The following is a 57,223-nucleotide window of genomic DNA, read 5'->3' on the forward strand; positions in this document are numbered from 1 at the left end:
CCTCGGGACAAGCCCGAGGATGACGGCGGAAGTTTCTTTTCACGTCAGCAAAAAGGGCGTTCCCGGATTCCCGGAAACGCCCTTTTCATTTACTTGATCAGCGGCAGAAGATCGTTGATCGACTTCTTCGCGTCGCCATAGAACATCCGCGTATTGTCCTTGTAGAACAGCGGGTTCTCGATACCGGAATAACCGGTGCCCTGGCCGCGCTTGGAGACGATGACGAGTTTCGATTTCCACACTTCCAGAACCGGCATGCCGGCGATGGGTGAATTCGGATCGTCCTGCGCCGCCGGATTGACGATGTCGTTGGAGCCGATGACGATGACGACGTCGGTGCTCGGGAAATCGTCGTTGATCTCGTCCATTTCCAGCACGATGTCGTAGGGCACCTTGGCTTCGGCGAGCAGCACGTTCATGTGGCCCGGAAGACGGCCTGCCACCGGATGGATGGCGAAACGCACGGTCTTGCCGTCGGCGCGCAGCTTGCGGGTCAGTTCCGACACGGCCGATTGCGCCTGCGCCACCGCCATGCCGTAACCGGGCACGATGATGACACTGTCGGCGTCGTTGAGTGCTGCGGCCACGCCTTCGGCGTCGATCGCCACCTGCTCGCCCTCGATTTCCATCGCCGGACCTGTCGTGCCGCCGAAGCCGCCGAGGATGACCGAGATGAAGGAGCGGTTCATCGCCTTGCACATGATGTAGGAGAGGATCGCACCCGATGAGCCGACCAGCGCACCGGTGACGATCAAGAGATCGTTGCCAAGCGTGAAGCCGATGGCCGCCGCCGCCCAGCCGGAATAGCTGTTCAGCATCGAGACGACGACCGGCATGTCGGCGCCGCCGATGCCCATGATCAGGTGATAACCGATGAAGAAGGCGGCGAGCGTCATCAGGACGAGCGTCCATGCGCCGGCGCCATTGCAATACATGATGAGCAGCAGGAGCGACAGGATCGCAGCACCGGCGTTCAGAAGATGCCCGCCGGGCAGCTTCTTCGCCTTGCCGTCCACCTTGCCGGCAAGCTTGCCAAAGGCGACGACCGAACCGGTGAAGGTGACCGCGCCGATGAAGACGCCGAGGAAAACTTCGACCTTCATGATCGCCAGTTCCACCGGCGTCTTGTGGGCGAGAATGGCGGAAAAGCCGGTCAGCAGCGAACGTGCGGTCTCATCGAGCGAGGCGACATGCGCTTCCTCGATATGGGCGTTGAAGCCGATGAAGACGGCGGCAAGGCCGACGAAGGAGTGAAGGGCTGCCACAAGCTGTGGCATTTCGGTCATCTGCACGCGGCTTGCGACGAAGTAGCCGAGAACCGAGCCGCCGGCCAGCATCAAGAGCACGACGAGCCATTGCCCGACGCCCTTGCTGATTTCGGGGCCGAAGACGGTGGCGATGATGGCGAGGCCCATGCCAACGATGCCGTACCAGACGGCGCGCTTAGCGCTTTCCTGTCCGGAAAGACCGCCGAGCGAGAGGATGAAAAGAACGGCTGCGGCAACATAGGCCGCGGAAACGATACCAATGGTCATTTATTTAAATCCCCGCACGCTCAGGACTTCTGGAACATGGCGAGCATGCGCCGTGTCACGAGGAAACCGCCGACGATGTTGATCGTCGCGATCAGGACGGAAAGCGAGGCAAGGATCACCACCAGCCAGTTGCCGGAACCGATCTGCAGCAGTGCACCGATGATGACGATGCCGGAAATCGCGTTTGTCACCGCCATCAGCGGGGTGTGCAGCGAATGGCTGACATTCCAGATGACCTGGAAACCGATGAAGCAGGCGAGCACGAAGACGATGAAGTGGCTCATGAAACTTGCCGGTGCAAAAAGACCGACGAGAAGCAGAAGCGCGGTACCGACGACCAGCAGCCCGACCTGGCTTTTGGTCTGCGCCTTGAACTCGGCCCGTTCTTTCGCGTGTTTTTCCTCAGGCGTCAGCTCTTTGGCGCGTTCCTTCGGCTTCTGCGCGGCAATGGCCTGGATCTTCGGCGGCGGCGGCGGGAAAGTGATCTCACCCTGATAGGTGACGGTCGCGCCGCGGATGACATCGTCTTCCATATTGTGAACCGGCTTGCCGTCTTTTGCGGGCGTCAGATCGGTCATCATGTGACGGATGTTGGTGGAATAGAGCGTCGAGGCCTGCGCCGCCATGCGGCTCGGAAAATCGGTGTAGCCGATGACGATGACGCCATTGTCGGAAACCACACGCTGGTCGGGGACCGTGAGGTCGCAATTGCCGCCGCGTTCTGCGGCGAGGTCGATGATGACCGAACCCGGCTTCATCATCGCCACCATGTCGGCAAGCCACAGCTTCGGGGCGTCGCGGCCAGGGATCAGCGCGGTGGTGATGACGATATCGATCTGCGGCGCCAGTTCGCGGAACTTCTCAAGCTGCTTCTCGCAGAATTCCGGCGAGGAGGGGGCGGCATAACCGCCGGTGGCGGCGCCGTCCTGCTGCTGATCGGCGAAATCGAGATAGACGAACTCAGCGCCCATGGATTCGATCTGTTCGGCCACCTCAGGGCGAACGTCGAAGGCATAGGTGATGGCGCCAAGCGATGTGGCCGTACCGATGGCGGCAAGACCGGCGACGCCTGCGCCGATGACCAGAACCTTGGCGGGCGGCACCTTGCCGGCGGCGGTGACCTGGCCGGTGAAGAAACGGCCAAAATTATTGCCGGCCTCGATCACGGCGCGATAACCGGCGATATTGGCCATGGAAGACAGGGCGTCCATTTTCTGGGCGCGGGAAATGCGCGGCACCATGTCCATGGCGATAACGTTTGCGCCCTTTTCCTTGGCCTGCTCCAGAAGGTCCTTGTTCTGGGCGGGATAGAAAAACGAGATCAGCGTCTTGTCGGAAGACAGCCGATCAATCTCTGACGTTTCCGGTGGGCGAACCTTGGCGATGATGTCGGAACCGGTGTAGAGCGCCTCAGCGCTTTCGACCACCGTCACGCCTGCCGCGCGATAGGCGTCGTCGGAAAAACCGGCCGCCTTGCCAGCGCCAGCCTCGATCACGCAATCATATCCGAGTTTTTGCAAAGCCAGCGCGCTGTCCGGCGTCATGGCGACACGCGCTTCGCCTTCATAGAGTTCCTTAGGTGTCCCGATTCTCAAAACTGCTCTCCCATTCCCGTCCTGATAAGCCGTCATAGCCCATTTCGAGTATTTTTGTCTTGTTCTTGCTGTTTTTCTACCTGCGGCGGATTGACATCAGGGAAAAGGCCATTTGGGGCGGTCACGGTACGGCGGCAATAAAAAACCCGGCGCCGAGGCGCCGGGTGACTGTTTCGGGTGCTTTTCGCTCAATCCATGGCGTGGATATCGCGATCCTTGGTTTCCGGCAGGAACAGCAGGCCGACGACCAGCGTGATGCCTGCAAAGATGATCGGGTACCAGAGACCATAATAGATATCGCCCTTCGCCGCGCTCATCGCAAAGGCGGTGGCCGGCAGAAGGCCGCCGAACCAGCCGTTGCCGATGTGGTATGGCAGCGACATGCCGGAGTAGCGGATGCGGGTCGGGAACAGTTCGACCAGCAGGGCCGCAATCGGGCCGTAGACCATCGTCACGTAGATGACGAGGACGGTCAGCACTGCGATAATGACGACCCAATTTACGGCGGCCGGGTCGGCTACCATCGAGAACGCGCCGCCGCCGGCAATGGTATAGACGGCCATTTCCGCCGCACCGCCGGTCTCGGCAGGCGTCAGCAGCTTGTCAGCCACCAGCTTGTCGGTCGCCACCATCTTCTTGTCGGTGGCGCGGACCGCATCGGCATTGAGGCCGAGTTCTGGGTTTGCGGCGATGAAGGCGTCCAGTTTCGCATCCGGCACCTGTGCTGCACCGCGTACCAGCGGATAACCGCTGTCATGCATTGCGATATTGACTTGCTTCTGGAAGGCCTTGTCCTTCGCGGAAGCATCCGCGCCAGCCGCAATCGCATCGTAGCTGGCGATGGTGGCGTTGCCGATCTTCACGCTTGCCGGTTCGCCGGCGGCCCCCGCAACCACGTCATAGGGCACGGAATTGCGCGTCAGGAACGAGGTGGCGATATCGCAGGATGTGGTGAATTTCGCAGTGCCCGTCGGGTTGAACTGGAACTTGCAGTCGCCCGGCGCCGCAGTCACGGTGGCGCGTACGGTGGACTGGGCCTCGGCGAGCGCCGGGTTGCCCGCCCAGGTGAGCGCCTTGAACAGCGGGAAGTAGGTCAGCATGGCGAGGATGAGGCCGGCCATGATGATTGGTTTGCGGCCAACCTTGTCGGAAAGCCAGCCGAAGATCACGAAGAAGCTGGTGCCGAGGACGAGTGCGATGGCAACCATGATATTGGCCGACTGGCCGTCCACCTTCAGAATGCTCTGCAGGAAGAACAGGGCGTAAAACTGGCCCGTATACCAGACGACCGCCTGACCGATGACGGCGCCGACAAGCGCGATGAGCGCGATCTTGGCGTTTTTCCACTGGCCGAAGGCTTCGCTGAGCGGCGCCTTGGATGTCTTGCCTTCTTCCTTCATTTTCTTGAAGGCCGGAGATTCGTTCATTTTCAGGCGAATCCAGACCGATACGCCGAGCAGCAGAACGGAGACGAGGAAGGGAATGCGCCAGCCCCAGGCGGCGAAGGCTTCCTTGCCGAGCGCGAACTGCACGCCGAGAATGACCACCAGCGACAGGAAAAGGCCGAGCGTCGCCGTCGTCTGGATCCACGAGGTGTAATAGCCCCTGCGGCCGTTCGGTGCATGTTCGGCAACATAGGTTGCGGCACCGCCATATTCACCGCCGAGCGCCAGGCCCTGCAGCATGCGCAGAACGATCAGGATGATCGGAGCGGCAATGCCGATCTGCGATGCGCCGGGCAGGACGCCGACGAGGAAGGTCGAAACGCCCATGATGAGGATGGTGATGAGGAAGGTATATTTGCGGCCAACAATGTCGCCCAGACGGCCGAATACCAGCGCGCCGAAGGGGCGCACGAGGAAGCCGGCGGCGAAGGCAAGCAGCGCGAAGATGTTGCGCGTCGTTTCCGGATATTGGCTGAAGAAGTTCGCGCCGATATAGATCGCGAGCGAGCCGTAGAGATAAAAATCATACCATTCGAAGACTGTTCCGAGAGAAGAGGCGAAAATCACCTTCTTCTCTTCGCCCGTCATTGGACGGGCGGCGCCGCTCACGGCTGCAATATCTGCCATTGTCTGTCCTCCACAGATGTCCCAATCGACGCATTGCGGAGCCCAGCTCTCTCCTCTGGACTCAACCTTTCGGCTGCAATGCGCGGACCATGAGAGTGACAGAAAATTAACCCCAGTAAGAGCGATGCTTTCGGATTATGACTTTAGTCTAATATAGAGCGTCCCGAAAATGTCGCGGGGCTGATTACAGCTTGTTTGCGCAAGCGCCTTTTTTCTTGACACAACCGAGAAACCTTCTAATAGCTTCTCGCGAAGAAGGAGCATCACCTTGCGCATGCATGTTGCAGACATGTTCGTCATGGAAGGACCGGCACAATTGGCCGGCGATGATCCGCGCCTTTCTCATTCTACCCGAATTACGGCCAAAACGACGATTAAAACCGTCTAACGTCTCTGGCCACCGCTCTCTCCCCGGTTTGGCTGGGGATCGAGGAAGCCGCGATCTGATGCGGGTTCCCACCTCACCAAAAAGAGGAGAGACAGAAAGAGAGCTTGATCATGGGTTTCAAAGTTGCAATTGCAGGCGCCACCGGCAACGTCGGTCGCGAAATGCTCAATATCCTGGCCGAACGCGGTTTCCCCGCCGATGAAGTCGTGCCGCTCGCTTCCGCCCGTTCGCAGGGCACGGAAGTCTCTTATGGCGACCGCACGCTGAAGGTCTCGAACCTCGAAAACTACGATTTTTCCGACACGGATATCTGCCTGATGTCAGCTGGCGGCGATGTGTCCAAGAAGTGGTCGCCGAAGATCGGCCAGCAGGGCTGCGTCGTCATCGACAACTCGTCCGCATGGCGCTACGATCAGGACGTTCCGCTGATCGTTCCGGAAGTGAACGCCGATGCGGTTGCAGGCTTCACCAAGAAGAACATCATCGCCAACCCCAATTGCTCCACGGCACAGCTGGTCGTTGCGCTGAAGCCGCTGCATGACTTCGCCAAGATCAAGCGCGTCGTCGTCTCCACCTACCAGTCGGTTTCCGGCGCCGGCAAGGAAGGCATGGACGAACTGTTCCAGCAGACCCGCGCTGTCTTCGTGGCAGATCCGGTGGAAGCCAAGAAGTTCACCAAGCGCATCGCCTTTAACGTCATTCCGCATATCGACGTCTTCATGGAAGACGGCTACACCAAGGAAGAATGGAAGGTTCTGGCCGAAACCAAGAAGATGCTCGATCCGAGGATTAAGGTAACCTGCACGGCCGTGCGTGTTCCGGTCTTCATCGGCCATTCGGAATCGGTCAATATCGAGTTCGAAAACGAGATCACTGCCGATCAGGCGCGCGACATCCTGCGCGAAGCGCCGGGTTGCCTCGTCATCGACAAGCACGAAAACGGCGGCTACATCACCCCGGTTGAATCCGCCGGCGAGGACGCGACCTATATCTCGCGCATCCGCGAAGATGCGACGGTCGAAAACGGCCTCAACCTGTGGGTCGTTTCCGACAATCTGCGCAAGGGTGCGGCTCTCAACGCTGTGCAGATCGCCGAACTCCTGATCAATCGTGGTCTCATCAAGCCCCGCAAGGCGGCAGCCTGATACGATTTTTTAAGGTTCGTTAAGTATAACCCGTCTGTTCTGTGTGGGGCAGGCGGGTTTCATAATTGGCGACGATCACGGCCAGTTTATTTGCAGGCCTTGCTGCCGAAAGGCAATTTAGGCCGCCAAAAGACAGTTTTGGCACCTGAATCATACAGTATTGACGGTTTGGTTCTCGGGAAAAACTCCCCAAAGTATATCGAAGGCAGATTTTGATGCGGGCAATGAAGGTAATTCTGGCTGGTGCGGCCATGGTTTCGGTTCTGGCAGCGGCGCCGGTGATGGCTGCGCAATGCGGCAACACTTCGGCGGGCTTCGATGCCTGGGTCAGAGCCTTCAAGCAGGAAGCGACGGGCCGCGGCGTCAGCGCCTCGGTGCTCGACCGTGCTTTCTCCGGCGTCTCCTACAACCAGGCGACGATCCGCGCTGACCGCGGCCAGCACAGCTTCAAGCTGTCCTTCGAACAGTTCATGCAGAAGCGCGGCGGTCAGACGATCATCTCGCGCGGCAAGACGATGAAGAAGAATAATGCTTCTCTCTTTGCGTCCATCGAGCGCGCCTATGGCGTGCCGGCCGGTCCGCTGCTCGCCATCTGGGGCATGGAAACCGGCTTTGGCGGCTTCCTTGGCAACCAGCATACGCTTTCCGCCGTGGCGACGCTGTCCTTCGATTGCCGTCGTTCGGATTATTTCACCGAGCAGCTTTATGCGGCCCTCAAGCTCGTCGGCAGCGGTTCGCTGAACGTCAATGCCAAGGGTGCTGCCCATGGTGAAATCGGCCAGACGCAGTTCCTGCCGCTGAACGTCGTGCGTTACGGCGTCGATTTCGACCGCGACGGCCGGATCGATCTCGTCGGCTCGCGCGCCGACGCGCTGGCTTCCACCGCGAACTTCCTCGTCGGCCATGGCTGGCAGCGCGGTGCCGGTTATCAGCAGGGACAGGCCAATTACGCGGCCATCCAGGGCTGGAACGCCGCCAGCGTCTATCAGCAGGCGATTGCGTTTATCGGCAAGGCGATCGACGGCCAATAAGGCCGTTTTCTAACAGCCAAAGTTTCACTTCCGTCATGCCGGACTTGATCCGGCATCCAGCCACGGCGTGTCTGACAGAGGTTCCCTGCATGATCGACGTCATCCTCGGGCTTGACCCGAGGATCCACAACCTGACGCGCAATGGATCCTCGGGTCAAGCCCGAGGATGACGAAGGAGAGGTTGGTAGCCGAAGGAGAGTTTGGTGGCCGACGGAGAGGTTGGTAACCGTTGGTACTTGTGGCTGATACGACCTCGTCGCTCCTTTAACCTAAAACCTGTTTATCACAGGTCTGGACGACGGAAATCGCCCGTTTTGCCGTCCATCACCCACAATTCGCCGGTTGAAATATCGAACCATGCGCCGTGCAGTTTCACCTTGCCGGCGGTTTCCTGCGCCTTGACAAAGGGGAAACCGCGCAGGTTTGCGATGGAATTACGGATTGAGACCCGTTCCAGCGCGGTCTGCCGCTCGGAAGCGGTCATGACGTCGTTGCTCTGGATTTGCGAGGCGGCGGACTTGACCATGTTCATCCACTTGCCGATGAAGTCGCCGGGAGACAGCGGCTCGAGATTGGGATCGAGCGCCGCCTGAATGCCGCCGCAGCGGCCGTGACCCATGACGACGATATCCTTCACCTTCAGAACCTGAACGGCGTATTCGATGGCCGCCGAGGTGGCGTGGTACTGGCCGTCGGGCTCGAAAGGCGGCACCATGTTGGCGACGTTGCGGACGACAAAAAGCTCTCCCGGTCCGCAGTCGAAAATGGTTTCCGGCGCGGAGCGGGAGTCACAACAGGCAATGAACAGGGTCTGCGGTTTCTGTCCGGTATCTGCCAGAACGCGGTATCTTTCGCGCTCATCGGCGTAGCGGCCGCTCATGAAGCTCTTGTAGCCGTTGAGAAGGTTTTCCGGAAAATCTTTCATCTATCGCATTACCGTTGTGGTTGGACCGAGATCAAGAGAAGAACTCGGTGCGTTGAAGACCAATCCTTTGGAGCATTCTCGCTGTTCTTCGAACCGCGATATTGCTCCAACTCCTTTTTGCCGCATTTCCTGACGGAAAACCGAGGTCCAGCCTGGAAATGCTCTAGCCGCTATTTGCGCTTGCTGCGCGAAGGATGCAAGAGATGACGCATCTGCACCATGGCCATGGGTGTGGAGAGGCTTGAAGAATCCGTTTCCAGCGTCAGTTCGTTCATGTCGCGTTTTTTGGTGCGGGCCAGAATTTCGAAGACGCTGGCGGTTGCGAGCTGCAGCGCCTTTTCGTCATCCACGCCTTCCAGCAGACGGGCGAGGAATAGCGCCGACATCAGGTCGCCGAGGCCGTTCGGCGCATTCTCGATGGCGCGATGTTCGGCAAGCAGTGCGTGGCGGCCGCTGAGATAAAGATTGCCGGTGCCGCCCGTCATCATCGGGACGGCTGAGGTGACCAGCATTTTCGGGGGGCCGAGTGCGAGCGCGGCATCCATGATGGCATTGTTGGTCTCAAGTTCCGCGCCGCTCATCCAGGCCAGTTCATAACGGTTTGGCGTGGCGACGGTGGCAAGCGGGATGAGGTGATCGCGGATGGCTTCCGCTGTTTCAAGCGGAATGTAAAGCCCGCCAAGATCGCCCATGACCGGGTCACAGGCATAAATCAGCGATGGGTTCTTTTCCTTCAGATTGCGGATCAGCCTTGCGACGGAGCGCACCTGCGCCGCGCTGCCGAAATAACCGGTCAGGACAGCCTTGACCTCGCCGATCCATTTGGCGTTTTCGAGGTCGGTCATCGCCTTGTCGAAATCGTCGTCCTGAAAGCGCATCCGGGTGGAAGGGCCGTGGCCGGGATGCCAGGGCATGACGATGGTGGGCACCGCCCAAACCGGATAACCGAGTGTCTCCAGCGCAAAGACAGCGGCACGATTGCCGACGGAGCCACGCATGACATGGCTGGAAATGACGATGACGGCGCCCTGTGTATTTTCCTGCATCACGGCCTTCTTGCTTTCAAACGAGGCAGAAAGCCCGCAAGTGCACCCCGCCTTGCCACTGCCCAAAGATCAAGATGCGCTCTCATGACATATCGCAAGGCCGGTTTCCACCGTTAATCCCGCAAGGGTCTGTCCCGCAAAAGCATGGCGCTGTCAGGTTCTTGTCTCTGCCAGCACTACCTGCCTGTCATTGCGAGATTGCCGAAGTACTCTATAGTTGTACCATGCTCGATCTCGTCATTGCCTATTGGCCGCATATCCTTGCCGTTCTCTCGATTTTGATGGGAACCGTGGCCGCCGTGCATGCCACGATGACGAAGGAGGAGGTCCGCTCCGCGCTCGGTTGGGTCGGGGTTATCGTGCTGTCGCCCATCGTCGGCGCGGTCATTTATGCCATTGCCGGCATTAACCGCATTCGCCGGTCCAACATCACGCAGCAACGGTCCTTCATGCAGGACGAGATCATGGATCGTGTGGCGCGTCTGGACGCCAGTGGCGAGACGATAGCCGCGCGCTTCGGACGCCGTTTCGAGGCAATGAAGACGCTGGGTGACCGGGTAACCCGCCATGCGCTGACGACCGGTAACGGCATAGAGCCGCTGGTCACGGGGGATGCCGCCTATGCCGCCATGCTGGAGGCCATTGGGGAAGCGAAGCGGTCGATCATTATCGAAACCTATATTTTCGACAATGACCGGATCGGCGCGCGTTTTGTCGCCGCGCTCGAAAGGGCGAAGGTCCGTGGCGTGGAGGTGCGCGTGCTGGTGGACGCGGTGGGTGCGCGTTATTCCGTGCCGAGCATCCTGCCGACGCTCAGGGAAAAGGGCATCGTCTGCGATGTCTTCAACGGCAATGTCATCATGGGGTTGCGGCTGCCCTATGCCAATCTGCGTACCCACCGCAAGATTCTTGTGGTGGACGGTCGCATCGCGTTCAGCGGCGGCATGAATATCCGTGAGGGGTTCACAGAGGAATTCGGCGGAGAAAACCGGTCGCACGACACGCATTTCAAGATCACCGGGCCGGTTGTATCGGATTTTTTCTCCATCGCGGCGGAGGACTGGCGGTTCACGACAAGGGAGCTTCTGGATGCGCCAGTCTGGGATATCGCCATTCCCGACGGCGTGCCGGGTTCGCAAATCGTCGCCCGCGTCTGCTCCTCGGGGCCAGACAAAAGCATCGAGACCAGTCACAAGATGCTGATGGGCGCGTTTTCCGTCGCCCGCTCCTCCATTCTCATCATGTCGCCCTATTTTCTCCCCGATAGGGAGCTTATTTCAGCGCTCATAACCGCAGCAAGGCGGGGAGTGGTGGTGGATATCATCGTGCCGAAAAGCAACAATCTGGTGCTTGTGGACAGGGCGATGACGGCGCAGTTCGACCAGATGCTGAGGAACTATTGCCGCATCTGGCGGGCGACGGGGACTTTCAATCACTCCAAGCTTCTGGTGATTGACGGGCGCTGGAGCTACATTGGCTCTTCCAATCTCGATCCGCGTTCGCTGCGATTGAACTTTGAGATCGATCTCGAAGTTATGGATGAGGAATTCGCCGCGACAATCGGCGAGCGCATCCGGGATGCACGGGCAACCGCCTTGCCCGTGCGGCTCAGCGAACTGAATGCGCGGCCATTCGTTGTCCGTTTTGTGGAGCGTGTCCTGTGGCTCGCTTCGCCTTATCTTTAGTGTGCGGTGCGTCCGGCAGGGCGCTGCGCGAGACCGGAGGCATAAACGCGTGAAAAAGAACGGTTTGCTGGATGATGAAAAAGCGGCCTTGACGAAAAACACCAGCCTGTCCGCCTTCGTCATGCAGTCGCTGCGCGACCGCCGCCAGCGCCAGAATGCGGCGCCAGCGACCAAAGATCATTCCTTTCCCGTCATCGCCTCCTACAATGTGCATAAATGCGTCGGCCGCGACCGCAAGTTCGATCCCGACCGCACGAGCCGCGTCATTCAGGAAATCGGCGCTGACATCATCGCCCTTCAGGAAGCGGACAGCCGTTTCGGCGAGCGCACGGGCCTGCTCGATCTCGCCCGGCTGGAGCGGGAAAGCGGCCTTATTCCCGTGCCCGTGCAGGCCGGCGTGAAGGCCCATGGCTGGCACGGTAATGTCGTGCTGTTCAAGGAAGGCGCGGTCAGGGATGTGCATACGCTGAAATTGCCGGGGCTGGAGCCGCGCGGTGCGCTCGTCGTGGAACTGGACCTGAAAAGCGGCGGCACGCTGAGGGTCATCGCCGCCCATTTCGGGCTTCTCAGACATTCCCGCGCTCAGCAGGCAAAAGCACTGATCAGCCTTCTCGAAGCGCGCAATGAATGCGCGACCGTCCTCATGGGAGACCTGAACGAATGGCGCCTCGGAAATGGTTCGTCGCTCAATACGTTCCGGGATGCTTTCGGCGCTTTGCCGCCGGCTGTGCCGAGTTTTCCGTCCAACCTGCCGGTGCTGGCGCTCGACAGGATCATCGCCAATCGTGAGGGGTTGATCGAGCAGGTGGAGGCGCATGACAGCGCGCTGGCGCGCATCGCCTCGGACCATCTGCCGCTGAAAGCGGCGATCCGGACCGACCTGTTTCCGGCCTGAGCCGCTACCGTATCCGGCGCGACTGGCGGTCCTTCACGCCGTCGTCAACTGGCCGCTTCTCGAACGGGCTTCAAGCAGCGAGGTGCGGATGGCTTCCATCAGCCGCTCCCGGTTGCTCCGGGTTTTGCCCCTGTCGAGATTTTGCGCGGAAAGGGCGAGATCAAGCCCCTCATGCATCACAATCGAATAGGCAACGGTGGTTGCCCAGTTTTCGTAATCCTGCTCCATCATGTCGCCCCTGAACTAAATCATTTAGTCCGAATCACCCTGATTTCGAAAATTACCACAAAATATAAAGCATAAAATAGCATTGTTTCTTTCAGCGCCGGGTGACCCTTGCGGATATATTGCCTTTTGTCAGTTTTAATGCGGCGCAATATAAGTTTGATCTCTACTTAACTATTTGAAACAGATTCTATTTCAGCGATGTCGCATGAACGCCCCAACCATGAAAAACGCCGCGCATCTTGGGATGCGCGGCGGGCTTGCGTCGAAGGTTGCGGTGGATAGGTGTCGGCCTCAGCCGGCCTTTTCGAGCTTGTAGTCCGAATTGGCCGGTTCTTCTCGGCTGTGCTGGATGAGCGGACGGTTGCCCGCCAGTTTGCGCACCAGCACGTAGAAGACCGGTGTCATGAAGATGCCGAAGAACGTCACGCCGATCATGCCGGAGAAGACGGCGACGCCCATGGCGGCACGCATTTCCGCACCGGCACCTGTCGAGACGACCAGCGGCACCACGCCCATGATGAAGGCGAGGGAGGTCATCAGGATCGGGCGCAGGCGAAGCCGGCTTGCCTCGATGGCCGCCTGAAGCGGTGTTCGTCCTTCGAATTCCAGCTCCCGGGCGAATTCCACGATCAGGATCGCGTTTTTCGCCGAGAGACCGACAAGGACGACAAGGCCGATCTGCGTAAAGATGTTGTTGTCCCCTCCCGTCAGCCAGACGCCCGTGAGGGCCGCAAGCACACCGAGCGGGACGATCAGGATGATCGCAATCGGCAAGGTGAGGCTTTCATATTGCGCGGCGAGCACGAGATAGACGAGCAGCAGCGCCAAGGGAAAGACCACGATGCTGGAGTTGCCTGCCAGGATTTGCTGGTAGGTCAGGTCGGTCCATTCGTAATCGATGCCGGCGGGCAGGTTCTCGGCAAGGATCTTCTCCATAGCCGCCTGAGCCTGTCCCGAGGAGAAGCCCGGTGCGGGACCGCCGTTGATATCGGCCGCAAGGAAGCCGTTATAACGGTTGGTGCGCTCCGGCCCCGTCGTTGCATCCACCTTCAGCAGCGTCGACAGCGGGATCATCTGGCCGGTCGCCGAGCGAACCTTCAGACGGCCGATGTCTTCGGCATGGGCGCGGAACTGCGAATCTGCCTGCACCCGCACGCTGTATGTGCGTCCGAAGGCGTTGAAGTCGTTCACATAGAGCGAGCCGAGATAGATCTGCAGCGTCTGGAAGACGTCGCTGACGGAGACGCCCAGCTGTTCCGCCTTGGCGCGGTCGAGATCGGCGAAGAGCTGCGGCACGTTGATCTGGTAGCTGGAGAAGATGCCTGCCAGCTCCGGGGTCTGATATGCCTTGGCGATCACGGCCTTCGCGGCTTCATCCAGCGTCTGGTAACCGTAACCGGCGCGGTCTTCGATCTGCAGCTTGAAGCCGCCTGTCTGGCCGAGACCGTTGACCGGCGGCGGCGGGAACATGGCGATGAAGGCATCCTGAATGCCGGCGAACTTCTGGTTCAGCTGCATGGCGATGGCACCGCCGGAGAGTTCCGGTGTCTTGCGCTTTTCGAAATCATCGAGAACCGCAAAGACGATGCCGGAATTGGAGCCGATGGTGAAGCCGTTGATCGACAGGCCGGGGAAGGCGATGGCGTGGCTGACACCGGGCGTTTCCATGGCGATCGCGCTCATCCGCTTGATCACACTTTCGGTGCGATCGAGCGTTGCGCCATCGGGAAGCTGGGCGAAACCGATCAGATACTGCTTGTCCTGCGCCGGCACGAAGCCGCTCGGAACTGTCGTGAACATGCCGTAGGTGGCGGCCACCAGCGCCATATAGACCATCATGACAAGGCTCTTGCGCGTCACCAGCCCGCCGACAGTTTTGCCGTAGCCGTTGGAGGCGGCACCGAAGGCGCGGTTGAAGCCGCGGAAGAACCAGCCGAAGATTTTGTCCATGAAACGGGTGAGCCAGTCTTTCGGGGCACCATGTTCCTTGAGCAGCAGGGCCGCAAGCGCGGGTGACAGCGTCAGCGAGTTGATGGCCGAAATGACGGTCGAGATGGCAATCGTCAGCGCGAACTGCCGGTAGAACTGACCCGACAGGCCGGAAATGAAGGCAAGCGGCACGAAGACGGCGACCAGAACCAGCGCAATGGCGATGATCGGGCCGGAGACTTCACGCATGGCTTTATAGGTGGCATCTCGCGGTGAGAGCCCGTTTTCGATGTTTCGCTCGACGTTTTCGACGACCACGATGGCGTCATCCACCACGATGCCGATGGCAAGCACAAGGCCGAACAGCGTCAAGGCGTTGATGGAGAAGCCGAAGGCATACATGACGGCGAAGGTGCCGATGATCGAGACCGGAACGGCGATCAGCGGAATGATCGAGGCGCGCCAGGTCTGAAGGAAGAGGATGACCACAAGCACCACGAGGCCAACGGCCTCGAGGAGTGTATCGACAACCTTCTCGATGGAGGAGCGCACGAATTTCGTCGTATCGTAGACGATCTCGTATTTCACGCCATCGGGCATTGCCAATTGCAGATTATCCATGGTCGCGCGGACATTGTCGGCGATTTCGATGGCGTTGGAACCGGGGGCCTGAAGCACGGCGACAGCCACGGCGGGTTCGCCGTCGAGCAGCGAGCGCAGCGTATAGTCGGCAGCGCCAAGCTCGATGCGGGCGACATCGCGCAGGCGGGTGATTTCGCCGTTCGCACCGCTCTTGACGATGATGTTGCCGAATTCTTCCGGCGTCGTCAGACGGCCTTGGGCATTGACGTTGAGCTGCAGGTCGACACCATTCGGGCTTGGGGAAGCGCCGATGACGCCGGCTGCGGCCTGCACGTTCTGCTGGCGGATGGCGTCGGAAACATCGCTTGCAGCCAGATCATGCTCGGCAACCTTCTGCGGGTCGAGCCATACGCGCATGGAATAGTCGCCTGCGCCGAAGACCTGCACCTGGCCGACACCTTCGATGCGGGCGAGGCGATCCTTGACGTTCAGCGTCGCATAGTTGCGCAGATAGGTGATGTCGTAGTCGTCGGTTTTCGAGACGAGGTTGACGACCATGATGAAGTCCGGCGAACTTTTGACGGTGGTGATGCCGAGTGCGCGCACTTCCGCCGGCAGCCGCGGTTCGGCCTGCGACACGCGGTTCTGTACCAGCTGTTGCGCCTTGTCGGGGTCGGTGCCGAGCTTGAAGGTCACGGTCAGCGTCAGCACGCCGTCCGATGTCGCCTGGCTGCCCATATAGAGCATGTCCTCGACGCCGTTGATCTGTTCTTCCAGCGGTGTCGCGACGGTTTCAGCGATAACGGTCGGGTTCGCACCGGGATAGGTGGCGCGCACGACGACAGATGGCGGAACGACTTCGGGATATTCCGAAATCGGCAGGGCGCGCATGCCGAGAAGGCCTGCCACCACAATCAGGATCGACAACACGCCGGCGAATACCGGCCGGTCGACAAAAAATCTGGAAATATTCATATCCAGTCCCTCTCCGGGTCTTTGGGAATGCGAAGGCCGTTCCGGCGGCAATCCTGCCGCCGGTGAAGGCCGGTTCTGTCTAAAGGGGGCGTCTCGCGACAGCGCGGGACGCCTGCTGATCAAAGGGGCGGGTTACTGCGAAGCAGCAACCTTGTCTTCCGTCTGCGGTGCGATGGTCGCGCCGGGGCGAATGCGTTGCAGACCGTTGACGACGATCGTATCGCCGGCGGCAAGGCCGCTTTCGATGATGCGCTGGCCGTCAGCCGGTGCGCCCGGCTTGATCTGGCGGTAGCTCACCTTGTTTTCGGCGTCCACCACGAAGACGAACCGCTTGTCCTGATCCGTGCCGATGGCCCGGTCGCTGATGACGATGCGGTTTTCCGGCTTCGGTTCACCCATGCGTACCCGCACGAACTGGCCGGGGATCAGCCTGCCGTCCGGATTTTCAAAGACGGCGCGGACACCGATGGTGCCGCTTGCCGAATCCACCTGGTTGTCGATCAGGTGCAGCGTACCCTTGATCGGCGTACCCTCATCCGAAAGCGTGCCGATTTCCACCGGGATCTGTTCGAGGGCGGGCAGGGCGTCATCGGTTTTCGGCAGTTCGGCAAGCGCCCTGGCTACAACGCCTTCGCTGGCGTTGAAGCTGGCATAGATCGGGTTGACCGATACCAGCGTCGTGAGCGCCGGCGAGGTAGAGCCGGCAGCGACGAGGTTGCCGGCGGTGATTTCGATCCTGCCGACCCGGCCGGAAACCGGAGCGCGGATTTCGGTGTAACCGAGATCGAGCTCAGCCGTGGTGAGTGCTGCGCGGGCAGCGCGAAGCTGGGCTTGCGCATCCGCAAACGAGCTTTGCCGCTGGTCGAGATCGCTCTGGGAAATGGTGCGGTTGTCGGAAAGCCGGCGGCCACGCTCCAGTTCCGTTTTTGCAAGGCTTACCTTGGCTTCGGCGGAAGCGACCTGTCCCTCAGCACCGGCAACAGCGGCCTGATAAGGGGCCGGGTCGATGGTGAAGAGTGGGTCGCCTTCCTTGACGAGCGCACCTTCGCGGAAATGCACGGCCTTGATCTGGCCGGCGACGCGGGAGCGGATCTGCACCCGGTCGACGGCTTCGAGACGGCCGGAAAATTCTTCCCAGCGCATCACGTCGCGGCTTTCCACCTTGGCGACGGTGACCGGGATTGCCGGTGTTTCAGCCGGCGTGGAAGCGGCCGTCGCGTCACGGCTGGTGGGGAGGTCGAAAAACAGTGCTGCGGCTGCAACGGACATGGCAAGCCCGATACCGGCGCCCGTCAGGGCCCGGCGCTTTGTGTTCAGCGTCATGGGTATCTCCTTGGCCCCCGATCGGGAGCAGGTCGTTCATAAATAAATGCGAATTTTCAGTGTTTTAACTGGTCAACGAAAGTCTTGAACTCCGAACAGACGGATGAGACCCATCCGCCGCCCTCTCCTTGATAAAGCCCCGTCCAGCCGATGCCGGCGGGGAAAACATGGCTCCGGACGCTGACACCCGAGGCGATGAGGCGGTCTCCATAATTGACCGTTTCGTCGCGCAGAGGGTCATCCTCGGCGGTAAAGATCAGCGCCGGCGCCACCCGGTTCAGCCGCGTGCACTGGCAGGGCGCGGCATAGGGGTGGAAAAACCCGCACGCCTTGGCAAGGTAATGGCTCCAGCCATCGGCCCAGCGCTGGCGCATGCCGATCCTGTCCGCGTTGCGGAAGGATTCCGTCGTCATCATCGGGTCGATCATAGGCGACAGAAGAATTTGGCCTGCGAGTTTGCCCGGCATGCGGTCACGGGCCTTCAAGGCAAGCCCCGCCGCCACATTGCCGCCAGCCTCTTCGCCGGCCACGAACAGCAGCGATTTCGCGCCGCCATAATGTTTACGATCCCGGCTCAGATGATCGAGCGCCTCATAGGCGCAGTCGATAACCATCGGAAACTCGTTGCCGGACGGCTTGCTATAGTCGGCTTCCACGACCACCGCGCCGCTTTCCGCAAGCGCGCGGGCCACCGGAAGCTCGGGGCAATTACCGCCCGGCTCCAGACCGGGTTGCAAAAACGATCCGCCGCGCAGGTAAAGCACCACGGGCGGCTGGCTGCAAAGCTTTGCACCCTCATATCGGCGCACGGAAAGCTGGGATGCGAGGCCCCCGCAGCTTTTGATGTTTTCCCAGTGCGCGTTCATCTGATCCGGTCCCGTGCACCACCATGAGAGGCGCACCATATTTGCAAAATCTGAAATTCATATTATTGTTCGGAGAAAAACGATCAAGTGCTCTAAAATGAAAACACTATTCCATAAAGACGGATAATCTCATCATGGATCAGCTCTCCGCCATGCGGGTTTTTACGCGGGTCGTGGAAACCGGCAATTTCAGCCGCGCCGCGACAGCGCTGAATATGCCGAAGACCACCGTCACCAACATGGTGCAAGCGCTGGAGGCGCATTTGCACACCACACTTCTCAACCGCACCACGCGCCGGGTGATGCTGACAACGGACGGCGCTCTCTATTATGAGCGGGCCTCACAGATTTTATCGGAAATCGAAGAACTTGACGGCAGCATGTCCAGCGCGCAGGTGCAGCCCTCCGGCCGGTTGCGGGTGGAAATGGCCGGTGTCTTCGCGGACTTGGTGGTTATCCCACATCTTTGCGAATTTTACCAGCGTTATCCGCAAATCCGCCTCGACCTCGGTGTCGGTGACCGTCTGGTCGATTATATAGCGGAGAATGTCGACTGTGCGCTGCGCGTCGGCGTGCTGCGCGATCAGTCGCTGATTGCCCGTAAAGTGGGCGAACTCCGGTTCGAGACATTCGCCTCGCCGTCCTACATCGAAAATTTCGGCATGCCGCAAGAGCCGGAGGATCTGGAGAAGGAGCATTATTCGGTGGGCTACCTCAATGCCACCACCGGTCAGATCATGCCGGCCTCCTTCGATAACGGTGTGCGCAGCGTCGAGTTGACCCCGAATTATGTCGTCTCGGTCAATGACAGCCGTACCTATCTCAATGCCGCGCTGGCCGGCATGGGTATCGTGCAGCTTCCCGTCTTCATGGTAAAGGATGCGCTTTCGCGGGGAGAACTGGTGCCGGTGCTTTCCGAATGGCGACGGGAGGCGATGCCGATCTATGTGGTTTACCCGCAGACCCGGCATGTAACCAACAAGGTGCGCGTTTTTGTCGACTGGCTGGCCAAATTGGTGCATGGCCTGGTCTGAGGCGGCCAGTCACCGCCCGACCCTTGCTGCGACAAAATCGATGAAGGCGCGAACGCGGGCGGCCAGGTGTTCATGACCGGCATAAACCGCGTGGATCACTTCCATTTCCTCGGCATTGTAGTCTTCCAGAACCGGCACGAGCAGGCCCGCCTCGATATCCGGCTCGATATGAAATTCGCCGACCCTTCCCAGCCCCAGGCCCGTCAGGCAGAGCCTTCGCATGGCCATGCCGCTGTTGACCGAGACGTTGCCCTTGACAGGCAGGCGGTAGACTTGCGCAGAGCCGGGGTTGCGAAACGGCCATTCGTTGAGGCTGCGGCTGAAATTGAAGCTGAAGCAATTGTGCCGCGCCAGATCCTGCGGTTTTTCCGGCATGCCGTGTCGTTCGATATAGGCGGGGGAGGCGACGATGACGCGACGGACTTCCTTCAGCTTTCTCGCCTTCAGCGATGAATCTCCCATGGCGCCCGAGCGGATGGCGATGTCCGTGCGTTCCTCGATCAGCCTGATGACGCCGTCGGTCAGGGAGATATCCAGCTCGATTTCCGGATAAAGCGACAAAAATTCCGGCGCAAGCGGCAGGAGATAACGTTCGCCGAAGCCGAGAGTGGCGTTAACGCGCAAAAGGCCTCGCGGCACCACCTTGCCGCCGCTCGCCACGATCTGCTCGGTCTCGGCTATGTCGGCGAGAATGCGCCTTGCCCGGGCCAGATAGACTTCACCTTCCGGTGTGAGCGTGACAAGCCGGGTGGAGCGGGCGAGTAGTCGGGTGCCGAGGCGGTCTTCGATGCGGGTGACGAGCTTGCTGACGGCGGACGGTGAAAGCTGCAGCCTGCGCCCGGCGGCGGAAAAGCTGCCGAGTTCGGCCGCCGCCACGAAGACTTCCATTTCTCCGGCCCTGTTGTCCATCGCCGCACCGCCTGTGAAATAAATTCAAAGGTATTTGTCCCACCTTGCCGATTATCATGCAAGTCCCCTTCGCCCATATTGCGTCCATAGATTTGATCCAACCGGACAGCATCGCTGTCCAAATGATCTAAACCACAGCATCGCTGTCCAAATGATCTAAACCGACAGCGTTGCTGTCCAGAACGCCCGCGATCTCGCTCCGGGCGAAGAGGTATTCGTCATGCCATTGGCCATATTTGCCCTGACGATCGCGGCCTATGCGATCGGCACCACGGAGTTCGTGATTGTCGGTCTTCTGCCGACGGTCGCGACCGATCTTCACATCACCCTGCCGCTCGCCGGCCTCATTGTCAGCGTCTACGCGCTGGGCGTCACCTTCGGTGCGCCGATTCTGACGGCGCTGACGGGCAGGATCGAAAGAAAGCCGCTGCTGCTGGGCCTGATGGCCCTGTTCATCATAGGCAACAGCGCTGCGGCCCTGTCGCCGAGCTATGAGATGCTGCTTGTCGCCCGCGTCATCGCCGCTTTCGCCCATGGCGTCTTTTTCTCGGTCGGTTCCACCATCGCCGCCGATCTCGTGCCGAAAAACCGTCGGGCTTCCGCCATTGCGATGATGTTCATGGGGCTCACGGTCGCCATCGTCACCGGCGTTCCGCTCGGCACCTATATCGGGCAGGTCTTCGGCTGGCGCGCCACCTTCTGGGCCGTCACCGCCCTTGGCGTCATTGCTTTCCTGGGCATTGCCGCGCTTCTGCCAAGCACGCTCAAAAAGGCGCCGCCGGCGAGCCTCTTCGATCAGGTCCGGGTTCTCGGTTCCGGCCGGCTGCTCATCGTTTTCGCCATGACCGCGCTCGGCTACGGCGGCACCTTCGTCGCCTTCACCTTCCTTGCTCCGATCCTGCAGGATGTGACCGGCTTTTCGGAAAAGAGCGTCAGCCTGATCCTCGTGCTTTATGGCGTCGCCATTGCAGCCGGCAATATCGGCGGCGGCAGGATCGCCAACCATAACCCGGCCAAGGCGCTGATCGGTCTTTTCCTGGCGCAGGCCATCGTGCTGCTCGTCTTTTCCTTCACCGCCTTCTCGCCGATGCTGGCGCTCATCACGCTTGCGGCGCTTGGTTTCCTGTCCTTCGCCAATGTTCCCGGCCTGCAGCTTTATGTGGTGCAGCTTGCCAAGGAGCATCGCCCCGGTGCCGTCGATGTCGCCTCGGCGCTCAACATCGCCGCGTTCAACTTCGGCATCGCCATTGGCGCATGGCTTGGCGGTCTGGTGGTGGAATCGCCGATGGGTCTTGCCGCAACCCCCTGGGTTGGCGCCATCCTCGTCGCCGTCGCCCTGCTGCTCACCCTCTGGAGCAGCGCACTCGACCGCCGCGCCGCGCTGACGCTGAAAACCGCCTGAGCTTTCACAAGATTCCCGGCCATACCCCAAGCTGGCCGGATAACCCCAAAGGAGAAAATATATGTTTGATGTCACCGCGAATGGCGTTTCGATCCCGGCGCTCGGCTTCGGCACGTTTCGTATCCCCGGCGCCGATGTGCTGCGCATCGTTCCCCATGCGCTGAAGGCCGGCTTTCGCCATATCGATACCGCCCAGATCTACGGCAACGAAGCCGAGGTCGGCGAAGCCATTGCTGCTTCGGGCGTGGCGCGCAGCGAGGTGTTTCTCACCACCAAGGTCTGGGTCGAGAATTACAGGCACGATGCCTTCCTCGCCTCCGTGGATGAGAGCTTGAAAAAGCTGAAGACCGACTATGTCGACCTGCTGCTGCTGCATTGGCCGAATGAGGCGGTTTCGCTTGCCGAACAGATCGGCGCGCTGAACGCGGTGAGGCAGGCCGGCAAGGTTCGCCATATCGGCGTTTCCAATTTCAGCACGGCGCTGATGGCCGAGGCGGTGAAGCTGTCCAGGGCCCCGATCGTGACCAACCAGATCGAATACCACCCCTATATCGATCAGGATGTGGTTATCGCCGCGGCAAAGGCCGCCGGCATGTCGGTGACGGGGTATTACGGCATGGCCGATGGCAAGGTCTTCACCGATCCGGTGCTGAAAGAAATCGCCGCAGGCCGTGGCAAGTCGGTGGCGCAGGTGGTGCTGCGCTGGCTCGTGCAGCAGCCGGGTGTCGTCGCATTGTCGAAAACGGTCAGCGAAGCCCGCGTCGATGAAAATCTCGCCATCTTCGACTTTGAACTTTCTGCCGATGAAATGGCGGCGATCCATGCGCTCGCCGGACCGGACGGCCGCATTGTTTCGCCGGACGGGCTTGCGCCTGTCTGGGACGAAGCTGCCTGACAATGAGAGCCGGGGAGGGAACGCCCTTCCCGGTTTTCTTAGTGTGAGAAATCTTCGCGCATTGCGCATGGCGATGCGCATCACAGCCCATAGAAACGATGCATCTCACATCGGACGTGGTGACGATTTATCCGTCTTTTTTTTGGGAAACTGGAGCGGGCGAAGGGATTTGAACCCTCGACCCCAACCTTGGCAAGGTTGTGCTCTACCCCTGAGCTACACCCGCTCAAATCCACCGGTCCGGGGTAGTTCGCTGAACCGTGGGCCGCCAAGTGGCGACGGGTGCTATATCGCTCAATCGTTTTTGGAATGCAATAGTTTCTTTTGCGGTTTCGGTGGAAATCCGCCTGTGTGCGGATTTATCCGAAATCTGGCTGCCATTACGGGCGCAAGCGCAGGGAATTTCCGCTGAAGATGTTGTTTCAGTTGGTTTTTATCTCCCTGTGACGGGGGTGGCGGCCGGCGGGAAGGCCAGAAAATAACCTGTTTACATTTGGTTAAAATCTGATTCGACAAGTGATTCGTTCGGGTGTACAAATTGCCTGTCCACGAAAAATCCGAAACGATATTGGGAACGATACTTGGCATATCATCATCGGGAGGATGAGCCTTGTCGTACGCAGCTTTTGAAAGAGTTGGCGCACAATTGTCGCCAGAGCAGATCACCGATCTACAGAATATTTTCGATGGCGTATGTTTCGAGTGCCTTCAAGATCGCAGCAGCCATGTCGCCAATGAGTGCGCAGCGGTTTTGATCCGAAGCGCCCAGCGCGGCATTCTCGACCATGAAATGTTGCGCGATATAGGGCTTGCGGTCTTACGTCGGCATTGATTGCGCCATTCCGTTAAAAAAGCGCCCGGGTATCTCGGGCGCTTTGCTGTTTGGGCAGGCGAGAGCCGTTTTCCGCTCAGCTTTTCTCCTGCACATGCGCTTCGAGAAACCAGAGCGACTTGTCGAGATCGCGCGAGGCGGCGGTGAAGATGTCGGCCGTCGTCGGATCACCGGCCTCGTCGGAATCGTCGATCGCCTTGCGGATCATGTTGGCCACATCGCCATAACGCTCGATCAGGGCGTCCAGATGGTCATGGATCTTGTAGATATCGGTCGGATAGGCCTTGAGCTTTGTCGTTGAGGAGACCGATTGCAGGCTGCCGAGCGCCGTGCCACCAAGCTGGACCACACGCTCGGCAATCGTGTCGCCGTGATTGTCGAGTTGGGCGCGGAACGTGTCGAGAAGTTCATGGACGGCGATGAATTGCGGGCCCTTGAGGTTCCAGTGCGCCTGCTTGGTGACGAGCGCAAGGTCGATGATGGAAGCGAGCGATTCATTGAGAATACCGATCACGGTCGACTTGGCGTTGGAAGGCAGGTCGTTCTTCGTCTTGTGCGTCTTCATCGATGTCTCCTGAAGTTGCGGACGGAATGCCGCTTTGGAAAAGTCCGTCGTTTAACGTCCGGGCCTGCGGCCGTGTTCCATGCCAGGCGCTGGGACAGCAAAAATCCTGCACAATCATCGTGTCATTCGTAAAACAGGCAGATGCGTCGGCCGTCTATCTCATTGACGCGGATCGGCATGTCGTAGATGTCCTTGAGGACGTCCGGACGGATGATCTCGTTCGCCGGCCCCTGATGGCGGATGCGGCCTTCGCGCATGGCGATGATGGTGTCGGAATACCAGGAGGCGAAGTTGATGTCGTGCAGCACCAGAACCACGGTCTTCTTCAGCTCGTCAGCGGCGCGGCGCATGGTCTTCATCATGCTGGAGGCGTGTTTCATGTCGAGGTTGTTGAGCGGCTCGTCGAGCAGCACGTAATCCGTGTCCTGGCACAGCACCATGGCCACGAAGGCGCGCTGGCGCTGGCCGCCGGAAAGCTCGTCCAGAAACCGGCCGGCAAGGGCTTCGAGATTGAGATATTCCAGCGCCCGGTCGATATGGACCTTGTCTTCTATGGTGGGGCGGCCCTTGGAATAGGGGTAACGGCCGAAACCGACGAGGTCTCGCACCGTCAGGCGCGAGGAGATGTGGTTGTCCTGCCGCAGGATAGAAAGCCGCTTCGCCAGCGTATCGGATGGGGTTTTGGTCACATCCAGACCGTCCACCGTCACCGTTCCGGCATCCATCGACATCAGCCTTGCGACGATGGAGAGCAGGGTCGATTTTCCCGCCCCGTTCGGCCCGATGATGGAGGTGACGCCGCCTGCCGGAATGGAGACGGAGACGCCATCGACGACGAGGCTGTCGCCATAGGATTTGCTGATCTGACTGGCGATGATCATCGCGCACCCCGTTTCAAAATTAGACCGATAAAGACGATACCGCCGAGAAATTCGATGATGATCGAGAGCGCCGTATCGAAGGCGAAAACCCGCTCCAGTACCACCTGGCCGCCCACCAGACAGATTACGGCGATGAGGATTGCCGCGGGCAGCACATAGGCGTGTTTGCCGTTGCCGGTAAGATAATGGGCAAGGGCCGCGACCAGCAGGCCGAAGAACATGACGGGGCCGACCAGCGCTGTGGAGACGGCGACCAGCACGGAGACCAGCACGAGGATGATAGTGACCGTGCGCTTATATTCGACGCCGAGGCTGATGGCCGTCGCGCGGCCGAGCGAGAGGACGTCGAGCGTGTGCGTGAGCCTGAGCCCGATGATGGTCACCACGCCGATGATGACGGCGGAGACGGCAAGAAGCGTGGGATCGATGGAATTGAAGCTGGCAAACAGCACATCCTGCAGCACGGTATATTCATTGGGGTCGAGCACGCGCTGCATGAAACCCGAGAGGCTGCGGAAGAAGACGCCAAAAACGATGCCGACCAGCACCAGCAGATGCAGGCTGCGTTCCGCACCGACAAAAAGCCAGCGATAGAGCAGGGCGGAAAAAGCGACGAGCAGGCTGGTTTCAGCGAGAAATTTCAGTTGCGGATCGATCATGACGACCGTTGCCGAGCCGAAAACGAAGATCAGCCCGGTCTGCATCAACACGTAAAGCGAATCGAAACCCATTACCGAAGGAGTGAGGATGCGGTTGTTGGTCACCGTCTGGAACAGCACGGTGGAGACCGCGATGGCATAGGCCACCAGCAAGAGCGACAGAAGCTTGATGCCGCGAAACGGCAACACGAAGCTCCAGCTCCCTTTTGCGCCGAGCGTCATGAAGGCGGCCATGGAGAGGAGTGCGAATGCCGCAAGCACGATGAGAGCGGTTTTTGCACGCCGGTCGGGATGTCTCTCACGCATGGTGGCGTTTCCGCAGCAGGAGATAGAGGAAGAGCGCGCTGCCGATGACGCCGACCACGGTTCCGATGGGTATTTCGTAAGGTGCGCGCACGGTGCGGCCGATGATATCGCAGGAAAGTACGAAGACCGCGCCGAGCGTTGCCACCCAGGGCACGGAGCGGCGCATATTGTCGCCGATCATCAGGCTGACGACATTCGGAACGATCAGGCCTAAAAAGGGGATCATGCCGACCGTGACGACGACGACAGCGCTCACCAGCGACACGATGGTGAGGCCGAGCGCCATGACGCGGCGGTAGTTCAGACCGAGATTGGTGGTGAAATCGCGGCCCATGCCTGCCACGGTGAAACGGTCGGCCGCGAGATAGGCGGCGATGGCGAAAAGGAAGCCGACCCACAGCAGTTCGTAACGGCCGCGCAGCACGCCGGAAAAATCCCCTGTCATCCATGCGCCCAGCGATTGCAGGAGATCGAAACGATAGGCAAAGAAGGTGGTGACGGCGGCAATGACGCCGCCCAGCATGATGCCGATCAGCGGCACCAGCAGCACGTCGCGCAAAGGCACCTGCCTCAGGATACGCAGGAAAAGAGCCGTACCGGCGAGCGCGAAAACGGCGGCCACCAGCATCTTGCCGAAGATCGGCGTGTCCGGGGCCAGCAGGGTGACGGTGAGCAGGCCGAGGCCGGCGGATTCGGTGGTGCCCGCCGTCGAAGGCTCCACGAAGCGGTTGCGCACCAGCATCTGCATGATGAGCCCGGCAATCGCCATCGAGCTTCCGGCGAGTATCAGCGCCAGCGTGCGCGGAATGCGGCTGACGAACAGCACGCGCAGGGCGTCCGCGCTCGTATCCGGTGCGAAGAGCGTGGCGAGCGAGACATTGCTGACGCCGACGAACAGGCTGGTGATGGCGAGCGTCAGAGCCAGAAGAAGGGCTGATATGAGGGGTAAGGATTTCACGTCGATGGTGTTTCGAAAATGGTAAAAGTTCAGGCGGCCTCGCAGGGTGCTGAGAAGGCGTAAACCTTTCCTCCGTCATCCTCGGGCTTGTCCCGAGGATCTGCAACCCATTGATTTAACGATACCTTGGTAGATCCTCGGGTCAAGCCCGAGGATGACGTCGAGTGTGGCGCAGCCTTTAGGAGCAAGCGTGCACGGTGCTTAAGACTTCTTCTCGGACACGGCCTCGTAGACCTGATCAAGCAGGGTGGTGAGCGCCGTATAACCGCTGCTGACGATATAGGCGGCCTGCGGGTCGAGATAAACGATCTGTTTTTTCTTCCAGGCATTGGTCTGGTGCACCAGCTCGTTGTCCAGCACCTGTGCGGCCGCCTTGCCGGGGTCGGTCGCACGGCCGATGCCGGCGTCGCGGTCGATCACGAACAGCCATTCGGGATTGACCTCGGCCAGATATTCGAAGGAGACGACGTCGCCGCGGTCGAAACGGTCGTCGATGTCGGCTGCGACTGGCTTGAAGCCGATTTCGGTGTGCAGCCAGCCGGTGCGCGAACTGGGGCCATAAACGCCGACCTTTCCGGCATTGGTGACGAGGATCATCGCCGTGCCGGAATTGGGTGCGATCTCCTTCAGCTTCGCTACCTTTTCATCGATCATGGCATCGAGCTTCTTGGCTTCTTCCTGCTTGCCGAAGATATTGCCGAGCTTGGTGATGTTGGCTTTCACGCTGCCGATGAATTCCTTGGAATCCACCGACATGTCGATGGCGGGCGTGATCTTCGCAACGTCCGGATATTTCGCCCGCGAACGGCCGCCGACGATGACGAGATCGGCCTCGGCCGCATTGATCGCCTCGTAATCGGGCTCAAACAGCGTGCCGACCTTCAGATATTTTCCGTCGGCATATTTCTGCAGATAGACAGGCAGGTTGGAGCCGACGACACCCGTTGGATCGACGCCGAGCGCATCGAGATTGTCGAGCGAGGGAATATCGAGAACCAGAACTTTCTTCGGGGCCGCTTTCAGCACGGTCTCGCCCTGGGCGTGCTTGATCGTCATGTCTTCGGCATTTGCCGTGATTGCGCCGAGGCTGAAGGCCGCTGCCGCCAGCAGCCGAACGGGGAAGGTGAAGTTGATGGCCACTTATATGTCCCTTGCACTATGTTCCGAGCCGGCGGAAACGATCCCACCAGGTTAACTTGATGTTGGCGATCAGCTTTATTGGCAAGGTCGGCGGAAATCAAAATTATGTTTTAGAACGATTCTGAATTGCGGTGAGCGGGAAATGTGCGGGTGGAAAAGCACGGCCTGCAATCTGTCCGGACGTCATCCTCGGCCTTGTGCCGAGGATCTAATCACGTTGAACAAAATCGACAGGCCGCAGATCCTCGGCACAAGGCCGAGGATGACGGAAGCACCGTTCTCAATCCGGCGGCCAGTCGCCGACGATTGCGCGCCTTTCAAGTTTCAGGGACCGGTCCGGCTGCACCCGATAAGTCTCAATCGCCAGCCGTCCGTCACCCATCACGAATTCGTTGCTGAGCGTGCTGCCGATGGGGGACTTGGTCAGTTTGGTTCGCGGCTGTCCGCCATAGGTGATGCTGCCGGGAATGGGCTCGACATCGGGGGCGGTGGTGCAGCCGGCAAGCGCCAGAACCATCATGATCGCAATAGTGCGCATGTCTTTCTCCTGCGGTTGGCGCAAGTCTATCATGGGCGTGTGCGCATGACACATCCCGTTGGCGTGAATAAAAAAGGCCCCGCATCCGGAGATACGGGGCCAGTTGCCTTGGGAGGCTCGTTGGTTCTCAGTCCTCGTTGGCGGCAAGCTGCGTCAGCACGTCGCCACGGCCGCGGATACGCATGATGAGCGGGATGATGAAGGCTGCGGCTGCCACGATGAAGAGGCCAATGGCGATCGGCGAGGTGAACAGCACCGTCGGGTCGCCCTGGCCGATGGCGAGCGCGCGGCGCAGCTGCTGTTCGGCAAGCGGGCCGAGGATGAGGCCGACGACCGCAGGCGCGATCGGATAACCGAAGATGCGCATGATGTAACCGAGAATGCCGAAGGCGAGCAGCATGCCGAGTTCGAAGACCGATGGGTTGGCGCCGATGGTGCCGAGCGTCGCAAACAGCAGGATGCCGGCGTAAAGCCATGGCTTCGGGATGGTCAGCAGCTTCACCCAGAGACCGACGAGCGGCAGGTTCAGAACCAGCAGCATCAGGTTGGCGATGAACAGGCTGGCGATCAGGCCCCAGACGAGCTGCGGATTGGTGGCGAACAGCAGCGGACCGGGTTGCAGGCCATATTGCTGGAAGCCGGCGAGCATGATGGCGGCGGTTGCGGTGGTCGGCAGGCCGAGCGTCAAGAGCGGCACCAGCGTACCGGCGGCGGACGCATTGTTGGCGGCTTCCGGACCGGCCACGCCTTCGATGGCGCCTTCACCGAATTCTTCCGGATATTTGGTCAGCTTCTTTTCGGTGGCATAGGAGAGGAAAGTGCCGATTTCAGCACCGCCCGCCGGCATGGCGCCGATGGGGAAGCCGATCAGCGTGCCGCGCAGCCAGGCTTTCCAGGAGCGCGACCAGTCCTGCGCGCTCATCCAGACCGAGCCCTTGACGGCCTCGACCTTGTCGGGGCCGCTCTGGCCTTGGGCCACGATGAACAGCGTTTCGCCGATAGCGAACATCGCAACAGCAAGCGTCGTCACTTCCACGCCGTCGAGCAGGTCGGGAATGCCAAAGCTCATGCGGGTCTGGCCGGTCAGCTGGTCGATACCGACGATGGCAAGGGCAAAGCCGATGAATAGCGAGGTGAGGCCGCGTAGCGCCGAGTCCCCGAAAGCGGAAGAAACGGTGACGAAGGCGAGCACCATCAGCGCAAAATATTCACGCGGGCCGAAAACCAGCGCCAGCTTGACGATATAGGGCGCGATAAAGGCGAGCGCGATGGTGGCGATGAGGCCGGCGACGAAGGAACCGATGGCGGCGGTGGCCAGCGCCGGACCGCCTCTGCCCTTGCGGGCCATCTTGTTGCCTTCGAGCGCGGTCACGATCGAGGCGCTCTCGCCCGGTGTGTTGAGCAGGATTGAGGTGGTCGAGCCGCCATACATGCCGCCGTAATAGATGCCGGCGAACATGATGAGCGAACCGGCGGGATCGAGCCTATAGGTAACGGGCAGAAGCAACGCCACGGTCAGCGCAGGGCCGATGCCGGGCAGAACGCCGACGGCGGTGCCGAGCGTGACGCCGATCAGCGCATAGAGCAGGTTCATGGGTTGGGCGGCAACCTCAAGACCGTGCAGCAGGAATTCAAAGGTACTCATGGGCAGATGTCCCCCAAGTCGAGCAAATGAGCGGGCGGAACGGCTGGCTTTTGCGTCATTGCGCGCCAGCTGTTCCCGTGATCTCGAATTTTGGTCGGAATGGCTGTCAGAAGAACAGCCGCTCCAGAGGCCCGGCAGGCAGCGAAAGCTGCAGCAGCCGCGCGAAGATGAACCAGATGAAGAAGCTGAGCGCGATGCCGATGGGGATCGAATACCAGAGCTTGCGTTTGCCGAAGGCACGCGCCGTAAAGGCAAAAAGCAGGCCGGTGGCAATGGAGAACCCCGCGACGTTGAGCAGCAACATCTGCGCGGCAAGGCCAGCGACGACCCAGATAACCGGGGCGATTTCCTGTTTGTCGCGCGCGGGGAAATCACCGCGCCAGGCCTCGATGGCTGTCCACAGCGCCAGGCCGACAAGACAGAAGCCGATGGCGTAAGGCACCGTCGCCGGGCCGACCGGCGAATAACCGGTGACACTTGCAAGACGGGCGCTGTCCCAGAAGATCACGCAGGCGATGATGACGAGGAAGACGGCGATCGCCAGCGCCGCCCAGTCAGGGCGGCGCTTTTGATGCTGCGAAGGGTTGGAACCCTGGCTCATTTTACCAGTCCGATGTCTTTGAGAATGGTTTCGGTGGCGGCGGTATCCTTGGCGAGCTGTTCCTTGAAAGCGTCACCAGCGAGATAGGTGTCCATCCAGCCCTTGGTCTTCAGGGTTTCCTGCCATTTTTCGGATTTTGCCAGCTTCTCGATGTCGGCATTCACCGCCTTTTCCTGATCGGCGGAAAGGCCGGCAGGAGCCGCCACCATGCGCCAGTTCTGCACGACGACGTCGAGGCCGCTTTCCTTCAGCGTCGGCGCGTCCACGCCGTCCAGACGGTTTTCGCTGGTGACCGCGAGCAGACGCAGCGTGCCCGCCTTGATCTGGCCTTCGAATTCGCCGTAGCCGGAAACGCCGGCCGTCACCTGCGAGCCGAGGATCGAAGCAAGCGCTTCGCCGCCGCCGGAATAGGCGATGTAGTTGATCTTGGTCGGATCGACACCGGCCGCCTTGGCGATCAGGCCAACGGCGATATGGTCGGTGCCGCCGGCGGAGCCGCCGCCCCAGGACACGCTGCCGGGATCCTTCTTGAGCTGGTCGACGAGGTCGCCAACGGTCTTCAGCGGTGAGGACGCCGGAACGACGATGGCTTCATATTCACCGGTCAGACGCGCGATCGGCGTCACTTCCTTGAGGGTGACGGGCGCGTTGTTGGTGAGAATAGCGCCGACCATCACGTAACCGCCGACGATGAGGGCGTTAGGGTTGCCCTTTTGCTGGCTGGCGAACTGCGCGAGACCGATGGTACCGCCGGCGCCCGGTACGTTCTGCACCTGCACGCTCTTGGAAATGCCTTCTTCCTGCAGCACGGTCTGCATGGAGCGCGCGGTCTGGTCCCAGCCGCCGCCGGGGTTGGCCGGCGCGATGATGGTGTAATCCGCTGCCGCTGCCGGAAGGGCGATCACGCCCGCCAGAAATGTGCCGATAAGAAAATGCTTCACTTGAAAACCCTCCTCAGGATGCCCTTTTGGGCGTCGTTTTTCGTTTATGCGGGGGGCTTTTTAGACACGCGTGCGCCAGCGCTGAATGCTCAGCGTGGTGACCTGGCAACCGTCCTGAATTTCCTCCCGCATCTTCTTCCGCCTCCACGGAATGAAGAAGGATTGCAGAGCATCACAAAAAGCTGTCATCTAACTGACGCTACGCAAGTCCTTGCGCATTTACTCTCTATTAATTTGTATCGGACGTCTACTGTGGCGTGTGGGATGGCTTTGCTTTGTGCTTTCGATGCTTGTTCCGCCCTCATTCCTGCGACAAGCACAGGGATGAGGCTATGGGGACGCGCCGGACACAACTCTCACAATCGCGCCCGCCACCATCCGGGCTGATCTCGCCCTCTGCACACGACTGAAATATCCACGGTTCATCGCCCGTTCAGTGCCGTTTTCTATCATCCGTTCAAATTCAAACGGCACCAGCACGGAGCAAGCACCATGACCGACCGCCACTCTCTTCTTTCGCGCCGCAGTTTTGCCGGTCTCCTGGCTCTCGCCCCGCTTTTTGCAGCGGGCGGCGCGGCTGCCGCACCGGCAAGCCTGCGCGGCAGCGTCTCCTATCGCGAGCGCATCGCGCTACCGCCGGGCGCGACCGTCACCGTGCGCCTGATCGATGTTTCGCTAGCGGATGCGCCGTCGCAGACAATTGCCGAAACCACCATCCGCCCGCGCGGTCAGGTGCCCGTGCCCTTCGTGCTGCGTTATGACGACCGCGACATCAGGGGCCGCCGTTCCTATGCGCTGAGCGCCGAAATCCGCGACCGCGACCGGCTGCTCTTCACCACCACGCAGCGTTACTCGGTGCTGACCGGCGGTCGCGACGATACCGACCTCGTGCTGGAGCGTGTGGGCGCTGGTCCCGGCAGACCCGAGCCGGAAGCAAGCATCGACGGGCGCTGGCTGGTGCAGGAGATCCGCGGCGAACGGGTTCGCGGCCGCCGTCAGGCGACGCTGGAAATTACCCGCGAGGGCCGCGTTTCGGGCAATGCCGGCTGCAACGGCATCGGCGGCGAGGTGAAAATCCGCCGCAACCGTGTCGATTTCGGCCGGATGATTTCCACCCAGATGGCCTGCGCCCCGGACATCATGCGCCAGGAACGGCAGTTCATCGAAGCCCTGGAACAGGCCCGCTCCTTTAGGCTGGAGCCGCGTCGCGGTACGCTGGAACTGATCGACGGCCGCGGCCGTACGGCGATGCGTCTGCGCCGCGCCTGAGGCCGACAACCTGCCGAAACACGCTGCGTCGCCGTGCTGGCCCAAACTGTGCTGGCCCAACTGTGCTGGCCATGGAACATTCCATGTCGCTTCCGGCACGGCGCGCTGCCCTTTCCCGCCCTATGACTTTGGCTGCGTTCGTCTCGACGCTTTGCACCGCCGCAGAGCTGCGCTATGGAACGCGCTGAACTGTGCCGGCTGATGCCGACGCCAAGTCTGTGAGGGAAAACGAATGACATCCTATGTTCTGACCGTAGCCTGCAAATCGACCCGTGGCATTGTGGCCGCGATTTCCGGTTATCTGGCGGAAAAAGGCTGCAACATCGTCGATAGTTCGCAGTTCGACGACCTCGAGACCGGCAAGTTCTTCATGCGCGTCTCCTTCATCTCCGAAGAGGGCGCCTCGCTTGAGGCCATTACCGAAGGCTTCCAGGCGGTGGCGAAAAAGTTTGGCATGGATGCGGATATCTACCCGGACGGCCAGCGCATGAAAGCGATGCTGATGGTGTCGCGTTTCGGCCATTGCCTCAACGACCTGCTCTACCGCTGGAAGATCGGCGCGCTGCCTATCGATATCGTCGGCGTCGTCTCCAACCACTTCGATTATCAGAAGGTCGTCGTCAACCACGACATTCCCTTCCACCACATCAAGGTGACGAAGGAGAATAAACCAAAGGCCGAAGCGCAGCTGATGGAGCTGATCGAGGTCAGCGGAACCGAACTGGTGGTATTGGCGCGTTACATGCAGGTGCTCTCGGATGACCTGTGCCGGAAGATGTCTGGCAAAATCATCAACATCCACCACTCCTTCCTGCCGAGCTTCAAGGGCGCCAACCCTTACAAGCAGGCCTATGAGCGCGGCGTGAAGCTGATTGGCGCCACGGCCCATTACGTCACCGCCGATCTCGACGAAGGCCCGATCATCGAGCAGGACACGGTGCGCATCACCCACGCGCAATCGGCCGACGATTATGTCTCGCTTGGTCGCGATGTCGAAAGCCAGGTGCTGGCCCGCGCCATCCACGCCCATATCCACCACCGCACCTTCATCAACGGCAACCGCACGGTCGTCTTCCCGCCGAGCCCGGGAAGTTATGCTTCCGAGCGGATGGGGTGATAACGGCTGCCTGACAAGGCGCCCTGCTACGCCGCTCTTTCCGGACCACCAAACACCACCCGCGCCCTCAGCCCACGCCCGTCCGTGCCATCCTCCAGCGTAAGCCGCCCGCCGAACAGCCCGGCAATCTCCTCGATGATGGCGAGGCCGAGACCGGCGCCGGGGGCGGCGTTGGCTTCGCCGCGTGCAAAACGCTGGCGCACCATGGCGCGCTTTTCGTGTGGGATGCCGGGGCCGTTATCTTCCACTTCCAGCCAGACGGCGCCCGTTTGCCTGCCGACCCGCACGGTGACTTCCGCGCCGCGTCCGGCATAATTGATGGCATTGGAGACGAGATTACCGATCAGCTCGCCGATGAGCAGCGGCTCAGCCAGAATTGTCGCCTCGCCTTCGCCTTCGAAACCGAGATCGATACCCGCCTCTGCGGCGCGCGGCACGAAATCGGCCGTCACGTTCTGCGCCACAGCCACGAGGTCGATCGCGGAAAAATCGTGTTTCTCACTGGAGCCGGCGGCATCGATATTGGCCATGCGCAGCAGCTGGGCGAGGATATGTTCGGCATGGGCCACCGATGCCCCGCCCTTCAGCGCCGCCGCCTGCGCCTCCTCAAGGCTTGCAGCGCGGGCGGAAAGCGCGAGCTGGGTGCTGATGATGGCAAGCGGCGTGCGCAGCTGGTGGCTGGCATTGCCGGTGAAATGCCGGAGCGCATCGAGCGCCGATTGCAGCCGCACCATGAAGGAATTGACCGTTTCCACCAGGTTTTCCACCTCCACCGGCACGGATTGACGGATGGGGTGCAGGTCGTTCGGGCTGCGCTCGGCAATGGCTTCGCTGAGCCGGTAAAGCGGCCTGAGCGAAATCGTCACCGCGATCCAGACGATGATCGCCGCCCCCACGATCATCAAAAGCAGGCGCAGCGCAGATCGCAGGATGATCGCCTGCGCAAGCTGGCTGCGGGCAATGGTGGTTTCGGCAACCGTGACGGAAAAGGGCACGGAATTGATGCCGGTGGACGCAAACCGTCTGATGGCGGCGACGCGGATCGGCTCATCGCGGAACACCGCATCGCGATAGGCGGGCGTATCGCCATTTTTGTTCTCCACCGTCGGCAGGTTCTGGTAACCGGTGAGGAATTGCCCGTTCGGCCCGTCGACACGGTAAAATACCCGGTCCTGCGCGGCCGATGTCAGCATTTCCAGCGCGACATAGGGAATGTCCACTTCCAGCGAGCCGTCCTCGGCCACAACCACCCGCTCGGCGATGGCAAGTGCGGAACCGGAAAGCACGCGGTCGGAAACGACATTGGCGGTATTGACCGCCTCGCGCCAGGTATCGGTGAGCGCCACGCAACCGATGATGGCGGTTGAAATAAGAAGCCAGCCTAAAAGTCGCCGCCTGAGCGAATAGCCGGCCTGTCTCATTCAGCCATCTCCGGCAGCTTTTCCAGATAATAGCCGATGCCGCGCGCCGTCTTCACCGTCAGCCCGTGGGGGGCGAGCCGCTTGCGCAGGCGACTGACATATTGCTCGATGGCATTGGCGGAAATATCGTCGTCGAAGCCGGTCAGCGACTGCACGATGGCCTCCTTGGCGACGACCTTGCCGGCCCGCATGAACAGCACTTCAAGCAGCGCCACCTCGCGCGCCGGAATATCGAGCGGGCGCCCATCGGCCGAAAAGGTGCGGGAATTGAGATCGAACAGCACCTTGCCGAAACTCAGCGCCGAGGAGCGCAGCCCGGCGTTGCGGCGCAGGAGCACCCGCACTCGCGCCTCGAATTCGGTGATGTCGAAAGGCTTGATCATGTAGTCGTCAGCGCCGAGATCGAGCCCCTTGACCTTTTCCTCCGGCGTGCCGCGCGCCGTCAGAATCAGCACCGCCGCCTTGTCCTGACGTGAACGCATGGAGCGCAGCACCTCAATGCCGTCCATTTCCGGCAGGTTGAGATCGAGAATGACGAGATCGAAACTTTCCGCCGCAATCGCCGCATCGGCGGAAGCGCCGTCGGATACCACATCCACGGCATAACCGCTGCCGCGCAGAAGCGCCGACAACCCCTCCGACAGCACCTGATTGTCCTCGACCAGCAAAATGCGCAAATTTTCCTCCCACAGCATTGCCGAGTTTAACCAGACCCTCAGCGCTTGTGAATGGCCGCCGCCTGCGGCATGATCTTTTCATGCGTATCCGCCTTCTTCTCTGCCTCTGTCTTTGCATGGCCTCGCCGGCGCTTGCCCAGGTCGCCATCTTTCCGGCGCCGTCAGGCAAGGCGGATGCCGAAACGCTGGTCGTCTATTCCTCGCTGGACGAGCCGTTGGCGACGCCGATGATCGAGGGTTTCCAGAAGGCCAATCCCGATATCGCCGTCCATTACGAGGATATGCTGACCGGCGAGATTTACGACCGCATCGTGAAAGAAACCGATGCGGGGAAAAAGACCGCCGATTTCGCCTTCTCCTCCGCCATGGATTTGCAGGTGAAGCTGAGCAATGACGGTTACGCCCAGCGCTCGGATCTGGCCATGAGCGCCCGCTGGCCCGCCTGGGCGAACTGGCGCAACACCGCTTACGCGCTAACCTTCGAGCCGGCGGTTTTCGTTTATCACAAGCCGAGCTTCACCACCGAAAAACCGCCTGCAACCCGCGCCGAATTCGTCGATTATCTCGAACGCCATGCGAAAGAAGTGCATGGCCGTATCGCGACTTACGACATCGAGCGCTCCGGCGTCGGCTTCCTCTTCATGTCGCGCGACCAGGAGCAGTTCGGCGATATATGGAGCGTCATCAAGGCCATGGGCGCGGCGGGCGTGAAGGTCTATTCCACCTCGTCCGCCATTCTGGAGCGTGTCTCGGACGGTCGCTTCGTGATGGGTTACAACATTCTCGGCTCCTATGCGGCGGACTGGGCCTCGCGCCACCCGGATGTCGGCATCGTGCTGCCGAAAGACTATACCGTAGTCATGTCACGCATCGGGCTCGTGCCGGAAGCCGCCGCCAACCCGGCGCTCGGCCGCCGTTATCTGGAATTCTTCATGTCGAAGGAAGGTCAGACGATCATGGCCCGGCAGTTGCAGATCCCCGCCGTCAGCCCGGAAGTGGCGGGCGAAAACACCGCCAACACCATGCAGGCCATCCACGGCGCGCAACTGCGCCCGGTCCCGGTCAGCCCCGGCCTGATGGTCTATCTGGATCAGGTCAAGCGCAGCCGCCTGATCGAGCGCTGGAACGAGGCCTTGCGGTCGCAGTAAGCGTGGAGAATGGCGAATGCTGGAATTCCCCTCATCCTGTGCTTGTCACAGGAGGCTGGGAGAGGCGGGGCAGCCTCTCCTCCCAGGGTCTCAGCCGCGGAAACCGTCCCGCAGCGCTTCGAACCTCGCCAGCTGCTCCGGGCGCAACTCCTTGTTCTCGTCACGGCGGACAAAAATCTTGAACATGGCGCTGCCGGCGGCGTTCATGAACCAGACGGAACAGGAGCGGCGGCCATGGAAGCCGCGATCGACGAAGGTGATGCCGGCACAATTGTCCTTCTTGATGTGACCGCCGATGGGGCTGTCCCCATGGATGTTGAACCAGCCGTGGCTTTCGTTGCCTTCCGGCAGGTGGCCCGGCACTTCGAACACGATGTCGCCGGTTTGCACGATCATCAGGACCTCACCCCAGCCGCGCATCTCGTTCCAGATCGTGTCGAACCGGTCGGCGGCAGCGGAAACGGCGGCGCCTTGCGGCAGGATCGCCAGAATTTCGGCTGGCGTCACCTCGGCCTTGGCGGCGATGGCCTCCACGACGCCGTCAGGCTTTTCGGCGAGTGCAGCGGCGGCGCGGGCCCGCCTGTCGTCGTCGGTCTTTTGGGCTGCAATGCTCATCGGGCGGCCTCAGGCCGCAATCGAACGGCGTTCGCCATTCTTGTCTTCATGGATGATGACGTCGAAACCTTCGAAATGCGGGCCGGAAAGATATTCAACCTTGCCGCGGTTTTCGCCGGCCTTGGCATGGGCGGCGCGGAACTGTTCGGATTTCGTCCAGGCAAGGAAATCGTCCTTGGTGGCCCAGACGGTGTGCGAGGCATAAAGCGTGTGGTCGTCCGCCTTCGGGCCTTTCAGCATGTGAAATTCGATATAGCCCGGCAATTCGCTGAGGTGCGATTTGCGCTCGCGCCAGATGGATTCGAAGGTTTCTTCATAACCCGGCACCACGCGAAAGCGGTTCATTGCGATAAACATGAAAGTCTCCCTTTAAGTTTCCAGTTTGAGTCAGGATATCCAGCCGAGGGGAGGTTGGGAAGGGGGTCACGACAAAGCAAACAAAAATACTCCACTTATCGATTGCGCCGTCCATAAACATGTGCAAAGAACTCAAGATTAAGTGACGCGGCAAAGCCGTGCCGGGTCGTATTTCAGGATAGCGCCATGTTGAATTCCCGCCTTCGTTCCTTCGTTTTCGCCGCCCTCGTGCCCGTCGCAATCGCCTTTGCCGCGCCGGCTGCCATGGCTTCGGACAAAGGTAATCCGGAGGCGAAGCGCATCGTTGCGGTGGGCGGCACGGTGACGGAAATCCTTTATGCGCTGGGTGCGCAGGACCGTATCGTGGCGCGTGACAGCACCAGCAGCTACCCGGCTGACGCCTTGACCAAGCCTGACATCGGTTACATGCGGGCGCTTTCTTCGGAGGGCATCCTGTCGCAGAAGCCCGATCTCATCCTCTCCGAAGACGGTTCCGGCCCGGCCGATGTCATCGCCATCCTGAAGGCAAGCGCCGTGCCTTTCGTCACCGTCGATACGCCGCCGAGCGGTAATGCCATCCCCAAAAAGATCGAGGATGTCGGCGCGGCCGTGGGGCTGTCGGACAGGGCGAAGGCACTGGCAGCCGAGACCAAAGCCGGGCTCGACACGCTCGCCAAAGATGTTTCGGCTGTGCCGGAAAAGGGCAGAAAGCGCGTTCTCTTCGTGCTTTCCACGGCTGGCGGCCGCATCATGGCGGCGGGCAAGGATACTGAAGCGGCGGCGATCATCGAAATGGCAGGCGGCATCAATGCGGCGCAGGAGATCACGGGTTATAAACCACTGACGGACGAGGCGGTCATTGCCGCAGCACCCGATGTGGTGCTGACCATGGCGCGCGGCGACCATGCCGCCAAGGCAGAAGAGATTTTCGCGTTGCCGGCCTTCCAGTCCACGCCTGCCGCCGCAAGCAAGGCGCTCATCAGCATGGATGGGCTTTATCTCATCGGTTTTGGCCCGCGCACGCCCGCTGCGGGCCGCGAGCTGGCAGCTAAGCTCTATCCCGACGTGGTGAAGCCGTGAGCCTTGCCGCCTTGAGTTCCGCTGAAGGCAGGGTTGCGGGCGACAGATCCCGCCAGGGGGTCGTCACCCTTGCCGTGCTCGTCGGCATCCTGCTGTTTGCCTGTGGCGTGTCGCTGGTCAGCGGACCCACGGGTGTCGGCATGTCCGAACTCTGGGCTTATTTCACGGGCGGCGCGGATCAACTCGATGCGCGCGACAGGGTCATTCTCGAGGCGGTGCGCCTGCCGCGTACGGCGCTCGGCATGTTGATCGGTGCGGGACTTGCCGTTTCGGGGGCGATGATGCAGGGTCTGTTCCGCAATCCGCTGGCCGATCCCGGCATTGTCGGCGTCACCTCGGGTGCGGCGCTGTTTGCGGTTGCGGCGATTTCGCTGGGGGAAGGCGCGCTCGCCACGGTTGCCGTGTTTTTCGGCCCGCATTTCCTGCCGCTCATGGCGTTTTTCGGCGGGCTGTTGAATACTTGGGTGCTTTACCTGATCGCCACCAAGGACGGCGCGACCTCCACCACCACGCTCATTCTCGCCGGCATTGCGGTTGCGGCGATCAGCGGCGCGCTGACCGGGCTGATGATCTTCGTGGCGGATGACCGGGCGCTGCGCGACATCACCTTCTGGTCGCTCGGGTCGCTCGGCGGGGCCACGCCCGCCAAGGTGCTCGCCACCCTGCCATTCATCATTGTCGTTCTCGCCATCATTCCCTTCGTTGCCCGCGGGCTCGATGCGCTCATTCTCGGCGATGCCGCCGCCTTTCACATGGGCATTCCGGTGCAGCGGCTGAAACGGATCGTCATTCTCGCCGTTGCCGCCGCCTGCGGCGCAAGCGTGGCGGCGGCCGGTTCCATCGGTTTTGTCGGTATCGTCGTGCCGCATCTGCTTCGCCTCGCCATCGGTCCGTCGCACCGCTTCCTGCTGCCGGCCTCCGCACTTGGCGGGGCGGCACTTCTGCTTCTGGCCGATAGTTTCGCCCGCACCGTTGCGTCACCGGCGGAACTGCCCATCGGCGTCGTCACGGCGCTCATCGGCGCGCCGGTCTTCCTGTTCCTGCTCTTGGGACGCGGCGGGTTTTCCATGCGGAACATGTCATGATCCGGGCTGAAAACATCACCCTCATCCGCTCCGGCCGCAGGCTTCTCGATGCGGTCAGCGTCGATCTGAAGCCCGGCAAGGTCAATGTCATCATCGGCCCCAACGGTGCTGGCAAATCCACGCTGATGAAGGTTCTCTCGGGTGAGATGCGCCCTGAGGCCGGGTCGGTGACCTATAACGATGTCGATCTGCCGGCCTTCACGCCGCTCCAGCTTGCCCGTCTCAGGGCCGTACTGCCGCAGAGCATCCAGCTGGCGTTTCCTTTCACGGCGCTCGAAATCGTGCGCATGGGAGCGGTTGCACAGGGGGCTCGTACGCCGGAGGAACAGGCCCGCCGGGCGCTCGCCAAGGCCGGGCTGCGCGGTTTTGAGCAGCGGTCCTACAACCTGCTCTCCGGCGGCGAGCAGCAGCGGGTGCAGTTTGCCCGGGCGCTGGCACAGGTGCCAAACCCGATGGAAAACGGCGAGGCGCGGGCGCTCTTTCTCGACGAGCCCACCGCAAGTCTCGATATCGGCCACCAGATCGCCGTGCTGGAAACGGCGCGTGACTTTGCAAGCGGCGGCGGGCTGGTGCTCGCCATTCTGCACGACCTCAATCTTGCGGCGGAATTTGCCGATCAACTCATCGTCATGCATGGCGGCCGCGTGACGGCGAGCGGCCCCTCGCTGGAAACGATCAGCGACGAGACGATTGCGCGTGTCTATGGCATCGGCGGTGTCGTCGGCCGGTTGCCGGCGCGGCATATTCCTTACGTGCTGCCGCAGTCGCGCCACCGTTAAGGGCCTGTCCTTCGCTTCAGCTTTCCGGACGGGTGGCGATGAAGAGCGCGGAACCCAGCATGACGACGGCGACGATTGTCGCCCGCAGCGGCGGCGGCTCGCTTAGAAACCAGAAGGCGGCGTAACTGACGGACATGGCAGAAAGTGCTGCGACCTTGGCATTGCGGGCAATTGCGCCGCGTTCACGCCAGCGCCGCAGCGAAGGGCCGAATCGGGGGTGGGCCAGAAGCCATGCCTCGAGTTTTGGCGAGGAGCGGGAAAAACACCAGAGCGCCAGAAGCAGGAACGGCGTGGTGGGCAAAACGGGAAGAAACGCGCCGACAATGCCGGTCGCGACCATCACCCAGCCAAGACAGAGGTATAAAAGGCGCATGCCTAGCCGGTATCATGAGTTCGTCACTCAGGATAGAGCGGCGGGCTCAAAACCATGCGGTCCCGTTGCCGCATGCCCCGGCCACACCACAAAAAATCAGGGGTTTCCGCTATCACATTTGCCGTGATCTGGCCGCTAGGTCCTGTCGCAGACCGCCTTTAGGGTTGAAAGCGTGACGCTCAATCCTTATTCCCTTGGGCCGCGATGCACGGAGCATAACCGGGCCGTCAACAGGAAGAAGAAGGAAAACACCATGGCCAAGCTGATCCACTCGATGGTCCGGGTGCTGGACGAAAAGCGTTCGGTGGAATTTTACAGGCAGGCTTTCGACCTTGAGATCGCGGAACGCGCCGAGTTCGAGAATTTCACGTTGATCTATCTCAGCAATGCAGAGGGTGATTTCGAGCTGGAACTGACCGTCAATCGCGGCCGCGAAGTGCCCTATGCGCTGGGCGACGGTTACGGCCACCTTGCCGTCAGCGTTGCCGATGTGGACGCCGAACACCAACGTTTCATCGACATGGGGCTTTCTCCGGGCAAGATCATCGAAGCCGATTATAAGGGCCAGCCCTTCGCGAAATACTTTTTCATCTGCGATCCGGACGGTTACAAGATCGAAGTGCTGCAACGCGGCAACCGGTTCAAATAAGCTCGAATGGAGACAGGCATGGCGGAGGCAGGCGTGAAACTCGAGGATAGCTGGAAGCGCGTTCTTTCCGGTGAATTCGCCAGCCCCTATATGCTCAAGCTGAAGGAGTTCCTGCTTGCCGAAAAGACCGCCGGCAAGCGCATCTTCCCGAAGGGCGCGGACTATTTCCGGGCGCTGGATCTCACGCCTCTCGATGAGGTCAAGGTCGTCATTTTAGGCCAGGACCCCTATCACGGGTTCGGCCAAGCGCATGGGCTGTGCTTTTCCGTCCAGCCCGGCGTGCGCATTCCGCCCTCGCTCGTCAATATCTACAAGGAATTGCAGAGCGACCTCGGCATTCGCCCGGTCGGTCACGGCTTTCTGGAAAGCTGGGCGAAACAGGGCGTGCTTTTGCTCAACAGTGTGCTGACGGTGGAAGAGTCCCGCGCCGCCTCGCATCAGGGGCAGGGCTGGGAAAAATTCACCGACGCCGTCATCCGCGCCGTCAACGACGAGTGCGACCCTGTCGTCTTTCTGCTCTGGGGCTCCTATGCCCAGAAGAAGGCGGCCTTCGTGGACCAGCGCAAGCACCTCGTGCTGCGTTCGCCGCATCCGTCTCCGCTTTCGGCCCATAACGGCTTTTTCGGCAATGGCCATTTTTCCAAGGCAAACGCCTTTCTCGTGTCCCATGGCCGCCAGCCGATCGACTGGCAATTGCCGGAAACGGTGGGAAGCGACAAAAACCTTCTCTAGACACTCATAAAATACCTTTACGCTTCGCGGTTGTCGGGATTAAAGATAACCGGACTATGAAGTGAAGGATTATGCCCGTGTCTCTCCTGTCTGCCGAAACCTCCGTCTCGCTGTCCGATCCGCTGTCGATCGTCGATGCTTTCGAGGATCATTTTTCCGAGCATATGGAGATGGAACGCGAAGGTGCGACGGTGCGGTTCAAGACCGAATATGGCCATGGCAGCTTCAGCGCCGAGAGCGGCCGTTTCGCCGCAAGGGTCAGCTGCATTTCCGAACATATATTGATGTCGGTAAAGGCGATGGTGGCCGAGCATATCGTCGAATTCTCCGGCCAGACGGGGCTGGATTTCCGCTGGAGCGGCCATGGCGCCGAGCAGCGTGAACTGCCCAATCTTTTCGTCGGCAAGGTTGCCCGCGCCTATAATCTGACGCCGCATATGCGCCGGCTGGTGGTTTCCGTCGAAAGCGGCATCGAAAGGCTGCTGACCGGCGGCATGCATGTGCGCCTGCTTCTGGTGCCGGATCAGGCCCGTGCGCCGGTCTGGCCTTATCTTGCGCCCACCGGGGCGATCGTCTGGCCGGCGGGCGACGATCTTCTCACACGGCGTGTCTACACCATTCGTTCCGGGGATATCGCGCGCGGTGAAGTCGATATCGATTTCGTCATGCATGAGGGTGAGAACATGCCGGGCGCGACCTTCGGCGCGACGGCGAAGCCCGGCGATGTTCTCGGCATCATCGGCCCGAGCGGTGTTTGCCCGGAAGCCGAGCGTTATGTCTTTGCCGGTGACGAGACGGCGTTGCCGGTGATGCTGCGCATGGCGGCCGAAATGCCGGCCGGGAAAAAGCTCAGCGTCTACGCCGAAATCGATGACGAAGCCGAGCGGCAGGAGATCGTCTGCGCGGCCGATGTCGAGTGGACATGGCTTTATCGCCGCGGCAAGCCCGCCGGCACCGCCGGCCTCATCGAAAAGGCGCTGCGCGACCATGGCTGGAGCGCGGATCATGACGGTCTGCATGTCTTTGTCGCCTGCGAAAAATCCGAGGCGAGGGCGGCAAAATCCTTCCTCACCGACGAGATAGCTTTCCCGAAAGCATCGCTGCGCGCCGTCGGTTACTGGACTTTGGGCGCTGCCGACGACCATTGAGGCTGCCTTATCGGGCTCGTTGAACAGTCGAATTTATCGTTCATCATTCGGGAACAATCCGTTCCCGTTGCCCACTCTATGCGCAAGAGCGCTCTTACCCCATCTTTACCCCATGAACAGGGCAGGCCCCAACCGTGAGGCCCGCCAGGCAAAAGGGGTTTATCATGCTCAACCAAATCAAGGGCCTGCACCACGTCACGTCCATGGCGGCGAGCGCGCGCCAGAACAACAATTTTTTCACCGATACGCTCGGCCTGCGCCGGGTGAAGAAGACGGTCAATTTCGACGCGCCTGACGTCTATCATCTCTATTATGGCGATGAGGTCGGCACGCCCGGCTCGGTCATGACCTACTTTCCGTTCCCGCACATCGCCCGTGGCCGTCCCGGCACCGGTGAGGTGGGCACGACGCTGTTTTCCGTCCCGGAAGGATCGCTCGGCTACTGGCAGGATCGTCTTTCGAAGGCTGGCGTGGACGGCCTGAAGGGTGATGAAGCCTTCGGCAACAAGCGCCTGCATTTCGCAGGTCCCGATGGAGACGGTTTCGCGCTGGTCGAGGTCAGGGACGACAACCGTGCGCAATGGATCGGCAACGGTGTCGGCGCGGATCAGGCGATCCATGGTTTTCAGGGTGCGTCGCTGCGCCTTCGCGATGAAGGTACGACGGCCGAGCTTTTGAAATTCATGGGCTATCAGGAAGTGGATCGTCAGGATGGCGTACTGCGCCTCGGCATTCCCGGCGGCAACGGCGCCGACTTCATCGACATCGAGACCATGCCGAATATTTCTGGCGCGCGGCTGGGTGCGGGGTCTGTGCACCACATCGCCTTTGCGGTCGAAAACCGTGAAAAGCAGCTGGAGGTGCGCAAGGCGCTGATGGATACCGGTTATCAGGTGACGCCGGTGATCGACCGCGATTATTTCTGGGCGATCTATTTCCGCACGCCGGGCGGTGTGCTGTTCGAAGTGGCCACCAACGAACCTGGTTTCGACCGCGACGAGGACACCGCCCATCTCGGCGAGGCGCTGAAACTGCCGACCCAGCACGCGCATCTGCGCTCCGTGCTGGAAGAGCAGCTGGAACCGCTTGGGGATGAAAAGACGGTTTGATTGTCAGGGACTTGGCCGCCCGTTTCTTCTCCCCGCCGGGGAGAAGGTGGCCCGAAGGGTCGGATGAGGGGGCACTGATGCCGTATCTCACCGCCCTTGCCCCCTCATCCCGCTGCCGCGGACTTCTCCCCGGCGGGGAGAAGAAACGGGCGCCACCCGCTCGCTCCCCATGATTGCTCCGCTTGGCTGAAGAAGCCGCGTGTATCGTTGAACCTTCTTCCTTCCAGAAAGGATTCTCCCATGACCAGGGACAGCTATTTCCACAAATCCCGCGCCGGCGTTGCCGGTGCACCGCTGTTCGTTTTGCTGCACGGCACCGGCGGCGATGAAAACCAGTTCTTCGATTTCGGCTCGCGCCTGCTGCCTGAGGCGACCATTCTCTCACCCGTCGGCGATGTCTCCGAACACGGTGCGGCGCGGTTTTTCCGGCGCACGGGAGAGGGCGTCTACGACATGGCCGACCTTCAACGGGCGACCGTCAAGATGGCGGATTTCATCAAGGCGAACCGGGAGCATTACCAGGCGGGTCCGGTCATCGGCCTCGGTTTTTCCAATGGTGCGAATATTCTCGCCAATGTGCTGATCGAAGAACCCGGACTTTTCGATGCGGCGGTGCTGATGCATCCGCTCATCCCGTTCGAGCCGAAGATTTCTCCCGCCAAGGCCTCGCGCCGGGTGCTGATTACGGCCGGCGAGCGCGATCCAATCTGCCCGGTGCCGCTGACGAAGGCGCTGGAACAGAGCCTCAAGGCACAGGGCGGCACGGTGGAAACCGTATGGCATCCGGGCGGGCATGAAATCCGCGCCGGCGAGATCGATGCGGTCAGGGGTTTTCTGGCGGCTTATGGGGAATAGGCGTGTGGCTGCACAGGCGTTCTCCGTCTGGCGCGACCATTCCGGCACCATGCCGCTCCCGACAAAACGTCATCCTCGGGCTTGACCCGAGGATGACGGAGGAGGTTGCTACTCCGTCCCTTGTTCTCAAGTGAACTTGTCCAGTCTCGCCTCAGCGATATCCGCATTGCTGCAACTGCGCCTCGTAACGCATCGCCATGTTGGCGGAGCGGCGGGCGGCCTTTTGGACCGCGGAATTGTTGCGCCAGCTGCCCTTCGCATAACCGGCATGGCCGGAATAATAAGCGAGGTAGAGATTATAGGGGTCGTTCAGCGCAATGCCGTTTTCGCGTCGGCTCTTGGCGTGGTACCAGCCGACGAAATGGATCGCATCGGTGAAATCGGTGCGGCTTGCCGACCAGCGGCCGGTTTCGCGCTGGTAAACGCTCCATGTGCCGTCCAGCGCCTGTGCATAACCATAGGCGCTCGACTGGCGTTTCCAGGGAATGAAGCCCAAGAGTTTGGTGCGCGGCGGCCGTGCATAGGGGCGGAAGGCGGATTCGGTGTAGATCGTCGCCATCATGACCGGCACGGGCACGCCGAATTCGCGCTCGGCCGCCTTGGCATCACGCCGCCAGTTGTTGAAGATGCCGTTCCGCTGCTCGAAAATCGCACAGGCATTGGTGACCTGCGACGGTGCGGTGGCGCAGCCGGCCAGGACGAGCATCAGAAAAACAACGGCAGATACGCCACGCATAACGGAACCCTTTCGTTCCGTTATTCTTAAATTGCTAACCATTAACGTCGGGTTTTAAGACAAGGTTAATTCAAATGCCTGACATCGCGCGGCCGTTAACCCGCTGAAAATTCCTGTGGCGGGGATGGGGCAAAACCAGCCGCGCATCGTCGCTTCCTGTCATCTTTCGACTTTTTTCTTCCCCGTGCATCCCCGGTGTCTACCTGCGCGGTAGGCTTGTCTCCATACCGGTCATCAAACGTGCGCGCGGCGCGAGATGGGCGGGGCAGGCGGCCGAGACTGGGGAGTTTCCCAATGTCACGGTTGAGGCGGCCGGCATGTGACCTCCTTCCAAACAGGAACCGGTTTGGCGGGTGCGTTACAGGTTAAAATATCGGAGCCGGGCCGCATCGTCTGCAAACCCTCCAATACCAATCCATGCCCCGCAGCGATGCGGCCCTTTCTCTCCCGCCACGTTGCCGCGACTGTCGCGGCGACGGCATCGACGCATGTCTGAAAATGTGCTCGGTGTCCCAAAAATCAAAACCGATAAAATTGTAGCAATCGGCTTAAAGCGCCTGAAAACAGTGCTGTGCCATTGTGGGATCACAGACGGAGAGCGGCCCTTGCAAGAGGCGCTCCACAAAACAGAAATCGAGACCGGCACAAGCCGGCGGATCGCAAACGGGGTATGAAATGCTGAAGAAGATTATTGCTGCCGCCATCTGCGGGATTGCCGTTGCTTCCATGTCCAACCATGCCGACGCTGCTGGCGCTGCCGGTTTTGCCCGCGGTTTCGCCGCCGTCGAGAAGTCCGCCGTGACGCAGATCGGTGTTTCCGCGCCTGATGGTTTCGACGGCTGCGTTCTTTCAGCCGGCCAGTGCGTCTCTGCCATCGCTGCGCCGCTGACGGTCGAGCGCCGTGAGGAACTGCTGCGCGTCAACCGCGACGTGAACGCCACAATGGGCGCGCTCGACGATTATGTCTCCGGTTTTGCAACCGATGTTCCGGCAACGCCGTCTTTGAGCCTTGGCGATTGCGGTGATTGCGCCGCCATCAAGCGCACGGCCCTTGCCGGCGCCGGCTGGTCCTCCAGCGCGCTGCGCCTCGCCTTTTCGCTGAACAATGACGGATCGCTCGAAAAAGTGCTGATCGTTACCACCGACAAGGGCGATATCGTCCTTGGCAATGCCGTCTTTTCTCCGGCAGAGCGCGAAACCGCGCTTTGACCTCTGGTTCGAGCATCGGAAACAGTTTGCGATCCGATGCTCCATTCTTTCATGCCTGCCAGACTGCGCCGGTTTTCCTGACCCTGTTGGTTCAGGAAGCCGGCGATTTTTTTCGTTCCGCGACGGCAATGCCCGCCAGCGCCATGATGAGTGCGGCTATCTGATACGTGTGCAGCGTTTCGCTGAGCACGAAGACGGACAGCAGCGTGCCGAAGACAGGCACAAGGTTGATGAAGAGGCCGGCGCGGTTGGCGCCGATCTGTTCCACGCCCTTGATGTACAGGATCTGCGCGACGAGTGAGGCAAAAATGCCGGCATAGACCACCAGCACCCAACCCTTCTGATCCGGCCAGACGACGCTGTTGCGGGAGATTTCCCAGAAGACCAGCGGCACCGAGGTGAGGAGCGCGAAGAAGGCGGGGATGGCCATCAGCGTGCGCCAGTCGACGGCCGGTTTCCAGCGCAGAATGACGGTGTAGATCGCATAAACAAGCACGGCGAGCAGCATGACGGCGTCGCCGACATTCATTTCCAGTTGCAGCAGCGAAACCGGATCGCCATGCGAGGCGAGCAGCGCCACACCGGCGATGGTGAGGCAGAAGCCGGCGATCTGGCCGAACAGCACGCGGGTGCGGAACAGTATGAAGTTCAGGACGAAGATGACCATGGGAATGCCGGCCTGGATGACGGCGGCATTGATGGCCGAGGTGTGTTGCAGGGCCGTGTAGAGAAACACGTTAAAGGCGGTATAACCGACACTGCCGAGCACGAAGAAATAGGGCAGGCGCTGTTTCACCACCGGCCAGTCCTTGATGAGTTGCGGCACGGAAATGGCGAAGATGATGGCGACGGCGAAGACCCAGCGCAGGAAGGTGAAGGCCATGGGGCTGATGTGGCCGACGGCCAGCTTTCCGGCAACGGTGTTGCCGCCCCAGCAGAGCGTGGCGATGATGAGGGCGATATAGGCTTTCGAAGGCACGCTGATGTTTCGCTTCTTCAATGGGTGGGAAAACGGAGAGGGGTGGATGGCGGCCTTGCGCCCGCGCTTGGCCCCCACGGGGCGAGATAATGCGGGAAATCCGCGTCTTGTCACGGAAAAAGCAAAATTCTCCATAAGAAACAGGGTCGCTTTCCGTAAAACAACGCAGTATACATTCGCGGGTTTGGGTTTCCCATCGGGTTATCGGGCGTGCAAGCGCCATGAGCAGGAAAGCAAGAAATGACGAATGTTGTGGTGGTCGGCTCGCAATGGGGCGACGAAGGCAAAGGCAAGATTGTCGACTGGCTGTCCGAGCGGGCAGATGTCGTCGTGCGGTATCAGGGCGGCCATAATGCCGGCCATACGCTTGTCATCGATGGCATCAGCTACAAGCTTTCGCTCCTGCCGTCCGGCGTCGTGCGTCCCGGCAAGCTTGCCGTCATCGGCAATGGCGTCGTGGTCGATCCGCATGCCCTGATTGCCGAAATCGGCCGTCTGGAAGCACAGGGCGTCAAGGTCACGCCGGAAAACCTGCGCATTGCCGACAATGCCACGCTCATTCTTTCGCTGCATCGCGAACTGGACGGCATGCGCGAAGACGCGGCCTCCAACAGCGGCACCAAGATCGGCACCACACGCCGCGGCATCGGCCCGGCCTATGAAGACAAGGTCGGCCGCCGCGCCATCCGCGTCATGGATCTCGCCGACATGGAGGCGCTTTCCGCCAAGGTCGACCGCATCCTCACGCATCACAATGCGCTTCGTCGCGGTTTCGGCGCGGCTGAAGTGGCGCATGAGACGATCATGGAAGAACTGGGCTCGATTGCCGAACGCATCCTGCCGTTCAGCGAAACCGTGTGGCTGCTGCTCGACAAGAAGCGCCGCGCCGGTGCGCGCATTCTGTTCGAAGGCGCTCAAGGGTCGCTGCTCGATATCGACCACGGCACCTATCCTTACGTGACCTCTTCCAACACGGTTGCCGGTCAGGCCGCTGCCGGTTCGGGCATGGGTCCGGGTTCCCTGGGTTACATTCTCGGCATCACCAAGGCCTACACCACCCGTGTTGGCGAAGGTCCGTTCCCGACCGAGCTGAACGACGAGATCGGCCAGTTCCTGGGCGAAAAGGGTCATGAATTCGGCACCGTCACCGGCCGCAAGCGCCGCTGCGGCTGGTTCGATGCCGCACTGGTGCGCCAGTCGGTCGCCACCAACGGTATTACCGGCATCGCGCTCACCAAGCTCGATGTTCTCGACGGTCTCGACGAGCTGAAAATCTGCGTCGGTTACAAGCTGGACGGGCAGGAAATCGATCATCTTCCGGCAAGCCAGGGCGCGCAGGCGCGGGTCGAGCCGATCTACGTCACACTGGAAGGCTGGAAGGAATCTACCGTCGGTGCCCGAAAATGGGCGGATTTGCCTGCTCAGGCAATCAAATATGTCCGTCAGGTCGAGGAATTGATCGGGGCGCCTGTCGCGCTTCTGTCGACAAGTCCGGAGCGTGACGACACCATACTTGTGACTGATCCGTTTGAGGATTAATGTCCTCGGCGATCTAGATTCATAAACCATATCGGGCCGGTACGTCGCCGGTCACGACGAGAAAGTGCTTATGGCGGATTTTGTAGCAGTCATTCGCAAGGCCGTGGATGGCTTGGCGAACAATACTCCCGAAAACCGGGCGAAGGTTTACGACAAGGCGCGCAGTGCTGTTGTGCGCCAGCTCGAGAATATGAAGCCACGTCCGCCGGAAGAATTGTTGCGCCGGCAGATCGCCAAGCTGGACGCCGCAATTGCCGAGGTGGACAGCGAATATGCAGAGGCGCTTCCGGCGCTGGAGGAAGATGACGCTGTCTCTCCCGCTGCGGAAGAGACGGCGGCGTCCTATTACCAGCAGGATTCCGTCGACGAAGACGACGCCCGCGCCGCCGAGCCGGCGGAGGATGCAGACCGGGAAGAGGCGCGGCACGAGCCGGTCTACGAAGAACCGGCAGCCGCTGAACCCGCGCAATCCGAGCCGGTTTACGAAGAAGCGGTCGAAGAGGAAGAGCCCCGGCACGCTGACACCGCTGCCGATGAGGAGCCGCATCACGGCGGCCGCGAGCCGGAAGAGCTTTATGATGCGCCGGAAACGGCTCATGCCGCTCACGCTCCGGCACACGGCTCCGACGAAGCCGTCGGCACCTATTTCGTCCGTACGGAAGAAGAGCCGGCTCACCAGCCGCAGGATGACTATGTGGAGCCTGAAACGGCGTCCGCTCCTGCTGATGATTCCGTTCCGTCCCATTGGGCGCAGCCGGTGGATGAGGACGACTGGCGCAAGCTCGAGGACGCGCAGGACGACGATGTGCGTCCGGCCGGAGAGGAATATGAAGAGGTTCGTAACGAGACCGACGAAGGTCCGCTCGTTGCCGGTTATGCCGCTCAGCATTACCAGGAACCGGAGGTAAGCTTCGAGCCGGCCCCTTACGACGAGCATGAGCGTCGCGAGGCGGACGACCATTTCGGCCCCGCCGCCGTGGAGCACGCGCCCGCCTTTGGTGGCCGGCACGATTTCGACGAACATCGCCAGACGGAAGAGCAGGCCCCGAAAAAGGCAGCCGTGGTCGAGGATTTTTCGTCCTATTTCCAGGATGCGGATATCGCCATTCCGCCGAAGGACGCGCCAGCGCTGCCGCGCGCCGATAACGATCTCTTCGGCGATCAGGCAGCGGCAAAGGACAATAAGGAACGCACGCCCTGGGACGATCTGGACGAGTTGATCGGTTATGACGGCGCGTCGTCCTCCACCAGTCAGGCTCCGGGCGACCCGAATGGTGTGGGCGCTGCCGCCGCGACGCCCGCCTATATGGTCAAGAAGAAGCCGCGCCGCAATTATGCGTCGGTGGTGCTTGCCCTTGCCGGCGTGGCGCTGCTAGCCGGCGGCGGTTATGCCGTGTGGATGAACCGCGATGCGCTGAACGATATGGTCGGCGGGCTGGTCAGCTCCGCACAGAACGGCGGCTCAAGCGAGACGGCTTCGAATGGGACGGGTGAGGCGCAGACCTCGACACCGCCGGCGACCCAGCAGCCGCCCGCCACGGGGCAGCAGTCGACGTCCCCGACCAACCAACAGACGCCGGCCCATGGCGATGACGGCTCCGTCACCGGCACCAAGTTCACCCAGCGGCTTCTGGCCGACGGCACAGAGCGTGACGAGGGACCTGCGCCGGGCGCGAACGGCCAGCCCGTTACCGCCGAAGGCCAGTCGGTCTATGAGCAGAATGTCGCGCCGCCGGCTGCGGGCGAGGCTCCGGCCAATAATGCCGGTGCGCCAGCCGGAACGCCTGCCGGCACGCCGGCGCAGCAGCCCGCCGCCGCCGCCGGCGACCGCATGTTCCTTTATGAGGAAGTGCTGGGTCAGACGGTGCCGACCGCCATTCAGGGCAGCGTTTCCTGGTCGCTGCAGCAGGAAAATGACGGCGATGGCAAACCTTCGCCCACCGTGCAGGGTCAGATCAACGTTCCCGGCCGTGGCCTCAGCGCACTGATCACCTTCAAGCGCAATACCGACCCGTCGCTGCCGGCCAGCCATCTGATCGAGATCGTCTTCTCGGTATCGCCCGGCTTCGAAGGCGGCGCTATCGACAGCGTCCAGCGCATCGCGATGAAGAGCACCGAGCAGGATCGCGGCAACGCCCTGATTGCGGTTCCGGCCAAGATCACCGACGATTTCCACATGATTGCGCTCAACGATTTCCCGGATGCGATGAAGACCAATCTGGAGCTTCTGAAGAGCCGCAACTGGATCGACATTCCGGTTTCCTATCGCAATGGCCGGCGTGCGCTGCTGACCCTGCAAAAGGGCAATGACGGCATCGCCGCCTTCGACAAGGCGCTCAGCGAATGGGCGGCGGCAACGCCGGCGACCGGTCAGTAATGATTTAAGGGCGGCTCAGGCCGCCCTTTTCGTTATATGGCTGCGGCGGCGTTTTTGCGTTGGCGGGTGATGGGTGGGTTAGTTGGTGCTGGTGGGTGTGGCTTGCCCCCCTCTGCCCTGCCGGGCATCTCCCCCACAGGTGGGGAGATCGATATGCCGCGAGGTCGCGGCCAACTCAACGGTCAAGGATGAAGCGGCGGTAGAGCGTCTTGCCGATCTCCCTCCTTGTGGGGGAGATGCCGACAGGGCAGAGGGGGTAAGCGGCATACTCCGAAATGCGGATATTTTCCCTACCGCTTTTCCTCCAGAACAATCACGGGTCTCAGAGACAGAGCATTTCCCCGCCCGCCTTTTACAAACAAAAAATCCCCGGCCGAAGGCCGAGGATGATTCATGGTCAGCGCATTGGCGTCGGCGCGTGTCGCCTTACGCATCCACCACGCGCAAGGCGCGCGCAGCTTCCAGCGCTTCCTTCTGCACCGCTTCCTGCACCTTCTCGAAGGCGCGAACCTCGATCTGGCGCACGCGTTCGCGGCTGATGTCGAACTCGGAAGAGAGTTCCTCCAGCGTCACCGGGTCTTCGGCAAGCCGGCGGGCTTCGAAGATGCGGCGTTCGCGGTCGTTCAGCACGCCCATGGCTTTCGCCAGCATGCGGCGGCGGGTTTCCAGCTCGTCCTGTTCGATCAGCACGTCTTCCTGGCTGTCATGGTCGTCCACCAGCCAGTCCTGCCATTGGCCGGACTCGCCTTCGGAGGCCTTGATCGGCGCATTCAGCGAGGCGTCGCCATGCAGGCGGCGGTTCATCGAGATGACTTCTTCTTCCGACACCTGAAGCTTCGTCGCGATTTCCTTGACGTGCTCCGGCTTCAGATCGCCATCGTCGATTGCCTGGATGCGGCCTTTCAGCCGGCGCAGGTTGAAGAACAGACGCTTCTGGTTGGCGGTCGTGCCCATCTTCACCAGCGACCAGGAGCGCAGGATATATTCCTGGATCGAGGCCTTGATCCACCACATGGCGTAGGTGGCCAGACGGAAACCGCGCTCCGGATCGAACTTCTTCACCGCCTGCATCAGGCCGACATTGCCTTCGGAGACGACTTCGCCGATTGGCAGGCCGTAACCGCGGTAACCCATGGCGATCTTGGCGACGAGACGCAGATGGCTGGTGACGAGTTTATGCGCGGCGTCGCGGTCGCCATGCTCGGCATAACGCTTGCCAAGCATGTACTCTTCCTGCGGCTCCAGCATCGGAAATTTACGGATTTCGTCGAGATATCTATTGAGACCGGCTTCGCCGGCTGTAATCGTAGGCAAACTATTGCGGGCCATAAAGCACCCCCTTATCTATGGTCTGGAACGGCACCCTCTTTGGCGTGGCAAATCACCCGCCCGAGGCACACCGTAAGCTGCGGGTCGTTACCGACCCCGCACGAACCCATGTGACAAATATGTACGCGCCCGCCGCGTTTCAAGCGAACGCTGCGTTCACACATACGTTATATTCCAGTCACACCTTCCTTGATCTGTTTAACTTTCGAACGGTAGATTCGTTCCGAGAAGCCACCAAGGCCGGAGCGCACCATCAGTTCATACATCACCCGTCTGCGCATGGGATTGTGCAGGCGCACCACCTTCGAGCCGAGGAACTGCGTTTCGACATGGGAAAGCGCCTGCAGATCGTGATCGGCGGCGATGGCAGCAGCATAGGTGGCGTGAAATTCCCGGTGACAGACATAGGTCTTGTATTTCGTCATGCCGAAGCAGACGAGGCTATGGCCATGGGTGCGCAGAAAATCGGCGACGCCCACCGTCACTTCCGGCCAGGCGGGGTTGAAAGTGTCGTCGAAGACGATGACGCCATGCGGTGCGATCACCTCCATGGCCAGTTTCGCATCGGCCAGCACATGGTGCAGGGTGTGGCCGCCATCAATGCTGAAGAAGCGGGCGGGGCCGATGCGGGAGGTGATATCGGCGGGCGCCAGCCGGGTGCTGTCGCCCTTGATGATGAGGTTCTCGTCCATTGGAAAGTCCAGCCGGCGACCGTTTTCCATAAGGCGCTCATATTGGTCGAGGCTGCCGTCTTCCGGCGGGTCGAGATCGAACAAGTCGACGCCCAGAACCTTTTCCTGCGGCTGCGCGAATTTGCGCAGCAGAAAATAGGATCGGCCGTAATAAACGCCGATTTCCGCCAGGCCGCCATGGAGGCCGCTTTTCGTCTGGGCCTGCAACAGCGCTTTGAAGACGAGCGCATCGGGCGGGTCGATATAACCTTCGACGCTGCGCAACTCCTGAAATATAAACCGGCGGTCTTCGATATTCATGCGATAGATCCCGTCATCATGCCGGTTCCGTTCGGGGCGGATCGAACGAATGGCGTCTTTGCGCTTTATTTGGCAGGCTTGAAATCGTCACGGTTTAATGGCCGCGATTTCAGGCGTTGCGGGGCCGAGGAGGTGTGACGATTGAAGCGAAATTGGGGCGGTCTATAAAAAGGACCGACTGCGGAATATCGCTATCCGCTAATCTTTTTTTATTATCCGGGGCTTCCGGCGAAATGCATGGCGCGGTTTTTTGACCGTGCCATGCAGGTTTTCAGCCACGCAATGCGGCGGTCAGCGCTTCCATGTCGTCGGGCAGGTCGGTTTCGAATTCCATCACCTCGCCGGTGCGCGGATGTTCGAAAGCGAGCAGATAGGCATGCAGAGCCTGGCGCGGAAAGCCGCGGACGGTGCTTTTGGCCGGTTCTTCGAGAAGGTTCGCCTTGGTGCGGAAGGCCGCGCCATATTCGGGATCGCCGATCAGCGGATGGCCGATATGGGCCATGTGCACGCGGATCTGGTGGGTGCGGCCGGTTTCCAGACGGCATTCCACCATCGAGGCGAGGCAGGTGGCGTCCGGCCGCTCATGGTAGCGTTCCATCACCTCGTAATGGGTGATCGCCTCGCGGGCATCGTCGGCATCCTCGTGTTTGACGGCGCGTTTGGTACGGTCGGCGCTGCGGCCGAGTGCTGCGTCGATGGTGCCGCGCAGGGTTCGCGGGCGGCCCCAGACGACGGCCTTGTAGGCGCGCTCCAGCGGCCCGGTGCGGCCATGATCGGCAAATTGTGCGGCGAGGTGACGGTGGGCATTGTCGTTCTTCGCCACGACCATGACACCGGAGGTTTCCTTGTCCAGCCGGTGCACGATGCCCGGCCGCCTGACGCCGCCAATGCCGGACAGGCTGTCGCCGCAATGGTGGATAAGGGCGTTCACCAGCGTGCCGGTCCAGTTGCCTGCGCCCGGATGCACAACGAGACCGGCCGGTTTGACCAGCACGATCAGGTCTTCATCCTCATATTCCACGTCGAGCGGAATGTCCTCGCCCTTGGGTTCCGGGTCTTCCGGCTCGGGCATGATGATTTCGATACGGTCGCCGGGATGCACCTTCTTCTTCGGCTCCGTCACCGGCTGGCCGTTGAGGGAAACCGCGCCCTGTTCGATCAGCGCCTTCAGGCGGCTGCGGGAGAAGTCGCCGCCCACCTCGCCTGCCAGCCATGAATCGAGGCGGCCTTCGGCATCTTCCCCGGCAATCAGGACTTTCCTTGCGTCTCCGCCTTGTTTAAAGGGGTCGTTCATTCTTATTTTTCCGATCCATCAGCATTTCAGGGAACCCGATGACGCAGATCGAGCAAGACGAACAGGAAGACAAGCCGCTTGATCCGGCCATGGAAAAAGTTCGCCGCAAGATGATCCGTTTGCAGATCGTGTCGGGCTCCGTGATGTTTATCAGCCTTATGGCTGTCTTCGGTGCGGTTGTCTACAAGGCGATGGGGCCGTCGAAGGCGGTTCAGACACAGGCGGAAGCGCCAATCCTTGCCGTTCCCACCGGCAGTGGCCCGATGGCGGTCACCGCCAGCCTGCCGCAGGGCTTCACGATCGACAACGTCAGCTATTCCGGCGGCGACATGCTGTTTTATGGCCGGCTTTCCAATGGCACCCGCAAGGCGCTGGTCTTCAATGTTGCGACCGGCCGGTTCCTCGCCGATGTGACGGTCGATGGCCAGTGAGGCCAATAACCTGCTGGAGGGGCGACCGCTGATCCCGGTCGAGGATCCCGCCGATCCGCGCATCGCCGCGTTTCGCGATATTCGCGAGCGTGATCTCACCGGCCGTCAAGGTCGGTTCATTGCGGAAGGCACGGTGGTGCTGCGCATGCTGGCCGCCGCCCATAAAGCGGGCGGTGCCTTTGCAGCCGAGAGCATCCTGATCCTGCGCAACCGCCTTTCCGGCGTTGCGGATATCCTTGCGGATTTCCCGCCGGATGTGCCGGTCTATGTGGCGGAAGCGCCGGTGCTGGACGGCATCGCCGGTTTTCACCTGCATCGCGGCATTCTGGCGCTCGGGCGGCGGGTTCAGGATCGCGGACTGGAAGAAATGACGGCGGCACTTCCCGCATCTTCCCTG

53 protein-coding genes and 1 tRNA gene (1 of these 54 running past the window's edge) are annotated in these 57,223 nt (G+C 60.9%); 24 read left to right on the forward strand and 30 right to left on the reverse strand.

Annotated elements, in window-relative coordinates; genetic code table 11:
- Positions 1-89 precede the first annotated feature (89 nt).
- The 3 genes from BS627_RS00420 to BS627_RS00430 all read right to left on the reverse strand — a co-directional run bounded on the left by BS627_RS00420 (position 90) and on the right by BS627_RS00430 (position 5,202).
- Positions 90-1,535 (reverse strand): NAD(P)(+) transhydrogenase (Re/Si-specific) subunit beta, encoded by a 1,446-nt coding sequence (locus BS627_RS00420; RefSeq protein WP_077981369.1) that lies wholly within the window; start codon positions 1,533-1,535, stop codon positions 90-92.
- A gap of 20 nt (positions 1,536-1,555) precedes the next feature.
- Positions 1,556-3,130 carry a Re/Si-specific NAD(P)(+) transhydrogenase subunit alpha gene (locus BS627_RS00425; protein ID WP_077981370.1) on the reverse strand — a complete coding sequence of 525 codons (1,575 nt, stop codon included), beginning with the start codon at positions 3,128-3,130 and terminating at the stop codon, positions 1,556-1,558.
- A 188-nt stretch (positions 3,131-3,318) separates the two neighbouring features.
- Entirely contained in the window at positions 3,319-5,202 is a 1,884-nt protein-coding gene (locus BS627_RS00430; RefSeq protein ID WP_165691081.1) for an MFS transporter, read from the reverse strand.
- A 498-nt stretch (positions 5,203-5,700) separates the two neighbouring features.
- Between BS627_RS00430 and BS627_RS00440 the strand changes: the two genes are divergently transcribed.
- Together BS627_RS00440 and BS627_RS00445 are read left to right on the forward strand one after the other, a co-directional pair.
- The gene (locus tag BS627_RS00440) at positions 5,701-6,735 is read left to right on the forward strand and encodes an aspartate-semialdehyde dehydrogenase (RefSeq protein WP_077981371.1); all 1,035 of its coding nucleotides are present in this window, start codon (positions 5,701-5,703) and stop codon (positions 6,733-6,735) included.
- 215 nt (positions 6,736-6,950) lie between these two features.
- The gene (locus BS627_RS00445; protein ID WP_077981372.1) at positions 6,951-7,766 is read left to right on the forward strand and encodes a lytic murein transglycosylase; all 816 of its coding nucleotides are present in this window, start codon (positions 6,951-6,953) and stop codon (positions 7,764-7,766) included.
- 283 nt (positions 7,767-8,049) lie between these two features.
- Here BS627_RS00445 and BS627_RS00450 read toward each other — a convergent pair whose 3' ends face one another.
- Positions 8,050-8,691, reverse strand: coding sequence for a carbonic anhydrase (locus BS627_RS00450; RefSeq protein ID WP_077981373.1), 642 nt, complete (start codon positions 8,689-8,691; stop codon positions 8,050-8,052).
- Between the two features lie 170 nt (positions 8,692-8,861).
- Complete coding sequence (gene pdxY / locus BS627_RS00455) at positions 8,862-9,737, reverse strand: pyridoxal kinase PdxY (protein WP_077981374.1); 876 nt, start codon at positions 9,735-9,737, stop codon at positions 8,862-8,864.
- 224 nt (positions 9,738-9,961) lie between these two features.
- On the opposite strand from pdxY, the gene BS627_RS00460 reads away from it, so the two are divergent.
- Positions 9,962-11,422 (forward strand): phospholipase D-like domain-containing protein, encoded by a 1,461-nt coding sequence (locus tag BS627_RS00460; protein WP_077981375.1) that lies wholly within the window; start codon positions 9,962-9,964, stop codon positions 11,420-11,422.
- A 49-nt stretch (positions 11,423-11,471) separates the two neighbouring features.
- Complete coding sequence (locus tag BS627_RS00465) at positions 11,472-12,317, forward strand: endonuclease/exonuclease/phosphatase family protein (RefSeq protein WP_077981596.1); 846 nt, start codon at positions 11,472-11,474, stop codon at positions 12,315-12,317.
- A 33-nt stretch (positions 12,318-12,350) separates the two neighbouring features.
- Here BS627_RS00465 and BS627_RS00470 read toward each other — a convergent pair whose 3' ends face one another.
- The 4 genes from BS627_RS00470 to BS627_RS00485 form a co-directional block, all read right to left on the reverse strand.
- Complete coding sequence (locus BS627_RS00470; protein WP_165691082.1) at positions 12,351-12,548, reverse strand: hypothetical protein; 198 nt, start codon at positions 12,546-12,548, stop codon at positions 12,351-12,353.
- A gap of 288 nt (positions 12,549-12,836) precedes the next feature.
- Entirely contained in the window at positions 12,837-16,031 is a 3,195-nt protein-coding gene (locus BS627_RS00475) for an efflux RND transporter permease subunit (protein ID WP_077981376.1), read from the reverse strand.
- Positions 16,032-16,163: 132 nt separating this feature from the next.
- Positions 16,164-17,354: an efflux RND transporter periplasmic adaptor subunit gene (locus tag BS627_RS00480; protein ID WP_077981377.1), complete on the reverse strand. Its 1,191-nt coding sequence runs from the start codon at positions 17,352-17,354 to the stop codon at positions 16,164-16,166.
- A 56-nt stretch (positions 17,355-17,410) separates the two neighbouring features.
- On the reverse strand, positions 17,411-18,220 hold the full coding sequence (locus tag BS627_RS00485) for an alpha/beta hydrolase fold domain-containing protein (RefSeq protein WP_077981598.1): 810 nt from the start codon (positions 18,218-18,220) through the stop codon (positions 17,411-17,413).
- Between the two features lie 134 nt (positions 18,221-18,354).
- Here BS627_RS00485 and BS627_RS00490 point away from each other — a divergent pair, with 134 nt between their 5' ends.
- Entirely contained in the window at positions 18,355-19,254 is a 900-nt protein-coding gene (locus BS627_RS00490) for a LysR family transcriptional regulator (RefSeq protein WP_003522616.1), read from the forward strand.
- 9 nt (positions 19,255-19,263) lie between these two features.
- Here the strand turns inward: BS627_RS00490 and BS627_RS00495 are convergent, their stop codons facing one another.
- Entirely contained in the window at positions 19,264-20,163 is a 900-nt protein-coding gene (locus BS627_RS00495; RefSeq protein ID WP_077981378.1) for a LysR family transcriptional regulator, read from the reverse strand.
- A gap of 220 nt (positions 20,164-20,383) precedes the next feature.
- On the opposite strand from BS627_RS00495, the gene BS627_RS00500 reads away from it, so the two are divergent.
- Complete coding sequence (locus BS627_RS00500) at positions 20,384-21,565, forward strand: MFS transporter (RefSeq protein ID WP_077981379.1); 1,182 nt, start codon at positions 20,384-20,386, stop codon at positions 21,563-21,565.
- Between the two features lie 61 nt (positions 21,566-21,626).
- The gene (locus BS627_RS00505) at positions 21,627-22,460 is read left to right on the forward strand and encodes an aldo/keto reductase (protein WP_077981380.1); all 834 of its coding nucleotides are present in this window, start codon (positions 21,627-21,629) and stop codon (positions 22,458-22,460) included.
- A 151-nt stretch (positions 22,461-22,611) separates the two neighbouring features.
- Here the strand turns inward: BS627_RS00505 and BS627_RS00510 are convergent.
- Positions 22,612-22,686 (reverse strand) — tRNA-Gly (locus BS627_RS00510).
- Between the two features lie 46 nt (positions 22,687-22,732).
- Between BS627_RS00510 and BS627_RS24320 the strand changes: the two genes are divergently transcribed.
- Entirely contained in the window at positions 22,733-22,942 is a 210-nt protein-coding gene (locus tag BS627_RS24320) for a hypothetical protein (protein ID WP_131829390.1), read from the forward strand.
- A gap of 426 nt (positions 22,943-23,368) precedes the next feature.
- Here BS627_RS24320 and dps read toward each other — a convergent pair whose 3' ends face one another.
- From dps to BS627_RS00560, 9 genes are all read right to left on the reverse strand, one after another.
- A complete protein-coding gene (dps, locus tag BS627_RS00520; protein ID WP_077981381.1) occupies positions 23,369-23,857 on the reverse strand; it encodes a DNA starvation/stationary phase protection protein Dps in 489 nt (162 codons plus the stop codon).
- A gap of 122 nt (positions 23,858-23,979) precedes the next feature.
- The gene (locus BS627_RS00525; protein WP_077981382.1) at positions 23,980-24,738 is read right to left on the reverse strand and encodes an iron ABC transporter ATP-binding protein; all 759 of its coding nucleotides are present in this window, start codon (positions 24,736-24,738) and stop codon (positions 23,980-23,982) included.
- A complete protein-coding gene (locus BS627_RS00530) occupies positions 24,735-25,703 on the reverse strand; it encodes an iron chelate uptake ABC transporter family permease subunit (protein ID WP_077981383.1) in 969 nt (322 codons plus the stop codon). Before BS627_RS00530 ends, BS627_RS00525 begins: the two co-directional genes overlap by 4 nt.
- Positions 25,696-26,661, reverse strand: coding sequence for an ABC transporter permease (locus BS627_RS00535; RefSeq protein ID WP_165691083.1), 966 nt, complete (start codon positions 26,659-26,661; stop codon positions 25,696-25,698). Before BS627_RS00535 ends, BS627_RS00530 begins: the two co-directional genes overlap by 8 nt.
- A gap of 201 nt (positions 26,662-26,862) precedes the next feature.
- Positions 26,863-27,801, reverse strand: coding sequence for a siderophore ABC transporter substrate-binding protein (locus BS627_RS00540; protein ID WP_077981385.1), 939 nt, complete (start codon positions 27,799-27,801; stop codon positions 26,863-26,865).
- 280 nt (positions 27,802-28,081) lie between these two features.
- On the reverse strand, positions 28,082-28,339 hold the full coding sequence (locus BS627_RS00545; protein ID WP_077981386.1) for a hypothetical protein: 258 nt from the start codon (positions 28,337-28,339) through the stop codon (positions 28,082-28,084).
- Positions 28,340-28,466: 127 nt separating this feature from the next.
- Positions 28,467-29,984 carry a tripartite tricarboxylate transporter permease gene (locus BS627_RS00550; RefSeq protein ID WP_077981387.1) on the reverse strand — a complete coding sequence of 506 codons (1,518 nt, stop codon included), beginning with the start codon at positions 29,982-29,984 and terminating at the stop codon, positions 28,467-28,469.
- Positions 29,985-30,090: 106 nt separating this feature from the next.
- Entirely contained in the window at positions 30,091-30,585 is a 495-nt protein-coding gene (locus tag BS627_RS00555; RefSeq protein WP_077981388.1) for a tripartite tricarboxylate transporter TctB family protein, read from the reverse strand.
- On the reverse strand, positions 30,582-31,526 hold the full coding sequence (locus BS627_RS00560) for a Bug family tripartite tricarboxylate transporter substrate binding protein (RefSeq protein WP_077981389.1): 945 nt from the start codon (positions 31,524-31,526) through the stop codon (positions 30,582-30,584). Before BS627_RS00560 ends, BS627_RS00555 begins: the two co-directional genes overlap by 4 nt.
- Positions 31,527-32,018: 492 nt before the next feature.
- Between BS627_RS00560 and BS627_RS00565 the strand changes: the two genes are divergently transcribed.
- Both BS627_RS00565 and purU read left to right on the forward strand, forming a co-directional pair.
- Positions 32,019-32,795, forward strand: coding sequence for a YbaY family lipoprotein (locus tag BS627_RS00565; protein WP_077981390.1), 777 nt, complete (start codon positions 32,019-32,021; stop codon positions 32,793-32,795).
- A gap of 232 nt (positions 32,796-33,027) precedes the next feature.
- The gene (purU, locus tag BS627_RS00575; RefSeq protein WP_077981391.1) at positions 33,028-33,912 is read left to right on the forward strand and encodes a formyltetrahydrofolate deformylase; all 885 of its coding nucleotides are present in this window, start codon (positions 33,028-33,030) and stop codon (positions 33,910-33,912) included.
- Between the two features lie 26 nt (positions 33,913-33,938).
- Here purU and BS627_RS00580 read toward each other — a convergent pair whose 3' ends face one another.
- Both BS627_RS00580 and BS627_RS00585 read right to left on the reverse strand, forming a co-directional pair.
- Positions 33,939-35,333, reverse strand: a complete 1,395-nt coding sequence (locus BS627_RS00580; protein WP_077981392.1) for a sensor histidine kinase — start codon at positions 35,331-35,333, stop codon at positions 33,939-33,941.
- A complete protein-coding gene (locus BS627_RS00585) occupies positions 35,330-36,010 on the reverse strand; it encodes a response regulator (RefSeq protein ID WP_003491888.1) in 681 nt (226 codons plus the stop codon). The genes BS627_RS00580 and BS627_RS00585 overlap by 4 nt, the downstream gene beginning before the upstream one ends.
- A gap of 80 nt (positions 36,011-36,090) precedes the next feature.
- Here BS627_RS00585 and BS627_RS00590 point away from each other — a divergent pair, with 80 nt between their 5' ends.
- The gene (locus tag BS627_RS00590; RefSeq protein WP_077981599.1) at positions 36,091-37,158 is read left to right on the forward strand and encodes an ABC transporter substrate-binding protein; all 1,068 of its coding nucleotides are present in this window, start codon (positions 36,091-36,093) and stop codon (positions 37,156-37,158) included.
- A gap of 90 nt (positions 37,159-37,248) precedes the next feature.
- Here BS627_RS00590 and hutX read toward each other — a convergent pair whose 3' ends face one another.
- Both hutX and hmuQ read right to left on the reverse strand, forming a co-directional pair.
- A complete protein-coding gene (gene hutX, locus BS627_RS00595; RefSeq protein WP_077981393.1) occupies positions 37,249-37,773 on the reverse strand; it encodes a heme utilization cystosolic carrier protein HutX in 525 nt (174 codons plus the stop codon).
- 9 nt (positions 37,774-37,782) lie between these two features.
- A complete protein-coding gene (hmuQ, locus tag BS627_RS00600) occupies positions 37,783-38,130 on the reverse strand; it encodes a heme-degrading protein HmuQ (protein ID WP_003522597.1) in 348 nt (115 codons plus the stop codon).
- Positions 38,131-38,316: 186 nt separating this feature from the next.
- Between hmuQ and BS627_RS00605 the strand changes: the two genes are divergently transcribed.
- The 3 genes from BS627_RS00605 to BS627_RS00615 are packed head-to-tail and all read left to right on the forward strand — an operon-like array spanning position 38,317 to position 41,074.
- On the forward strand, positions 38,317-39,210 hold the full coding sequence (locus BS627_RS00605) for a heme/hemin ABC transporter substrate-binding protein (RefSeq protein WP_077981394.1): 894 nt from the start codon (positions 38,317-38,319) through the stop codon (positions 39,208-39,210).
- Positions 39,207-40,295, forward strand: a complete 1,089-nt coding sequence (locus BS627_RS00610) for a FecCD family ABC transporter permease (RefSeq protein WP_077981395.1) — start codon at positions 39,207-39,209, stop codon at positions 40,293-40,295. Before BS627_RS00605 ends, BS627_RS00610 begins: the two co-directional genes overlap by 4 nt.
- Positions 40,292-41,074, forward strand: a complete 783-nt coding sequence (locus BS627_RS00615) for a heme ABC transporter ATP-binding protein (RefSeq protein ID WP_077981396.1) — start codon at positions 40,292-40,294, stop codon at positions 41,072-41,074. Before BS627_RS00610 ends, BS627_RS00615 begins: the two co-directional genes overlap by 4 nt.
- 16 nt (positions 41,075-41,090) lie before the next feature.
- Here the strand turns inward: BS627_RS00615 and BS627_RS00620 are convergent, their stop codons facing one another.
- Positions 41,091-41,447, reverse strand: coding sequence for a YbaN family protein (locus tag BS627_RS00620; RefSeq protein ID WP_077981397.1), 357 nt, complete (start codon positions 41,445-41,447; stop codon positions 41,091-41,093).
- A 253-nt stretch (positions 41,448-41,700) separates the two neighbouring features.
- Here BS627_RS00620 and BS627_RS00625 point away from each other — a divergent pair, with 253 nt between their 5' ends.
- From BS627_RS00625 to BS627_RS00645, 5 genes are all read left to right on the forward strand, one after another.
- Complete coding sequence (locus tag BS627_RS00625; RefSeq protein WP_077981600.1) at positions 41,701-42,096, forward strand: VOC family protein; 396 nt, start codon at positions 41,701-41,703, stop codon at positions 42,094-42,096.
- Between the two features lie 18 nt (positions 42,097-42,114).
- The gene (ung, locus tag BS627_RS00630) at positions 42,115-42,828 is read left to right on the forward strand and encodes a uracil-DNA glycosylase (RefSeq protein ID WP_077981601.1); all 714 of its coding nucleotides are present in this window, start codon (positions 42,115-42,117) and stop codon (positions 42,826-42,828) included.
- Positions 42,829-42,899: 71 nt separating this feature from the next.
- The gene (locus BS627_RS00635) at positions 42,900-43,976 is read left to right on the forward strand and encodes a siderophore-interacting protein (protein WP_077981398.1); all 1,077 of its coding nucleotides are present in this window, start codon (positions 42,900-42,902) and stop codon (positions 43,974-43,976) included.
- A gap of 164 nt (positions 43,977-44,140) precedes the next feature.
- Positions 44,141-45,085 (forward strand): VOC family protein, encoded by a 945-nt coding sequence (locus BS627_RS00640; RefSeq protein ID WP_077981399.1) that lies wholly within the window; start codon positions 44,141-44,143, stop codon positions 45,083-45,085.
- Between the two features lie 240 nt (positions 45,086-45,325).
- A complete protein-coding gene (locus BS627_RS00645; protein WP_077981400.1) occupies positions 45,326-45,940 on the forward strand; it encodes an alpha/beta hydrolase in 615 nt (204 codons plus the stop codon).
- 151 nt (positions 45,941-46,091) lie between these two features.
- On the opposite strand, the gene BS627_RS00650 is transcribed toward BS627_RS00645, so the two are convergent.
- Positions 46,092-46,676 (reverse strand): transglycosylase SLT domain-containing protein, encoded by a 585-nt coding sequence (locus tag BS627_RS00650; RefSeq protein ID WP_077981401.1) that lies wholly within the window; start codon positions 46,674-46,676, stop codon positions 46,092-46,094.
- Between the two features lie 675 nt (positions 46,677-47,351).
- Here BS627_RS00650 and BS627_RS00660 point away from each other — a divergent pair.
- The gene (locus BS627_RS00660; RefSeq protein ID WP_077981403.1) at positions 47,352-47,885 is read left to right on the forward strand and encodes a transglutaminase-like cysteine peptidase; all 534 of its coding nucleotides are present in this window, start codon (positions 47,352-47,354) and stop codon (positions 47,883-47,885) included.
- A gap of 91 nt (positions 47,886-47,976) precedes the next feature.
- Here the strand turns inward: BS627_RS00660 and BS627_RS00665 are convergent, their stop codons facing one another.
- Positions 47,977-48,864, reverse strand: coding sequence for a DMT family transporter (locus tag BS627_RS00665; RefSeq protein WP_162520557.1), 888 nt, complete (start codon positions 48,862-48,864; stop codon positions 47,977-47,979).
- A 240-nt stretch (positions 48,865-49,104) separates the two neighbouring features.
- Between BS627_RS00665 and BS627_RS00670 the strand changes: the two genes are divergently transcribed.
- The gene (locus BS627_RS00670; protein WP_077981405.1) at positions 49,105-50,403 is read left to right on the forward strand and encodes an adenylosuccinate synthase; all 1,299 of its coding nucleotides are present in this window, start codon (positions 49,105-49,107) and stop codon (positions 50,401-50,403) included.
- A gap of 70 nt (positions 50,404-50,473) precedes the next feature.
- Positions 50,474-52,780, forward strand: a complete 2,307-nt coding sequence (locus BS627_RS00675; RefSeq protein WP_165691084.1) for a hypothetical protein — start codon at positions 50,474-50,476, stop codon at positions 52,778-52,780.
- A gap of 426 nt (positions 52,781-53,206) precedes the next feature.
- On the opposite strand, the gene rpoH is transcribed toward BS627_RS00675, so the two are convergent.
- The 3 genes from rpoH to BS627_RS00690 form a co-directional block, all read right to left on the reverse strand.
- Complete coding sequence (gene rpoH / locus BS627_RS00680; protein WP_003522581.1) at positions 53,207-54,109, reverse strand: RNA polymerase sigma factor RpoH; 903 nt, start codon at positions 54,107-54,109, stop codon at positions 53,207-53,209.
- 167 nt (positions 54,110-54,276) lie between these two features.
- Positions 54,277-55,101 carry a class I SAM-dependent methyltransferase gene (locus tag BS627_RS00685; RefSeq protein ID WP_077981407.1) on the reverse strand — a complete coding sequence of 275 codons (825 nt, stop codon included), beginning with the start codon at positions 55,099-55,101 and terminating at the stop codon, positions 54,277-54,279.
- 271 nt (positions 55,102-55,372) lie between these two features.
- On the reverse strand, positions 55,373-56,395 hold the full coding sequence (locus BS627_RS00690) for an RluA family pseudouridine synthase (protein WP_077981408.1): 1,023 nt from the start codon (positions 56,393-56,395) through the stop codon (positions 55,373-55,375).
- Positions 56,396-56,433: 38 nt separating this feature from the next.
- Between BS627_RS00690 and BS627_RS00695 the strand changes: the two genes are divergently transcribed.
- Positions 56,434-56,826, forward strand: coding sequence for a hypothetical protein (locus tag BS627_RS00695; protein WP_077981409.1), 393 nt, complete (start codon positions 56,434-56,436; stop codon positions 56,824-56,826).
- A protein-coding gene (locus BS627_RS00700) for a TrmH family RNA methyltransferase (RefSeq protein WP_089153199.1) crosses the window boundary here: on the forward strand, positions 56,816-57,223 show its 5' portion. The gene runs 447 nt beyond the window's last position; only the first 408 of its 855 coding nucleotides appear in the window; it begins with the start codon at positions 56,816-56,818; its stop codon lies beyond the right edge, outside the window. Before BS627_RS00695 ends, BS627_RS00700 begins: the two co-directional genes overlap by 11 nt.

Origin of the sequence: Agrobacterium salinitolerans (assembly GCF_002008225.1) — a bacterium.
Lineage (GTDB): Bacteria > Pseudomonadota > Alphaproteobacteria > Rhizobiales > Rhizobiaceae > Agrobacterium > Agrobacterium salinitolerans.

Bases quoted from the DNA above. Each gene is read 5' to 3' on its own strand.
- BS627_RS00475 (WP_077981376.1), bottom strand. From the start codon at position 16,031: ATGAATATTTCCAGATTTTTTGTCGACCGGCCGGTATTCGCCGGCGTG.
- BS627_RS00580 (WP_077981392.1), bottom strand. From the start codon at position 35,333: ATGAGACAGGCCGGCTATTCGCTCAGGCGGCGACTTTTAGGCTGGCTT.
- BS627_RS00615 (WP_077981396.1), top strand. From the start codon at position 40,292: ATGATCCGGGCTGAAAACATCACCCTCATCCGCTCCGGCCGCAGGCTT.
- BS627_RS00650 (WP_077981401.1), bottom strand. From the start codon at position 46,676: ATGCGTGGCGTATCTGCCGTTGTTTTTCTGATGCTCGTCCTGGCCGGC.
- BS627_RS00445 (WP_077981372.1), top strand. From the start codon at position 6,951: ATGCGGGCAATGAAGGTAATTCTGGCTGGTGCGGCCATGGTTTCGGTT.
- BS627_RS00565 (WP_077981390.1), top strand. From the start codon at position 32,019: ATGACCGACCGCCACTCTCTTCTTTCGCGCCGCAGTTTTGCCGGTCTC.
- BS627_RS00490 (WP_003522616.1), top strand. From the start codon at position 18,355: ATGGATCAGCTCTCCGCCATGCGGGTTTTTACGCGGGTCGTGGAAACC.
- BS627_RS00590 (WP_077981599.1), top strand. From the start codon at position 36,091: ATGCGTATCCGCCTTCTTCTCTGCCTCTGTCTTTGCATGGCCTCGCCG.
- BS627_RS00660 (WP_077981403.1), top strand. From the start codon at position 47,352: ATGCTGAAGAAGATTATTGCTGCCGCCATCTGCGGGATTGCCGTTGCT.
- BS627_RS00635 (WP_077981398.1), top strand. From the start codon at position 42,900: ATGCCCGTGTCTCTCCTGTCTGCCGAAACCTCCGTCTCGCTGTCCGAT.
- hutX (WP_077981393.1), bottom strand. From the start codon at position 37,773: ATGAGCATTGCAGCCCAAAAGACCGACGACGACAGGCGGGCCCGCGCC.
- dps (WP_077981381.1), bottom strand. From the start codon at position 23,857: ATGAAGACGCACAAGACGAAGAACGACCTGCCTTCCAACGCCAAGTCG.
- BS627_RS00460 (WP_077981375.1), top strand. From the start codon at position 9,962: ATGCTCGATCTCGTCATTGCCTATTGGCCGCATATCCTTGCCGTTCTC.
- BS627_RS00645 (WP_077981400.1), top strand. From the start codon at position 45,326: ATGACCAGGGACAGCTATTTCCACAAATCCCGCGCCGGCGTTGCCGGT.
- BS627_RS00550 (WP_077981387.1), bottom strand. From the start codon at position 29,984: ATGAGTACCTTTGAATTCCTGCTGCACGGTCTTGAGGTTGCCGCCCAA.
- hmuQ (WP_003522597.1), bottom strand. From the start codon at position 38,130: ATGTTTATCGCAATGAACCGCTTTCGCGTGGTGCCGGGTTATGAAGAA.
- BS627_RS00420 (WP_077981369.1), bottom strand. From the start codon at position 1,535: ATGACCATTGGTATCGTTTCCGCGGCCTATGTTGCCGCAGCCGTTCTT.
- ung (WP_077981601.1), top strand. From the start codon at position 42,115: ATGGCGGAGGCAGGCGTGAAACTCGAGGATAGCTGGAAGCGCGTTCTT.
- BS627_RS00685 (WP_077981407.1), bottom strand. From the start codon at position 55,101: ATGAATATCGAAGACCGCCGGTTTATATTTCAGGAGTTGCGCAGCGTC.
- BS627_RS00505 (WP_077981380.1), top strand. From the start codon at position 21,627: ATGTTTGATGTCACCGCGAATGGCGTTTCGATCCCGGCGCTCGGCTTC.
- BS627_RS00440 (WP_077981371.1), top strand. From the start codon at position 5,701: ATGGGTTTCAAAGTTGCAATTGCAGGCGCCACCGGCAACGTCGGTCGC.
- purU (WP_077981391.1), top strand. From the start codon at position 33,028: ATGACATCCTATGTTCTGACCGTAGCCTGCAAATCGACCCGTGGCATT.
- BS627_RS00450 (WP_077981373.1), bottom strand. From the start codon at position 8,691: ATGAAAGATTTTCCGGAAAACCTTCTCAACGGCTACAAGAGCTTCATG.
- BS627_RS00495 (WP_077981378.1), bottom strand. From the start codon at position 20,163: ATGGACAACAGGGCCGGAGAAATGGAAGTCTTCGTGGCGGCGGCCGAA.
- BS627_RS00555 (WP_077981388.1), bottom strand. From the start codon at position 30,585: ATGAGCCAGGGTTCCAACCCTTCGCAGCATCAAAAGCGCCGCCCTGAC.
- pdxY (WP_077981374.1), bottom strand. From the start codon at position 9,737: ATGCAGGAAAATACACAGGGCGCCGTCATCGTCATTTCCAGCCATGTC.
- BS627_RS00500 (WP_077981379.1), top strand. From the start codon at position 20,384: ATGCCATTGGCCATATTTGCCCTGACGATCGCGGCCTATGCGATCGGC.
- BS627_RS00625 (WP_077981600.1), top strand. From the start codon at position 41,701: ATGGCCAAGCTGATCCACTCGATGGTCCGGGTGCTGGACGAAAAGCGT.
- BS627_RS00480 (WP_077981377.1), bottom strand. From the start codon at position 17,354: ATGACGCTGAACACAAAGCGCCGGGCCCTGACGGGCGCCGGTATCGGG.
- BS627_RS00525 (WP_077981382.1), bottom strand. From the start codon at position 24,738: ATGATCATCGCCAGTCAGATCAGCAAATCCTATGGCGACAGCCTCGTC.
- BS627_RS00620 (WP_077981397.1), bottom strand. From the start codon at position 41,447: ATGCGCCTTTTATACCTCTGTCTTGGCTGGGTGATGGTCGCGACCGGC.
- BS627_RS00545 (WP_077981386.1), bottom strand. From the start codon at position 28,339: ATGCGCACTATTGCGATCATGATGGTTCTGGCGCTTGCCGGCTGCACC.
- BS627_RS00675 (WP_165691084.1), top strand. From the start codon at position 50,474: ATGGCGGATTTTGTAGCAGTCATTCGCAAGGCCGTGGATGGCTTGGCG.
- BS627_RS00530 (WP_077981383.1), bottom strand. From the start codon at position 25,703: ATGCGTGAGAGACATCCCGACCGGCGTGCAAAAACCGCTCTCATCGTG.
- BS627_RS00430 (WP_165691081.1), bottom strand. From the start codon at position 5,202: ATGGCAGATATTGCAGCCGTGAGCGGCGCCGCCCGTCCAATGACGGGC.
- BS627_RS00670 (WP_077981405.1), top strand. From the start codon at position 49,105: ATGACGAATGTTGTGGTGGTCGGCTCGCAATGGGGCGACGAAGGCAAA.
- BS627_RS00485 (WP_077981598.1), bottom strand. From the start codon at position 18,220: ATGAACGCGCACTGGGAAAACATCAAAAGCTGCGGGGGCCTCGCATCC.
- rpoH (WP_003522581.1), bottom strand. From the start codon at position 54,109: ATGGCCCGCAATAGTTTGCCTACGATTACAGCCGGCGAAGCCGGTCTC.
- BS627_RS00605 (WP_077981394.1), top strand. From the start codon at position 38,317: ATGTTGAATTCCCGCCTTCGTTCCTTCGTTTTCGCCGCCCTCGTGCCC.
- BS627_RS00640 (WP_077981399.1), top strand. From the start codon at position 44,141: ATGCTCAACCAAATCAAGGGCCTGCACCACGTCACGTCCATGGCGGCG.
- BS627_RS00695 (WP_077981409.1), top strand. From the start codon at position 56,434: ATGACGCAGATCGAGCAAGACGAACAGGAAGACAAGCCGCTTGATCCG.
- BS627_RS00470 (WP_165691082.1), bottom strand. From the start codon at position 12,548: ATGATGGAGCAGGATTACGAAAACTGGGCAACCACCGTTGCCTATTCG.
- BS627_RS00690 (WP_077981408.1), bottom strand. From the start codon at position 56,395: ATGAACGACCCCTTTAAACAAGGCGGAGACGCAAGGAAAGTCCTGATT.